This window comes from Amycolatopsis sp. NPDC104587 (assembly GCF_055583645.1).
On sequence record NZ_JBVJNO010000020.1, the window covers coordinates 1 to 53,025 of the forward strand.

Annotated in this window: 62 protein-coding genes (1 of these 62 only partly in view); 25 read left to right on the plus strand and 37 right to left on the minus strand. The window is 70.9% G+C overall.

What is annotated here, in order from left to right:
* A partial coding sequence (locus ACZ61C_RS42645; protein WP_465313663.1) for a cellulose binding domain-containing protein occupies window positions 1-1,134 on the plus strand: 1,134 nt, incomplete at its 5' end.
* 61 nt (window positions 1,135-1,195) lie between these two features.
* Here the strand turns inward: ACZ61C_RS42645 and ACZ61C_RS42650 are convergent.
* Entirely contained in the window at window positions 1,196-2,503 is a 1,308-nt protein-coding gene (locus ACZ61C_RS42650) for an aspartate aminotransferase family protein (RefSeq protein ID WP_465313664.1), read from the minus strand.
* A gap of 88 nt (window positions 2,504-2,591) precedes the next feature.
* On the opposite strand from ACZ61C_RS42650, the gene ACZ61C_RS42655 reads away from it, so the two are divergent.
* Window positions 2,592-3,509 carry a LysR family transcriptional regulator gene (locus ACZ61C_RS42655; protein ID WP_465313665.1) on the plus strand — a complete coding sequence of 306 codons (918 nt, stop codon included), beginning with the start codon at window positions 2,592-2,594 and terminating at the stop codon, window positions 3,507-3,509.
* A gap of 4 nt (window positions 3,510-3,513) precedes the next feature.
* Window positions 3,514-5,667, plus strand: coding sequence for a carbamoyltransferase HypF (hypF, locus tag ACZ61C_RS42660; protein WP_465313666.1), 2,154 nt, complete (start codon window positions 3,514-3,516; stop codon window positions 5,665-5,667).
* On the opposite strand, the gene hypB is transcribed toward hypF, so the two are convergent.
* The 16 genes from hypB to ACZ61C_RS42740 form a co-directional block, all read right to left on the minus strand.
* Window positions 5,624-6,319, minus strand: a complete 696-nt coding sequence (hypB, locus tag ACZ61C_RS42665) for a hydrogenase nickel incorporation protein HypB (RefSeq protein ID WP_465313667.1) — start codon at window positions 6,317-6,319, stop codon at window positions 5,624-5,626. The two genes, hypF and hypB, sit on opposite strands and share 44 nt — an antisense overlap.
* On the minus strand, window positions 6,312-6,647 hold the full coding sequence (locus ACZ61C_RS42670; RefSeq protein ID WP_465313668.1) for a hydrogenase maturation nickel metallochaperone HypA/HybF: 336 nt from the start codon (window positions 6,645-6,647) through the stop codon (window positions 6,312-6,314). The genes hypB and ACZ61C_RS42670 overlap by 8 nt, the downstream gene beginning before the upstream one ends.
* A complete protein-coding gene (gene hypE, locus ACZ61C_RS42675; protein WP_465313669.1) occupies window positions 6,648-7,724 on the minus strand; it encodes a hydrogenase expression/formation protein HypE in 1,077 nt (358 codons plus the stop codon).
* Window positions 7,721-8,848 (minus strand): hydrogenase formation protein HypD, encoded by a 1,128-nt coding sequence (gene hypD, locus ACZ61C_RS42680; RefSeq protein WP_465313670.1) that lies wholly within the window; start codon window positions 8,846-8,848, stop codon window positions 7,721-7,723. Before hypD ends, hypE begins: the two co-directional genes overlap by 4 nt.
* A gap of 8 nt (window positions 8,849-8,856) precedes the next feature.
* Entirely contained in the window at window positions 8,857-9,129 is a 273-nt protein-coding gene (locus tag ACZ61C_RS42685; protein ID WP_465313671.1) for a HypC/HybG/HupF family hydrogenase formation chaperone, read from the minus strand.
* 4 nt (window positions 9,130-9,133) lie between these two features.
* Window positions 9,134-9,628, minus strand: coding sequence for a hydrogenase maturation protease (locus ACZ61C_RS42690; protein WP_465313672.1), 495 nt, complete (start codon window positions 9,626-9,628; stop codon window positions 9,134-9,136).
* Window positions 9,625-10,752: a hypothetical protein gene (locus ACZ61C_RS42695; protein WP_465313673.1), complete on the minus strand. Its 1,128-nt coding sequence runs from the start codon at window positions 10,750-10,752 to the stop codon at window positions 9,625-9,627. Before ACZ61C_RS42695 ends, ACZ61C_RS42690 begins: the two co-directional genes overlap by 4 nt.
* Complete coding sequence (locus tag ACZ61C_RS42700; protein ID WP_465313674.1) at window positions 10,749-11,378, minus strand: DUF6084 family protein; 630 nt, start codon at window positions 11,376-11,378, stop codon at window positions 10,749-10,751. The genes ACZ61C_RS42695 and ACZ61C_RS42700 overlap by 4 nt, the downstream gene beginning before the upstream one ends.
* Entirely contained in the window at window positions 11,371-11,958 is a 588-nt protein-coding gene (locus tag ACZ61C_RS42705) for a DUF5947 family protein (protein ID WP_465313675.1), read from the minus strand. Before ACZ61C_RS42705 ends, ACZ61C_RS42700 begins: the two co-directional genes overlap by 8 nt.
* Window positions 11,955-12,464, minus strand: a complete 510-nt coding sequence (locus tag ACZ61C_RS42710) for a NifU family protein (RefSeq protein WP_465313676.1) — start codon at window positions 12,462-12,464, stop codon at window positions 11,955-11,957. The genes ACZ61C_RS42705 and ACZ61C_RS42710 overlap by 4 nt, the downstream gene beginning before the upstream one ends.
* Entirely contained in the window at window positions 12,461-14,233 is a 1,773-nt protein-coding gene (locus tag ACZ61C_RS42715; RefSeq protein ID WP_465313677.1) for a nickel-dependent hydrogenase large subunit, read from the minus strand. Before ACZ61C_RS42715 ends, ACZ61C_RS42710 begins: the two co-directional genes overlap by 4 nt.
* Before the next feature lie 13 nt (window positions 14,234-14,246).
* Window positions 14,247-15,302 (minus strand): NADH-quinone oxidoreductase subunit B family protein, encoded by a 1,056-nt coding sequence (locus ACZ61C_RS42720; RefSeq protein ID WP_465313678.1) that lies wholly within the window; start codon window positions 15,300-15,302, stop codon window positions 14,247-14,249.
* Window positions 15,299-15,991, minus strand: coding sequence for a D-sedoheptulose-7-phosphate isomerase (locus tag ACZ61C_RS42725; RefSeq protein WP_465313679.1), 693 nt, complete (start codon window positions 15,989-15,991; stop codon window positions 15,299-15,301). Before ACZ61C_RS42725 ends, ACZ61C_RS42720 begins: the two co-directional genes overlap by 4 nt.
* Before the next feature lie 19 nt (window positions 15,992-16,010).
* Window positions 16,011-16,247 (minus strand): HypC/HybG/HupF family hydrogenase formation chaperone, encoded by a 237-nt coding sequence (locus tag ACZ61C_RS42730; RefSeq protein ID WP_285482022.1) that lies wholly within the window; start codon window positions 16,245-16,247, stop codon window positions 16,011-16,013.
* Entirely contained in the window at window positions 16,244-16,858 is a 615-nt protein-coding gene (locus ACZ61C_RS42735; RefSeq protein ID WP_465313680.1) for a D-sedoheptulose-7-phosphate isomerase, read from the minus strand. The genes ACZ61C_RS42730 and ACZ61C_RS42735 overlap by 4 nt, the downstream gene beginning before the upstream one ends.
* Before the next feature lie 87 nt (window positions 16,859-16,945).
* A complete protein-coding gene (locus ACZ61C_RS42740) occupies window positions 16,946-17,989 on the minus strand; it encodes a tetratricopeptide repeat protein (protein WP_465313681.1) in 1,044 nt (347 codons plus the stop codon).
* A 179-nt stretch (window positions 17,990-18,168) separates the two neighbouring features.
* On the opposite strand from ACZ61C_RS42740, the gene ACZ61C_RS42745 reads away from it, so the two are divergent.
* From ACZ61C_RS42745 to ACZ61C_RS42760, 4 genes are all read left to right on the plus strand, one after another.
* On the plus strand, window positions 18,169-18,843 hold the full coding sequence (locus tag ACZ61C_RS42745; RefSeq protein WP_465313682.1) for an HNH endonuclease family protein: 675 nt from the start codon (window positions 18,169-18,171) through the stop codon (window positions 18,841-18,843).
* A gap of 10 nt (window positions 18,844-18,853) precedes the next feature.
* Window positions 18,854-19,492 carry an alpha/beta fold hydrolase gene (locus ACZ61C_RS42750; protein WP_465313683.1) on the plus strand — a complete coding sequence of 213 codons (639 nt, stop codon included), beginning with the start codon at window positions 18,854-18,856 and terminating at the stop codon, window positions 19,490-19,492.
* Between the two features lie 222 nt (window positions 19,493-19,714).
* Window positions 19,715-20,464 (plus strand): 3D domain-containing protein, encoded by a 750-nt coding sequence (locus ACZ61C_RS42755; RefSeq protein WP_465313684.1) that lies wholly within the window; start codon window positions 19,715-19,717, stop codon window positions 20,462-20,464.
* A 9-nt stretch (window positions 20,465-20,473) separates the two neighbouring features.
* Complete coding sequence (locus ACZ61C_RS42760) at window positions 20,474-21,799, plus strand: cellulose binding domain-containing protein (RefSeq protein ID WP_465313685.1); 1,326 nt, start codon at window positions 20,474-20,476, stop codon at window positions 21,797-21,799.
* A gap of 76 nt (window positions 21,800-21,875) precedes the next feature.
* Here the strand turns inward: ACZ61C_RS42760 and ACZ61C_RS42765 are convergent, their stop codons facing one another.
* Window positions 21,876-22,514: a nitroreductase family protein gene (locus tag ACZ61C_RS42765; RefSeq protein WP_465313686.1), complete on the minus strand. Its 639-nt coding sequence runs from the start codon at window positions 22,512-22,514 to the stop codon at window positions 21,876-21,878.
* 18 nt (window positions 22,515-22,532) lie between these two features.
* Window positions 22,533-23,510, minus strand: coding sequence for an aldo/keto reductase (locus tag ACZ61C_RS42770; RefSeq protein WP_465313687.1), 978 nt, complete (start codon window positions 23,508-23,510; stop codon window positions 22,533-22,535).
* A 33-nt stretch (window positions 23,511-23,543) separates the two neighbouring features.
* Here ACZ61C_RS42770 and ACZ61C_RS42775 point away from each other — a divergent pair, with 33 nt between their 5' ends.
* Window positions 23,544-24,035, plus strand: a complete 492-nt coding sequence (locus ACZ61C_RS42775; RefSeq protein ID WP_465313688.1) for a MarR family winged helix-turn-helix transcriptional regulator — start codon at window positions 23,544-23,546, stop codon at window positions 24,033-24,035.
* Here ACZ61C_RS42775 and ACZ61C_RS42780 read toward each other — a convergent pair whose 3' ends face one another.
* From ACZ61C_RS42780 to ACZ61C_RS42790, 3 genes are read right to left on the minus strand one after another with little or no spacing between them, the layout of a single operon-like run.
* Window positions 24,036-24,455 carry an ATP-binding protein gene (locus ACZ61C_RS42780; protein ID WP_465313689.1) on the minus strand — a complete coding sequence of 140 codons (420 nt, stop codon included), beginning with the start codon at window positions 24,453-24,455 and terminating at the stop codon, window positions 24,036-24,038.
* Window positions 24,456-24,514: 59 nt separating this feature from the next.
* Entirely contained in the window at window positions 24,515-25,294 is a 780-nt protein-coding gene (locus ACZ61C_RS42785; RefSeq protein ID WP_465313690.1) for a SigB/SigF/SigG family RNA polymerase sigma factor, read from the minus strand.
* Complete coding sequence (locus ACZ61C_RS42790; RefSeq protein ID WP_465313691.1) at window positions 25,291-25,707, minus strand: anti-sigma factor; 417 nt, start codon at window positions 25,705-25,707, stop codon at window positions 25,291-25,293. Before ACZ61C_RS42790 ends, ACZ61C_RS42785 begins: the two co-directional genes overlap by 4 nt.
* Window positions 25,708-25,870: 163 nt before the next feature.
* Here ACZ61C_RS42790 and ACZ61C_RS42795 point away from each other — a divergent pair, with 163 nt between their 5' ends.
* The 3 genes from ACZ61C_RS42795 (at window position 25,871) to ACZ61C_RS42805 (ending at window position 27,593) form a co-directional block, all read left to right on the plus strand.
* Entirely contained in the window at window positions 25,871-26,179 is a 309-nt protein-coding gene (locus ACZ61C_RS42795; RefSeq protein ID WP_465313692.1) for a WhiB family transcriptional regulator, read from the plus strand.
* 218 nt (window positions 26,180-26,397) lie between these two features.
* Window positions 26,398-26,745, plus strand: coding sequence for an STAS domain-containing protein (locus ACZ61C_RS42800; protein ID WP_465313693.1), 348 nt, complete (start codon window positions 26,398-26,400; stop codon window positions 26,743-26,745).
* A gap of 59 nt (window positions 26,746-26,804) precedes the next feature.
* Window positions 26,805-27,593, plus strand: coding sequence for a metal-dependent hydrolase (locus tag ACZ61C_RS42805; protein ID WP_465313817.1), 789 nt, complete (start codon window positions 26,805-26,807; stop codon window positions 27,591-27,593).
* Here the strand turns inward: ACZ61C_RS42805 and ACZ61C_RS42810 are convergent.
* Window positions 27,556-27,786, minus strand: coding sequence for a hypothetical protein (locus tag ACZ61C_RS42810; protein WP_465313694.1), 231 nt, complete (start codon window positions 27,784-27,786; stop codon window positions 27,556-27,558). The genes ACZ61C_RS42805 and ACZ61C_RS42810 overlap by 38 nt on opposite strands.
* Before the next feature lie 96 nt (window positions 27,787-27,882).
* On the opposite strand from ACZ61C_RS42810, the gene ACZ61C_RS42815 reads away from it, so the two are divergent.
* Window positions 27,883-28,440, plus strand: a complete 558-nt coding sequence (locus tag ACZ61C_RS42815; protein WP_465313695.1) for a TetR/AcrR family transcriptional regulator — start codon at window positions 27,883-27,885, stop codon at window positions 28,438-28,440.
* Here the strand turns inward: ACZ61C_RS42815 and ACZ61C_RS42820 are convergent.
* Window positions 28,409-29,608 carry an MFS transporter gene (locus tag ACZ61C_RS42820; protein WP_465313696.1) on the minus strand — a complete coding sequence of 400 codons (1,200 nt, stop codon included), beginning with the start codon at window positions 29,606-29,608 and terminating at the stop codon, window positions 28,409-28,411. The two genes, ACZ61C_RS42815 and ACZ61C_RS42820, sit on opposite strands and share 32 nt — an antisense overlap.
* A gap of 127 nt (window positions 29,609-29,735) precedes the next feature.
* Here ACZ61C_RS42820 and ACZ61C_RS42825 point away from each other — a divergent pair, with 127 nt between their 5' ends.
* Window positions 29,736-30,068 (plus strand): hypothetical protein, encoded by a 333-nt coding sequence (locus ACZ61C_RS42825; protein WP_465313697.1) that lies wholly within the window; start codon window positions 29,736-29,738, stop codon window positions 30,066-30,068.
* Window positions 30,069-30,107: 39 nt separating this feature from the next.
* On the plus strand, window positions 30,108-30,581 hold the full coding sequence (locus tag ACZ61C_RS42830) for a hypothetical protein (RefSeq protein WP_465313698.1): 474 nt from the start codon (window positions 30,108-30,110) through the stop codon (window positions 30,579-30,581).
* Here ACZ61C_RS42830 and ACZ61C_RS42835 read toward each other — a convergent pair.
* Complete coding sequence (locus tag ACZ61C_RS42835) at window positions 30,578-32,215, minus strand: ABC transporter permease (RefSeq protein WP_465313699.1); 1,638 nt, start codon at window positions 32,213-32,215, stop codon at window positions 30,578-30,580. The two genes, ACZ61C_RS42830 and ACZ61C_RS42835, sit on opposite strands and share 4 nt — an antisense overlap.
* A complete protein-coding gene (locus ACZ61C_RS42840; protein ID WP_465313700.1) occupies window positions 32,212-33,108 on the minus strand; it encodes an ABC transporter ATP-binding protein in 897 nt (298 codons plus the stop codon). The genes ACZ61C_RS42835 and ACZ61C_RS42840 overlap by 4 nt, the downstream gene beginning before the upstream one ends.
* Window positions 33,109-33,201: 93 nt before the next feature.
* Here ACZ61C_RS42840 and ACZ61C_RS42845 point away from each other — a divergent pair, with 93 nt between their 5' ends.
* The 4 genes from ACZ61C_RS42845 to ACZ61C_RS42860 all read left to right on the plus strand — a co-directional run bounded on the left by ACZ61C_RS42845 (window position 33,202) and on the right by ACZ61C_RS42860 (window position 35,868).
* The gene (locus tag ACZ61C_RS42845) at window positions 33,202-33,690 is read left to right on the plus strand and encodes a GbsR/MarR family transcriptional regulator (RefSeq protein ID WP_465313701.1); all 489 of its coding nucleotides are present in this window, start codon (window positions 33,202-33,204) and stop codon (window positions 33,688-33,690) included.
* Window positions 33,691-33,699: 9 nt separating this feature from the next.
* Entirely contained in the window at window positions 33,700-34,371 is a 672-nt protein-coding gene (locus ACZ61C_RS42850) for an SGNH/GDSL hydrolase family protein (RefSeq protein WP_465313702.1), read from the plus strand.
* Between the two features lie 415 nt (window positions 34,372-34,786).
* Window positions 34,787-35,392 carry an RNA polymerase sigma factor gene (locus ACZ61C_RS42855; RefSeq protein WP_465313703.1) on the plus strand — a complete coding sequence of 202 codons (606 nt, stop codon included), beginning with the start codon at window positions 34,787-34,789 and terminating at the stop codon, window positions 35,390-35,392.
* Entirely contained in the window at window positions 35,389-35,868 is a 480-nt protein-coding gene (locus ACZ61C_RS42860) for a carboxypeptidase regulatory-like domain-containing protein (RefSeq protein ID WP_465313704.1), read from the plus strand. Before ACZ61C_RS42855 ends, ACZ61C_RS42860 begins: the two co-directional genes overlap by 4 nt.
* On the opposite strand, the gene ACZ61C_RS42865 is transcribed toward ACZ61C_RS42860, so the two are convergent.
* Together ACZ61C_RS42865 and ACZ61C_RS42870 are read right to left on the minus strand one after the other, a co-directional pair.
* The gene (locus ACZ61C_RS42865) at window positions 35,865-36,611 is read right to left on the minus strand and encodes a polysaccharide deacetylase family protein (RefSeq protein WP_465313818.1); all 747 of its coding nucleotides are present in this window, start codon (window positions 36,609-36,611) and stop codon (window positions 35,865-35,867) included. The two genes, ACZ61C_RS42860 and ACZ61C_RS42865, sit on opposite strands and share 4 nt — an antisense overlap.
* Window positions 36,612-36,732: 121 nt before the next feature.
* Window positions 36,733-37,182 (minus strand): SRPBCC family protein, encoded by a 450-nt coding sequence (locus ACZ61C_RS42870; protein WP_465313705.1) that lies wholly within the window; start codon window positions 37,180-37,182, stop codon window positions 36,733-36,735.
* 68 nt (window positions 37,183-37,250) lie between these two features.
* Between ACZ61C_RS42870 and ACZ61C_RS42875 the strand changes: the two genes are divergently transcribed.
* Window positions 37,251-39,218 carry an FUSC family protein gene (locus ACZ61C_RS42875; RefSeq protein ID WP_465313706.1) on the plus strand — a complete coding sequence of 656 codons (1,968 nt, stop codon included), beginning with the start codon at window positions 37,251-37,253 and terminating at the stop codon, window positions 39,216-39,218.
* Window positions 39,219-39,242: 24 nt separating this feature from the next.
* Window positions 39,243-39,461: an antitoxin gene (locus tag ACZ61C_RS42880; protein ID WP_465313707.1), complete on the plus strand. Its 219-nt coding sequence runs from the start codon at window positions 39,243-39,245 to the stop codon at window positions 39,459-39,461.
* On the opposite strand, the gene ACZ61C_RS42885 is transcribed toward ACZ61C_RS42880, so the two are convergent.
* From ACZ61C_RS42885 to ACZ61C_RS42895, 3 genes are read right to left on the minus strand one after another with little or no spacing between them, the layout of a single operon-like run.
* Window positions 39,462-40,415: a prephenate dehydrogenase gene (locus ACZ61C_RS42885; protein WP_465313819.1), complete on the minus strand. Its 954-nt coding sequence runs from the start codon at window positions 40,413-40,415 to the stop codon at window positions 39,462-39,464.
* 50 nt (window positions 40,416-40,465) lie between these two features.
* Window positions 40,466-42,478: an FAD-dependent oxidoreductase gene (locus ACZ61C_RS42890; RefSeq protein ID WP_465313708.1), complete on the minus strand. Its 2,013-nt coding sequence runs from the start codon at window positions 42,476-42,478 to the stop codon at window positions 40,466-40,468.
* Entirely contained in the window at window positions 42,478-43,020 is a 543-nt protein-coding gene (locus ACZ61C_RS42895; protein ID WP_465313709.1) for a PadR family transcriptional regulator, read from the minus strand. Before ACZ61C_RS42895 ends, ACZ61C_RS42890 begins: the two co-directional genes overlap by 1 nt.
* Window positions 43,021-43,135: 115 nt before the next feature.
* Between ACZ61C_RS42895 and ACZ61C_RS42900 the strand changes: the two genes are divergently transcribed.
* The gene (locus ACZ61C_RS42900; protein ID WP_465313710.1) at window positions 43,136-44,074 is read left to right on the plus strand and encodes a patatin-like phospholipase family protein; all 939 of its coding nucleotides are present in this window, start codon (window positions 43,136-43,138) and stop codon (window positions 44,072-44,074) included.
* Here ACZ61C_RS42900 and ACZ61C_RS42905 read toward each other — a convergent pair.
* The 3 genes from ACZ61C_RS42905 to ACZ61C_RS42915 form a co-directional block, all read right to left on the minus strand.
* Window positions 44,057-44,524 carry a hypothetical protein gene (locus tag ACZ61C_RS42905; protein ID WP_465313711.1) on the minus strand — a complete coding sequence of 156 codons (468 nt, stop codon included), beginning with the start codon at window positions 44,522-44,524 and terminating at the stop codon, window positions 44,057-44,059. The genes ACZ61C_RS42900 and ACZ61C_RS42905 overlap by 18 nt on opposite strands.
* Before the next feature lie 90 nt (window positions 44,525-44,614).
* Window positions 44,615-45,457, minus strand: a complete 843-nt coding sequence (locus tag ACZ61C_RS42910) for an SAM-dependent methyltransferase (RefSeq protein WP_465313712.1) — start codon at window positions 45,455-45,457, stop codon at window positions 44,615-44,617.
* A complete protein-coding gene (locus tag ACZ61C_RS42915) occupies window positions 45,454-45,897 on the minus strand; it encodes a MarR family winged helix-turn-helix transcriptional regulator (protein ID WP_465313713.1) in 444 nt (147 codons plus the stop codon). The genes ACZ61C_RS42910 and ACZ61C_RS42915 overlap by 4 nt, the downstream gene beginning before the upstream one ends.
* A 156-nt stretch (window positions 45,898-46,053) precedes the next feature.
* On the opposite strand from ACZ61C_RS42915, the gene ACZ61C_RS42920 reads away from it, so the two are divergent.
* From ACZ61C_RS42920 to ACZ61C_RS42930, 3 genes are all read left to right on the plus strand, one after another.
* Window positions 46,054-47,016, plus strand: a complete 963-nt coding sequence (locus ACZ61C_RS42920) for an alpha/beta hydrolase (RefSeq protein ID WP_465313714.1) — start codon at window positions 46,054-46,056, stop codon at window positions 47,014-47,016.
* 146 nt (window positions 47,017-47,162) lie between these two features.
* A complete protein-coding gene (locus tag ACZ61C_RS42925) occupies window positions 47,163-48,368 on the plus strand; it encodes an alpha/beta hydrolase (protein ID WP_465313715.1) in 1,206 nt (401 codons plus the stop codon).
* 138 nt (window positions 48,369-48,506) lie between these two features.
* Window positions 48,507-49,130, plus strand: coding sequence for a DUF4383 domain-containing protein (locus ACZ61C_RS42930; protein ID WP_465313716.1), 624 nt, complete (start codon window positions 48,507-48,509; stop codon window positions 49,128-49,130).
* A 17-nt stretch (window positions 49,131-49,147) separates the two neighbouring features.
* Here the strand turns inward: ACZ61C_RS42930 and ACZ61C_RS42935 are convergent, their stop codons facing one another.
* A complete protein-coding gene (locus ACZ61C_RS42935; RefSeq protein ID WP_465313717.1) occupies window positions 49,148-50,137 on the minus strand; it encodes an SCO0930 family lipoprotein in 990 nt (329 codons plus the stop codon).
* Between the two features lie 156 nt (window positions 50,138-50,293).
* Entirely contained in the window at window positions 50,294-51,970 is a 1,677-nt protein-coding gene (locus ACZ61C_RS42940) for a lyase family protein (RefSeq protein ID WP_465313718.1), read from the minus strand.
* Window positions 51,971-52,038: 68 nt separating this feature from the next.
* Here ACZ61C_RS42940 and ACZ61C_RS42945 point away from each other — a divergent pair, with 68 nt between their 5' ends.
* On the plus strand, window positions 52,039-52,683 hold the full coding sequence (locus ACZ61C_RS42945; RefSeq protein ID WP_465313719.1) for a TMEM175 family protein: 645 nt from the start codon (window positions 52,039-52,041) through the stop codon (window positions 52,681-52,683).
* A gap of 3 nt (window positions 52,684-52,686) precedes the next feature.
* Here the strand turns inward: ACZ61C_RS42945 and ACZ61C_RS42950 are convergent, their stop codons facing one another.
* Window positions 52,687-53,025: the 3' portion of a DinB family protein gene (locus ACZ61C_RS42950; protein ID WP_465313720.1), read on the minus strand. Its footprint extends 204 nt past the window's final position; the window shows 339 of its 543 coding nt (coding positions 205-543); its start codon lies beyond the right edge, outside the window; it ends in the stop codon at window positions 52,687-52,689.

A 53,025-nucleotide genomic window follows, 5' to 3' on the forward strand; every position in this document is an offset into this window, starting at 1 on the left:
GCGAAGATCGCTTCGCTGTGGGACGGCAGCTACACCGCCGCCGGCCAGCACGTCACGGTCAAGAACACCTGGAACGGCAACGTCGGCAACGGCGGTAGCGCGAGCTTCGGCTTCAACGTGACGTACTCGGGTTCGTACGTCGCGCCGTCGAACTGCAAGCTCAACGGCGGGTCGTGTGCGGCCGGGGGGACACCTCCCACCACGACCACACCGCCGCCTACGACGACACCCCCGCCCACGACCACCCCGCCGCCGGGCACCGGCGGCAAGGGCGCGCCGTACCTGTACATGGGCTGGGGCAGCCCGCCGAACCCGCAGACGGTGATGAACGCGACCGGCGTCAAGTGGTTCACCATGGCGTTCATCAACGCCTCCGGTGGCTGCAACCCGGCGTGGGACAGCAGCCGTCCGCTTTCGGGCAGCGCGGACGCCAACGCGATCGCGCAGATCAAGGCGGCGGGCGGCCAGGTCGTCCCGTCGTTCGGCGGCTGGAGCGGCAACAAGCTCGGCCCGAACTGCTCGACGTCGGCCGCGCTGGCCGGCGCGTATCAGCAGGTGATCAACGCGTACGGGCTCAAGGCGATCGACATCGACATCGAGAACTCCGACGAGTTCGAGAACGAGGCCGTCCAGGACCGGATCCTGGGCGCGCTGAAGATCGTCAAGCAGAACAACCCGGGCGTGCAGACCATCCTGACGTTCGGCACGTCGACGACCGGCCCGAACTTCTACGGCAACCGGCTCATCGACCAGTCGAAGGCCCTCGGCGCGAACGTGGACGTGTTCACGATCATGCCGTTCGACTTCGGCGGCGGCTCGAACATGTACGCCAGCACGACGAGCGCGGCGAACGGCTTGCGGGACAAGCTGAAGTCGACGTTCGGGTGGAACGACGCCACGGCGTACAGCCACCTGGGCATCTCGGGCATGAACGGGCTGTCCGACCAGCAGGAGCTGACGGACCTGTCGACGTGGACCCAGATCACGAACTGGGCGAAGTCGAACAAGATCGGCCGCCTGGCGTTCTGGTCGGTCAACCGCGACCGCGGCTGCCCCGGCGGCGGTGTGCAGTCGGCGTGCAGCGGCATCGCGCAGAACGACTGGGACTTCACGAAGGTGACGGCGGGCTTCTGACGTCGTTGTGAATGACGGCCTCCTTGCCGGCTCCCCGGGCCGGCAAGGAGGCCTTCGTCGTTCAGAGCGCTTTGACGGCGTCCCCGATGGCGTCGTTGAGGATCGACAGCCCCAGGGAAATCTCCTCTTCGGTCGCCGTCAACGGCGGGGCGATCCGGAACACTCCGCCCATTCCCGGCAGCTGGACGATGTTCATGTGCAGGCCCAGCTCGAGGCAGCGCCGCGTGACGTGGGCGCCCAGCTCGTCCGAGCCCTGCTTGGTGTCGCGGTCCACCACCAGCTCCAGACCCGCGAGCAGGCCACGGCCGCGGATGTCGCCGACCACGTCGTGGTACTCCGCGAGCTGCTCGAGGCCCCGGCGCAGCACGCCGCCCAGCTCGAGGGCGCGCTCGTCGAGCCGGTCGCGGACCAGCACGTCGAGGACCGTGTTGCCGACCGCCGCCGGGAGCGGGTCCGCGACGTGCGTGGTGAAGAACAGGAAGCCGCGGTTGTGCGCCTCCTGCTCGATCTCCGCGCTGGTCAGCACCGCCGCCAGCGGCAGCCCGGCGCCGAGGGTCTTGGACAGCGTCAGGATGTCGGGGACCACGCCGTCACGCTCGAACGCGTACCACGTGCCGGTGCGGCAGAGCCCGGTCTGGGCCTCGTCGAGGATCAGCAGCATGCCGCGCTCGCGGCACTTCTCCTGCAACGCCGCGAAGTAGCCGGGCGGCGGCTCGATGATGCCGCCGGAGCTCAGGATCGGCTCGACCAGGCACGCGGCCAGGCTGCCGACCGACTGCGCGTCGATCAGGTCGAAGCCGAAGTCGAGCTGACGCCGCCAGTCGAGGTTGCCGTCGGCGTCGGTGAAGTCCGGGCGGTAGGAGTGGGGCGCGGGGATCGCGAAGTTGCCCGGCGCGGCGGGCCCGTACCCGCGGCGGCCGGCGCTGTAGGTGGCGCTCGCCGCGGCCTGCGTCATGCCGTGCCACGAGCGGGCGAACGAGACGATCTCGTGCTTGCCGGTGACGAGCTTGGCCAGCCGGACGGCGGCCTCGTTCGACTCGGCGCCCGTGGTCAGCAGCAGCGCCTTCTCCAGCGGGGCCGGGAGCGTGTCGGCCAGGCGCCGGGCGAGGTCGACGACCGGGCGGCTCAGCATGCCGCTGAACAGGTGGTCCAGCCGCCCGACCTGCCGCCGGACGGTCTCGACGATCTCCGGGTGCGAGTGCCCGAGGATCGCGCTCATCTGGCCGGAGGTGAAGTCGAGGATCCGGCGGCCGTCCTCGGTGAAGACGAAGCTGCCTTCGGCGTGGTCGATGATTTCGCGCGTGAAGGCGCCGCCGTAGCGCACGAGGTGCCGGTCGGCGTCGGCCCAGAACGTGGCGGTGGGGTTCATGGGCTCGACGGTAGGTCGACGCCGAGCGTCACGTCCAGCTCACGATTCCGGCTTTGGTGTTCGGTTCTGCCGTACAAGAATGAGGGTCATGCTGAACCCGTGGCGCCTGCGGCTGCTGAGCCGCCTCGACACCCTGGGCACGGTCCGCGCGGTCGCGCAGGACGCCAACCTGAGCGCGTCGAGCGTCTCCCAGCAGCTCGCGGTGCTCGAGGCGGAAACCCGCACCCAGCTGCTGGAACGCACGGGCCGCCGGGTCCGCCTGACACCGGCGGGCCTGATGCTGGCCCGGCGCGCGCGGGCGATCCTCGACCACATGGACACGGTCGAGGCGGAGCTGCGCACCCTCGGCGAGGAGCCGGTCGGCCAGGTCCGGCTGGGAGCGTTCCAGAGCGCGATCCACACGATGGCGGTCCCGGCGGTGACCCGCCTCGCGGCCGCGCACCCGCACCTGGAGGTCGAGCTGCTGGAGCTCGAGCCCCACGCGAGCATCCCGGCCCTGCGCGGCGGCGACGCGGACGTGATCCTCACGACGACCGACTTCGTCGAGCAGCCACTGGGCCCGGACCTCGACATCGTCCCGCTGGCCACGGACCCGATCGTCCTGGTGTCCTCGGGTGACGCTCCGCGAGGCCCGGCGGTGCTTTCGGCCTACGCGGACGAGCCGTGGGCGCTGGACGCACCGCAGTCGTACATGGCGAACCTGACGCTGCGCCTGTGTCGCGAGTCGGGGTTCGAGCCGAGGGTGGTGTGCCGCTTCAGCAACTACTTGATGACGTTGCAGCACGTGGAGGCCGGGTTGTCGATCGCGCTGCTGCCGGGGTTGGCGGTGGACCGCCGCTACCACGTGTCGACGCGCGAGTTGGCAACCCCGGTGACGCGGACGATCGCCGCGGTGGTGCGGCGGGGCTCCCCGACCCGCGCGGCGGTGCACGTGGTGCTGGACGCGTTGCGGCAGCGGCCGGACCTGCCGGCCCTGGCCGAATGGGCCGGCGGGGGCGCAGACTGAGCCGGTGCGGGTGGCGGTGCGGGTCGCCGGGGTGGTGCAGGGCGTGGGGTTTCGGCCTTTCGTCCATCGGCTCGCGAGGCAGCTCGGGCTCGGGGGCCTGGTCGGGAACGACGCGCGTGGGGTGTTCATCGAGGTCGAAGGCTCGCCAGCCGCGATCGCCGCGTTCGAAGAGGCGCTGAGAGAGCAGGCCCCGCCGCTCGCTGTGGTTGATCGGGTCGACGTGCGTGAGATTCCCGCGGAAGGGACAACCGGCTTCCGGATCGTCGAGAGTCCCGACGGGGGCGCCGCCGACACGCTTGTCTCCGCCGATTCCGCCACCTGCGACGACTGCCTGCGCGAGCTCCGAGACCCCGCGGACCGGCGCTACCGGTACCCCTTCGTCAACTGCACCAACTGCGGCCCGCGGTTCACGATCGTCACCGGGGTGCCCTACGACCGGCCGCTCACCACCATGGCCGGGTTTGCGCTGTGCGCCGACTGCAAGCAGGAGTACGAAGACCCCGACGACCGGCGGTTCCACGCCCAGCCCGTCTGCTGCCCGGCCTGCGGGCCCACTCTCCGGTTCGAGCCCGGCGGCGGTGAGCCGATCAGCCAAGCCGCGGCCGCGATCGACCAAGGCGCGGTCGTCGCGATCAAGGGGTTGGGTGGATATCACCTCGCCGTCGGGGCGCGGCACGAAGAAGCCGCGACGAAGCTGCGCGCGAGGAAACACCGTGAGGACAAGCCCTTCGCCGTCATGGTCGCCGACCTGACCGAGGCCCGGGAGCTGGCGGAAGTCGACAGGAACGCCGAAGAAGTGCTGGGCAGCCGAAGACGGCCCATCGTGCTGCTGCCCAAGAAAACCGGCCTCGCCGAAGCCGTCGCGCCCGGGAATCGGCGGCTCGGGCTCATGCTGCCCTACACCCCGCTGCACCACCTGCTGCTCGAACGCACCGGCCCCATCGTCCTGACCAGCGCCAACATCTCCGACGAGCCCATCGTCCACCGCGACGACGACCTCAGCCGCCTCGAACACATCGCCGACGCCTTTCTCGGCCACGACCGGCCGATCCACACCAGGACCGACGACTCCGTGGTGCGGATCGTCCGAGGGAAGCCCCAGCTCCAACGGCGGTCGCGCGGGTACGCGCCCGAGCCCGTCCGCATCGAGAAAACGACAAAGCACCTTCTCGGCTGCGGCGCCGAGCTCAAGAACACCTTCTGCCTCGCCAAAGGCCGTCACGCCTTCGTCTCGCACCACATCGGCGACCTCGAGAACTACGAGACCTACCTGGCTTTCACCGAAGGCATCACCCACCTCAAACGCCTCTTCGACATCGAGCCCACGCTCATCGCCCACGACCTCCACCCCGAGTACCTCTCCACGAAATACGCGCTGGAGCAGGAAACCGACCTCTTGGGCGTGCAGCACCACCACGCCCACATCGCGGCCTGCCTGGCCGACAACCACCACGACGGCCCGGTCCTCGGCGTCGCCTTCGACGGCACCGGTTTCGGTCCCGACGGCACCATCTGGGGCGGTGAGTTCCTCCTCGCCGACCTGACGACCTACCGGCGGCTCAGCCACCTCCGCACCGTCGCCATGCCCGGGGGCGCGCAGGCCATCCGGCAGCCGTGGCGGATGGCCGCGTCCTATGTGGACGAACTCGGGCGGCCCGCGGACGAGACCATCGTGAAGCTGAAACGCAGTGGCCTCAACTCACCCCTGACCTCCAGCGCCGGCCGGCTCTTCGACGCCGCCGCCGCGTTGCTCGGGGTCCGCGACACCGTCAACTACGAGGGCCAGGCCGCCATCGAGCTGGAGCAGCTCGCCGACCCCGCCGAGACGGCCGCCTACCCGGCGCGCGTCGACGACGTCGTCCACGGTGAGGACCTCATCGCCGCGCTCCTGGACGACACCGCCGGCCGGCCGGTCAGGGCCGCGCGGTTCCACAACGGGGTCGCCGCGGCGATCGCGGGCACCTGCGACCGGCTGCGGGAGCACAGCACCACCGTCGCGCTGTCCGGCGGTGTCTTCCAGAACGTGCTTCTGCTCGACCGGACCGTCGAAGCGCTGGAGAACACCGGCTTCACCGTCCTGACCCACCGGGACGTGCCCACGAACGACGGCGGGATCAGCTTCGGACAGGTTGCCGTAGCCAGTCGTGCCACTCGGTGAGGCCGTCGCCGCGCGTGGCGCTGATCTGCAGGACCTGTGCCGTCGGGTTCACGCGGCGGACGTCCCGCTCGAACTCCGCGACGTCGAAGTCGACGTACGGCAGCAGGTCGACCTTGTTCAGCAGCACCAGGTCCGTCGCGGCGAACATGTGCGGGTACTTCAGCGGCTTCCCGGGCCCCTCGGTCACCGACAGGATCACGACGCGCGCGGCCTCGCCGAGGTCGAACAGCGCCGGGCAGACCAGGTTGCCGACGTTCTCGATGAACAGCGTCGAGCCGGGCGCGAGCGCGAGCGAGTGCAGAGCCCGGTGCACCATCGACGCGTCCAGGTGGCAGCCGGCGCCGGTGTTGATCTGCACCACCGGCGCGCCCGTGGCCTTGATGCGCTCGGCGTCGAGCAGTGTCTCCTGGTCACCCTCGACCACCGCGCACGGAACATCGACAGCGCGGATGGTCCGCTCCAGCAGCGTCGTCTTCCCCGCGCCCGGGGAGCTCATCAGGTTCAGGGCGAAGACGTCCGACGAGCGCAGATGCGTCCGGTTGTGCGACGCGAGCTCGTCGTTCTTCGCGAGGATGTCCTGCTCCAGGACCACGGTGTGGGTGTGGTCGGTGATCCGGACGTCCGAATCGGAGCAGCCGCAGGTGTCACACATGGCTGACCTCCACCGAGGTGATGCGCAGTTCGCGCCCGGCGAGCACCGAGACGTCGGCGCTGCCGCAGGGGCACAGCAGGATGAAGTCGTCGAGCGTGAACTCGGCGCCGCAGTCGCGGCAGCGCGCCAGCCCGGACGGCTCGGCGATGTCCAGCCGGGCGCCTTCCAGAGAGGTTCCCGTGCACAGGACGTCGAAGCAGAAGCGGACGCTGTCCGGGACCACCCCGGACAGCCGCCCGATCTCCAGCCGCACGCACGACACGCGCGCGTCGCCGAGCCGGGTGACGATCGTGTCGACCACCGACTGCGTGACGGACATTTCGTGCATTCAGCAGATCCTCGGCAACGGGTCCCCGACCAGCAGGTCCACGATCCGGGTGCCGCCGAACGTCGTGTTCAGCAGCACGATCCCGGGTGGGTCGTCGGCGATCCGCCCGATCACCGCGGCGTCCGCGCCCAGCGGGTGCGCGCGCATCGCGGCCAGGGCGTCCGCGGCCTGGGCGCCGTCCACGACGACCACGATCCGGCCCTCGCACGCGACGTACAGCGGGTCGATGCCGAGCAGCTCCGACGCGCCGCGGACCTCGGTCCGGACCGGGACGGCCTTCTCGTCGACGACCACGGCGACCTCCGCCGCCTTCGCGATCTCGTTGAGGATCGTCGCGACACCGCCGCGGGTCGCGTCCCGCATCGCGCGCACGCCGGGGACCGCGGCCAGCAGCCCGGCCACCAGGTCGTGCACCGGCGCGGTGTCGGACTCGAGGTCGGCGTCGATGTCGAGCTCACCGCGGGCCAGCATGATCGTGACGCCGTGGTCACCGATCGGCCCGGAGACGAGGACGGCGTCTCCGGGCTTCACGGTGGCCACGCCGAAGCCGGTGCGGGTGAGCACCCCGACCCCGGCCGTGTTGATGTACACGCCGTCGGCCTTGCCGCGCTGGACGACCTTGGTGTCGCCCGTGACGATCTGGACGTTCGCCGATTCAGCCGCGGTCTTCATCGAGTCGACGATCTTCAGCAGGTCTTCGACGGGAAAGCCCTCTTCGAGGATGAACCCGGCGGTCAGGTACAACGGCCGCGCGCCGGACACGGCGAGGTCGTTCACCGTGCCGTTGATCGCCAGGTCGCCGATGTTCCCGCCGGGGAAGAACAGCGGCGAGACGACGTAGGAGTCCGTGGTCAGGGCCAGGCGCGCGTCCCCGATCGTCAGAGACGCCGCGTCTTCGAGCGGCTCCAGCAGGGGGTTGCGGAACGCGTCGAGGAACACCGCTTCGATCAGCGTGTGCGTCGACTTGCCGCCCGCGCCGTGCGACAGCGTGATGCGCTCTTCACGCACCTTCGCGCGCCGGCGCCGGGCGCGCTCGATGCGGTCCAGGACCTGCTGCTCGCGTTCGGTGGTCGTCATGCGCGGCTCGCCTCCCGGACGCGCTGACGGCTGAACCGGCCGAAGTTGTAGTACGCCGCGCAGGCGCCTTCGGGCGAGACCATGCACGTCCCGATCGGTGTCTCCGGGGTGCACGCGGTGCCGAACACCTTGCACTCCCACGGTTTCAGCACGCCCTTGAGCACCTCGCCGCACTGGCACGCCTTCGGGTCGGCGACGCGCAGGCCGGGGATCTCGAAGATCCGCTCGGCGTCGAACTTCGCGTACTTCGCGCGGATCGCCATCGCCGAGTGCGTGATGAACCCGAGGCCGCGCCACTCGAAGTACGGCCGCAGCTCCATGACTTCGGTGATCGCCTTCAGCGCCACCATGTTCCCGTCCCAGGGCACCACCCGGGAGTACTGGTTCTCGACCTCCGAGCGTCCCGAGGACAGCTGCAACATCAGCATGTAGATCGACTGCAGGATGTCGAGCGGCTCGAACCCGGCGACGACCACGGGCTTGCCGTAGTCGCGCGCGATGAACTCGTACGGCCGGCAGCCGATCACCGTCGAGACGTGGCCCGGGCCGATGAAGCCGTCGAGCCGCAGGTCGGGGGAGTCGAGGATGGCCTTGATCGCCGGGATGATCGTGACGTGGTTGCCGAACACCGAGAAGTTCTCGATGCCTTCGGCGGCCGCGCGCAGCAGCGTCATCGCGGTGGACGGCGTGGTCGTCTCGAAGCCGATCGCCATGAACACCACGCGCAGGTCCGGGTTCTGCCGCGCGATCTTCAGCGAGTCGAGCGGGGAGTACACCATCCGGATGTTGGTGCCCTCGGCGTTCGAGTCGAAGAAGTTCCCGCCGGACCCGGGCACGCGCATCATGTCGCCGAACGACGTCATGAGCACGCCGGGCTGCCGGGCGATGTGGATGGCGTCGTCGATGCGGCCCATCGGGATCACGCACACCGGGCAGCCCGGCCCGTGCACCAGCGTGATGCTCTCGGGCAGGTAGTCCTCGAGGCCGTGTTTGTAGATGGTGTGCGTGTGCCCGCCGCAGACCTCCATGAACTTGTAGTGCCGGCCCGGCTCGCACAGCGACGTGATCTTCGCGGACAGCGCCCGCGCCTTCTCCGCGTCGCGGAACTCGTCGACAAAACGCATGACGACTCCTAATCGATCCGGGATTCCAAGAGCGCGGCCATTTCGTCCTCGTACGCCTTGCCGATGCTTTCGAGGAACTCGAGCGCGGCCGCGGCCTCCTGCTCGTCTATTTTGGACAGTGCGAAGCCGACGTGGATGAGGATCCACTCGCCGGGCTTCGGCGGGTCGTCGTCGAGCAGGCCGATGTTGATGGTGCGCTTGACGCCGCTCACGGACACTTTCGCGAGGTCCGGGCGGTCCTCGCTGATTTCGATGATCTCGCCCGGGATGCCGAGGCACATGAGCTCAGACCTCCGTCGGCTGCAGCCGGGGGCTGGTGCCCCAGGCCAGTTCGGTGACGGCGCGCACGGCCGCCGGAACGGCTGCGGTCACCTCGGGCGACAGGCCGATCCCTTCGTCGACACAAGCCGGCTCACAGCCGACGAGCAGCACCCGCCCGGCATCCCCGCCGAGCAGCCGGAGCAGCCGGAACACCGCGTCCGGCTGCATGCCGTGCGCGTCGATCGACGACTTCGTGAGGGCGGCGGTGTCGTCGGTGTCGGCCTCGATGAGCGAGAGCGTGCCGGGCGGCCGGCCGTGCGGAGTGGCGTCGAGCAGGATCGTCGTGTCGTAACCACCCATCAGGTCGTAGGCGAGGTGCATGCCGGCGATGCCGTAGTCGGCGATCTGCACCCAGGGCGGCAGGTCGGCCCCTTCCAGCTCCTTGACGACCTCCACGCCGAAACCGTCGTCGCTCAGGAAGATGTTGCCGATGCCGGCGACCAGGACTCGTGGCCTCATTCCGCGACCTCCAGGGGTTCGATTTCGTCGGGGGAGAAGTACCGGTACCGGCCGTGGGCGTGCTGGAGGTCGGCGCCGGGGTCGTCGTCGAGGGTGACGGCGACGTGCGTGGCGCCGTCCACATCGGACAGGACGACCCGGACGGTGGCGGTCTTGCCGGTGAGGAACATGTCCTGGGCGTCGGCGCCACGCAGGTTCGGCCGCAGCCGGACCCGGGACCCCTCGGCGACGCGCACCCCGGCGACGGACACCGAAGGCGCGACCGGCCGCACGGACCGGATCGCGCCGTGCAGCCGGTCGAGCAGCTCCGGCGGCATCGTGTCGACGCGGTCGAGGATCGCCGCCGCACGCGGGTCGGTGGCCCGGGCCTCGCGCTTTTCCTCGTCGGTGAGCGTCATCGTGCGCAGGGTCAGGATCTCGTCGATCTCGGTGCCGTCGAAGAGGTCACCCGGGCTTTCCGGCGCGATCGACGGGTTGTCGTAGAGGATGATCGGCGACGCGAGCATCACCGTGCTGCGCGAGGTGTCGCCGATCAGCACCGGCCACAGCCGCTCCTGCCGGCAGGCTTCGACCGCCGGTTTCGCCCACTCCGGCGGGTCGAGCATCGACAGGAAGTGCCCGGTGTCCACGCTGAGCACGAGGTGCGCGGCCAGCAGCGAATGGCGGAGGGCGTGCTCGCGGACGCCGTCGGAATGCCACGACGTCGTGTTGTGCACCTCGACCCGCAGCCGGGTGCCGCCGAACGGCCCGTCGAGCGGGTCGACCCGGGCGGTGAGGACGCCGGACAGCTCCCGCTGGAACGGCCTTTCGACCGGCAGCTCGGACAGCGGCAGCTCGAAGTCGATCTCGTGCTCGTCGGCTTCGTCCCACGTGTCGTGCCGGGGCCGAGCTTGCAGGAACCGCAGCTTGATCCGCAGGATCGTGTGCTCGAGGGGTTCGAGAACGCATTCGACGCGGGCCGAGGCGTGCTCGCCGATCTCCGCCGACGCGTACGACGGCGGCACCAGCACACCCCACTGCCAGCGCACGCGGTTCTTCGGCGCCGACGCCCGGTACGGGTAGAGGAGATAACCCTCGTAGAGCATGGCGTCACCGACCGCGCGGGCCTGCTCGAGAACGTTCACGGCGCACCCGCCAGCAGCTGCTCGATCGCGGCTTCCCAGGTCGGGATCGCATGCCGCGCCTTGTACTTGAGCAGCGCGTCCACCGTCTCGCGCGGCAGCTTGACCCACGCGACGTTCGGGAAGTACCGCGCCATCAGCTCCTCCCAGACGCCCACCGGCATCCGGACCTCGGCCTGGGTGTGCCACGGGATCTGCTCGACCCAGAACCCCGGCCCGCCCTTGCCGAACACGGTGCCGCTGAACAGCAGCACCATCGGCACCACACCCTCGGAGAGCGCGTGGAAGTACTTGCCCGCCGCGACTTCGAGGTCGTAGGTGCACGGGACCTCGGCGTCGATTTCGGTGGCGCCGGAGAACCCGGGCACCGTCACCGAAACCGTCGTGAACTGGAACGGCTTCAGCGTCTCGCCCCACCGGGAGCGCTCGCCGAAGAGGTGGGTGAGCAGCTCGGACTCGTCGTCGGAGTAGCGGCGGCGCTGTGGCTCGATGCGGATCTGGACGCGCAGCACCATCGCGTGCACCGGCTGCCCGGACAGCTCGGTGATCCGCAGCTTGAACGCCAGCGTCGGCGAAGCCGCGTACTTCAGCGGCCGGACGTCGACGCAGTCGAAGGTCAGCTCAGCCATCGCTGCGCTCCCGTAACCGAGCGAAGAAGCCGTCGATGGCCTCGTGCGCTTCGGCGCCGCCGTCGAAGCCTCGCCAGGTCGTCCGGACGAGCCCGACCAGCTCGTAGCAGACGTCGATCGGCACCAGGAAGGCCTCGAAGCCCAGATCGAGCTGGTTCAGCAGCAGCGCTTCGACGTCGTCGGCGAGGTCGGCGAGCAGGTCGTCACCGGTGCCCAGCGGGAGCAGGGACTCGGTCGCCCCTGCCGGGCTCGGGTAGAACGCGACCACGCGGTCCTGCACGGAGTTGCGGAACAGGAACGCCGTCCGGACCGGGATCCCGGCGGACTCCCACAACGCCGGGCCCGGGCCGAAGCGAGGGAAGTGCCGGACCCGGTCCGGCACCGCCCGGTGCCGCTTCCCGCCCGCGCCGCGGTGGGTGAAGAGCAGGTAGCAGCCCCGGCAGGCGCACATGATCGTGCGGGACTCGAGGTCGATGACGTGCCCGTGCTCCGACCCGATCGGCTCCGCGCACATCTCGCACTTCTCACCCGGCGCGGCGCGCGGGGCGGGAGTGCGGAACCTGCGCAGGCCGCCGGTCACGGGACCTCCACGGGGCACAGCGGCAGCAGCGGACGCCCACCCGGACCGGCGTCTTCCACCACCCCTTCGACGACGACGTCGGAGATCTCCGGCGCCGCTTCCCTGACGACGCGTTCGATGGCGTACTTCGCGGTGACCGTCGAGGACGGGCAGCCGTCGCAGGTGCCCTGCAGCCGCAGCCGCAGGACACCGTCGTCGATCCCGACGAACTCGACGTCGCCGGCGTGTGAACCCAGGTACGGCCGGACCTTGTCGAGGGCTTCGGCGACCCGCTCGTGCGTCGACTTCGGGTGCAGGTCGTGCAGCACGAGCAGGCCGCGGACGTGGTCGTCCTCGGCGAGGCGGTCCAGCAGCGGCCGGTCGACGGCTTCGACGATCCGGGCCAGGCCAGCGCCGTAGAACTCGAGCAGCGTGTGGACGAGCTCCTCGGCGAGCTCGGCGTCCTTGCCCGAAAGCTCGCCCAGCAGCTGCTCGATGCGCTCGCCGACCCGGTCGACCTCCGTCATCCGAGCTCCCCGCCGAACGCGTGCGGGGTGTGCAGCCGCTCGACGACCTTGCCCTTGCCGGTGTACATGTGCACGCCGCAGGGCAGGCACGGGTCGAAGCTGCGGACCGCGCGCATGATGTCGATGCCCTTGAAGTTCTCCTGCGTGTTCTCCTCGAAGATCGGTGTGTTCTGCACGGCGTCCTCGTACGGCCCCGGCGTGCCGAAGCTGTCGCGGACACTGCCGTTCCACGGCGTCGGCGGGTACGGGTGGTAGTTCGCGATCTTGCCGCCCTTGATCACCATGTGGTGCGAGAGCACGCCGCGGACCGCCTCGGTGAAGCCGCAGCTCACGCCTTCGTCGGGGACCTTGAACGGCTCCCACGTCTTGGTCTTGCCCTGGCGGACCTCACCGAGGGCCTGGTCGGCGAAGTGCAGGGCCAGCGCCGCCGCGTACGCCTGGAAGTACGTCCGCGCGCGGTTGCGCTCGAGCGCGTTGCTCCACTTCGGGATCTTCCACTCGAACTCGGCTTCGGGCTTGGTCGCCGTGCGCGGCAGCGAGATCTTGACGCTGTGGCCGGTCGACTTCAGGTACGGCGTGTCGACGAGCCCGGCCAGCGCGGTGACCCAGAGGCGCGCGATCGGGCCGCCGCCGGTGTCGAGGGCGAGGTGGTCCTTGCCGTCGAACCAGCGCGGCGACATCGTCCACGAGTACTTGCCCTCGAAGTCGCGCTTCGCCGGGCGTGGGATCGTGTGCTGGTTCCACGGGTGGCGCTGGTCGACCGGGTTGCCCAGCGGGTCCTGCGTGACGAACATCGGCTGGTCGGCCCAGTCTTCGTAGAACGAGCTGCCGAGCAGGATCCGGATGCCGAGGTTGATGTCGACCAGGCTGGTCGTGACGAGCTCGCCATCGACGACCACGCCGGGCGTGACGTACATCTTCCGGCCCCAGGCCTCCATGTTCTCGTAGGTGAAGTCGCAGTACTCGGGGTTGTTCAGGCTGCCCCAGCAGCCGAGCAGGATCCGCCGCCGGCCGACCTCTTCGTAGCCGGGCAGGGCTTCGTAGAAGAAGTCGAAGAGGTCGTCGTGCATCGGCAGGCAGCGCTTCATGAACTCGACGTAACGCATGAGCCGGGTCAGGTAGTCGGTGAACAGCTGCACGGTGGCGACCGTGCCGACACCGCCGGGGTACAAAGTGGACGGATGGACGTGCCGGCCTTCCATCAGGCAGAACATCTCGCGCGTGCTGCGGGACACCTGGAGGGCTTCGCGGTAGAACTCGCCCTCCAGCGGGTTGAGCGAGCGCATGATGTCGCCGATGGTGCGGTAACCGTGGTCGCCGGCGTGCGGCGCCTCGGTGCGGTTGGCCAGCTCCAGCACTCCGGGGTTGGTCTCGGCGACCATCTTCTCGCAGTAGTCGACCCCGACGAGGTTCTCCTGGAAGATGTTGTGGTCGAACATGTATTCGGCGGCCTCGCCGAGGTTGATGATCCACTCGCCGAGGTGCGGCGGGCGCACGCCGTAGGCCATGTTCTGGGCGTACACCGAGCACGTCGCGTGGTTGTCGCCGCAGATCCCGCAGATCCGGCTGGTGATGAAGTGCGCGTCGCGCGGGTCCTTGCCCTTCATGAAGATGCTGTAGCCGCGGAAGACCGACGACGTGCTGTGGCACTCGACGACGCGTTTGGCCGCCCAGTCGATCTTCGTGTAGATCCCGAGGCTGCCGACGATCCGGGTGATCGGGTCCCACGCCATCTCGACGAGGTCGGTCCTGTCCTTCATTTCGGTCATGACCAAACCCCTTTCAGCGCCACGTGGACTGGTAGCCGGTGTGGAGCTTCTTGCCCGTGTGCCGCCACTTCGGCTCCTTGTCGAGCTTGCGTTCGGTGATCTTCCGCAGGCGCCGGATCACCGACCCGTACGCGCCGCTGGCCAGCGACGACACGTTCGCGCCCGGCGGCTCGTCCATGAACGGCATGAACTTGTCCGGGAAGCCCGGCATGGTGCAGCCGATGCAGATCCCGCCGACGTTGGGGCAGCCGCCGACGCCGTTGATCCAGCCGCGCTTGGGCACGTTGCACTTCACGACCGGGCCCCAGCAGCCCAGCTTCACCAGGCACTTCGGCGAGCCGTACTCGGTGGCGAACTCACCCTGCTCGTAGTAGCCGCCGCGGTCGCAGCCTTCGTGCACGGTCGCGCCGAAGAGCCACTGCGGCCGCAGGTGGTCGTCGAGCGGGATCATCGGCGCCTGGCCGGCGGCCTGGTAGAGCAGGTAGGTGATGGTCTCGGACAGGTTGTCCGGGTGGGTCGGGCAGCCGGGCACGCAGACGATCGGGATGCCGGCCCCGGACTTCCAGTCCCAGCCCAGGTAGTCGGGCACGCCCATGGCGCCGGTCGGGTTGCCCTCCATCGCGTGGATGCCGCCGTAGGTGGCGCAGGTGCCGACGGCCATCACGGCCAAGGCCTTGGGCGCCAGGCGGTCGAGCCACTCGCTCGTCGTCATCGGCTGGCCGGTCTCGGGGTTGTTCCCGAACCCGCACCAGTAGCCCTCCTCCTTGATCGCCTCGTTCGGGATCGAGCCCTCGACGACCAGGACGAACGGCTCCAGCTCACCGCGGTCGGCTTTGTAGAACCACTCGATGAACGTGTCGGCCCCCTTGTCGGGGCCGCATTCGAAGTCGATCAGCGGCCAGTGGACCGCGATCTTGGGCAGGCCGGGCAGGACACCGAGGACGATCTCCTCGATGCTCGGCTGGGTGGCGGCGGTCAGCGCGACGGAGTCGCCGTCGCACGAGAGGCCGGCGTTGATCCAGAGGACGTGGATGGGCTGCTCTTCGGTCTGTTCTGCGGCATGCGTCACGGCTGATCACCCTTGGCGAGGTCGTCGAGCGCGCCGAGGGTCAGCTCCCACAGCGCGTGGTAGAGGGTCGTCTGGGCTTCCTGGATGCGGTGCACGGAAGGGGACGGGACGACGAAGAGGTGGTCGATGCTGTCGAGCTCGGCCATCTTCCCGCCGTCGTACCCGGCGACACCGACCGTCACCAGGCCGCGCCGGGCGGCTTCGTCGAAGGCGCGCACCAGGTTCGCGGAGTTCCCGCTGGTGGACAGGCCCACCGCGATGTCGCCGGGCCGCCCGAACGCGCCGATCTGGCGGGCGAACACGACGTCGAACCCGATGTCGTTGGACAGGGCGGTCACCACCGCGATGTCGTTCGTCAACCCGAAGGCGGGCAACGGCTTCGCGTCGCCCGCCGGGCTGAGGAACAGGCTCGCGAGGTCCTGGGCGTCGGTCGAGCTCCCGCCGTTGCCGAAGGCGAGCAGGCGCCCGCCGCCGGCGAACGCGCGTGCGAGGTCCTGCGCGCACGCGAACAGGCGGTCGCGGTCGGCCGTGAGCACCTGGGCCCGCAGCGCGACGATCTCCCGCACCTTGTCCACAGTGGACTGTTCAACCTGGCGGAGGACGGCGTCGAGGTCGCTGGAACCCGCGTAGAGGAACGGGTACAGCGCTTCGAGACCGTCCGCGCCCACGGGGGTGTGCTCCCGTGTCATGGCGCGTCAACTCCCTGGGTTAGGGATTCTCCAGACGAGCGATGGCTTCTCCGGCGTGCACCAGGATTCGGTCGCCGACACCGGCCGAAACCAGCGCCACGCTCACCTCTTCCCGGCCCGACCCGGTGTCCACGACGGCGAACCCGAGGTCCAGGAGTTCGACTACGGTCACTTCGACCGCGGTGTCGGAGCAGGTGATGCACACCCCGTCGTGGCAGACGGGGCCGACGTCTCTGTCGGCGTCACGGGCGCTCACGACGCCACCTCCAGCAGGCCGGGTTGCTCCAGGAAGACGTGCACCAGCTCCCACAGCACGTGGTAGGTGGTCACGTGGACCTCCTTGACCACGCGCGGGTCGTCGGAGCGGGCGGTGAAGACGTGGTCCAGCCCAGTAGTCGTGGCCATGGCGCCGCCGTTGCGACCGGTCAGCGCAACAGTGAACATCCCCAGGTCGCGGGCCGTCTCGAGGGCGCGGCGGACGTTGGCGCACTCGCCGTCGGTGGAGATGCCCAGCGCGATGTCGGCGGGTTCGCCGATGATCCGCAGCTGGTGGGCGAAGACGTCTTCGAGGCCGACGCGGTTGGCGATCCCGGTGACCGTCGCGACGTCGGCCGTCAGCGACAACGCCGGGAGCGCGCGCTTGCCGACGATCACCGGGTGGACGAACTCGACCGCCACGTGCTGGGCGTCGGTGCTCGGGCCGCCGTTGCCGAACACCACGAGCTTGCCGCCGCGGTGGAAGCGGCGGGCCATGCCGTGGCACGCCTCGGCGACCGCGCGGGCGTCGCCGGCCAGGGCGAGCACCGGCGCCTCGCGGCGCGCGAAGAGGGCGTCTACGGAGTCCGGGTGATTCGGTGACCACGACATCGCGGCACTTCCTCGGGGCAGCTGCTCGGTGGTGGGAGCGCACCCCAGGTTAGAGCTGTGAGTTGGATCACACAATAGATCGAACGGTCAGAAATGGTGCGCTCGGTCCTCCTGGACGTGCTCCGCACGGGCGAGCCACTGTTCGGCCTCCTGGGCGGCACCCCGCGACCGCAGCATCCGGGCCAGGCTGAGCATGCCCTGGACGTCGCCGGTTTCGGCGGCCCGGCGGAACCACTGCTCGGCCCCGGCGAGGTCCTCGCGGTGCTCGGCGAGGTGCCCGAGGTTGGTCAGCGCGGGGACGCTGCCGTGCTCGGCGGCCTTGCGGTACCAGGCGGCGGCCTCCCCCTCGTCGCCCCGGTTGCGGGCGAGCACGCCGAGGTTCGTCATGGCCGCGGGGTCGCCGCGCTCGGCGGCGTCGAGGTACCAGCTCTCGGCTTCTTCGAGGTCGCCGCGGCGGTGCAGCAGCAGCCCGAGCCGCACGACCGCCTCGACGTGCCCGCCGCCCGCGCCCTGGCGGTACCAGGACTCGGCGTCCGCCGGCCGGCCGAGCCGCTCGGCCTGCCGGCCCAGCTGGCAGGTGGCCGCGAGGTCGCCGGCCAGCACGGCCGACCGCCACCACCGGGCCGCCTCCGCGGCCTGGCCGCGGTCACGCAGCACCACGCCGAGGTCGATCATCGCGGCGGTGATCCCGGCGTCGGCGGCCTGCCGCAGCCACGACTCGGCCTCCTCGACCTTCCCCTGCTCACGCAGCATGTGCCCGAGCGAGGCGATCGACGGCAGGTCGCCGGTGCGGGCGGCCTCGGCGTACCAGTGCTGGGCGTCCTCGCGCTTCCCGCGCCGCTCGTACGACCGGGCCAGGTTCAGCATCCCGTGCGGGTCGCCGGCCAGCGCCGCCTCGTGGTACCAGCGCTCGGCCTCGTCCCGCTCGCCGCGCTCGGCGAGCAGGTGGGCCAGCGCCGTCATCGAGACGCGGTCACCGCCCATGGCGGCCTTGCGGAACCACGTCTCGGCCTCGGTGAGCTGCCCGCTTTCGCGCAGGGCCGAGCCCATCCTGGCCATGGCAACGACATTGCCGCCCTCGGCGGCCTTGCGCTGGAAAAACTCGTCGAACTTCTTGAGCCGGCCGGGCATCGGCTGCTCCCTCCGGATGGGTCCTGCTCCGGTAGTCGCAGTTGATCGGCTCGGTGTGACAGCTCATGCCTTGGGTGGGCGAGGTCACATTCGCGCCAGGTCGTCGTGTCGACGCGGTTGTCCCGGGCCGGCAGAGGCGACACTACGCCGCGCGCACCCGCAGGTGAGAGGAGAAATTCGTGGCCGCACGCGCCTTTCGGCTCAGCGTGACGCATCGGATCCTGCTGGTAGTCGCGATCCTCGCGGTCGCGCTCTTCGGGTACTGGGTGACGAGCCGCGGAGCCGGCGCGACCCCGTCGTCGTCCTCGGCACCGGTTCCGGTCTCCGCCGCCGACGCGGAGAAGCAGCTCGGCGAGCTGACCATCGCCGCGCGGACGTCCATGGACGGGTATTCGCGTGAGAAGTTCCCGCACTGGGCCAGTCAGGGGTCAGGCTGTGACACGCGTGAAGTCGTGCTCAAGCGCGCCGGCGCGGACGTCAAGACCGACAAGGACTGCAAGGCGACGTCCGGGACGTGGAAGAGCGTCTACGACGACGAGACCTGGACCAAGGCGACCGACCTCGACATCGACCACATGGTCCCGCTCGGGCAGGCGTGGGCGAGCGGCGCGAAGACGTGGACGACCGAGAAGCGCGAGCAGTTCGCGAACGACCTGACGCGGCCGCAGCTGTTCGCCGTCACCGACAACCTCAACCAGCAGAAGAGCGACAAGGCGCCGGACCAGTGGAAACCGCCGCTCGTGGCGTTCTGGTGCGCCTACGCGACCGACTGGATCGTGGTGAAGCACTACTACGGCCTGACCGTCACCCAAGGCGAGAAGACCGCCTTGACGGACATGCTCCGCCGCTGCTGAGCTGGCCGGCATGACGACCTTCGTGCTGGTCCACGGTGGCGGCGGCAGCGGCTGGGACTTCCACCTGCTCGGCCCGGAGCTGGTCGCCCGCGGTCACGGCTTCGTCGCGCCGGACCTGCCGATCACCGACCCGTCGGCCGGGCTCGCCGACTTCACCGACGCGGTGCTGGCGGCGGTGGACGACACCTCGGACGTCGCCGTGGTCGGGCATTCGTACGGCGGGTTCACCGCACCGCTGGTGGCTTCGAAGGTGCGCGCGCGGCTGCTCGTCTACCTGGCCGGGATGATCCCGGCGCCGGGGGAGCCGCCGGGCCAGTGGTGGGGCAACACCGGCTTCCAGGCGCCGAAGGGTCTTACCGAGGAGGAGACGTACTTCAACGGCGTCTCGGAGACGCTCGCTTCGGAGTGTCAGGCGCACGGGCGTGACCAGGTGAGCAAGGAGTGGGACGAGCCGTGGCCCCTGGCGGCCCACCCGGACGTCCCGACCCGGGTCGTGCTGTGCCGTGACGACCGGTTCTTCACCCCGGACTTCCAGCGCCGGATCGCCCGGGAGCGGCTGGGCATCGAGCCCGACGAGGTCGACGGCCCGCACTGCGCGCCGCTGAGCCATCCCGCGCAGATCGCCGAACTGCTGGTGAGCTTCCGGTAGGCCCAAAGCACCCCAATGTGGCCTTCGGTGCGTTGGACGCACCCAAGGCGGCCTTCGGTGCGCCCAACGCAACCAAGGCCGCCTTGGGGCGCTCGGGAAACTTAAAGGTCTAGACCTATTGACTGTGTGGTCCAGGCCACTTAACGTCAGGTGCGCGGCGAACCCGCACCTCCCCACCTGCGTCACCTCCACCCCGGTCCCCACCACGGAGGTCTCTCCGTCATGCGCTTCGCCAGGGTCCTCGGGCTGGCGGCCCTCACCGCCGGCAGCCTCCTCGTCGCCCCCGCCGCGCCCGCGTCGGCGGCCGCTTTGCCCGCCTGCCAGCACTTCTACCAAGGCACCATCCCGGACCGCCCGGTCACCGGCGGCCACGGACCCGGCACGCTCGTCGGCGCCGCGAACGTGAGCAACCGCCTGCCCGCGCCCGGTTCGGTCGCCGGCGGGCTGGGCGCCGACGGCAAGGTCACCTTCACCTTCGCGCGCGTCTCCGGCGCGAAGGCCTACCGCGCGTTCCGCAACGGCCAGGCCCTGCAGTGGATCAGCGACTGGGGCCAGCCGACGCTCACCGTCACCGACGCGAGCCCGTGCCAGAACGCGAACTACCAGCTCTACGCGATGACGGCGGAGGACAACTCGCCCGGCTCGCTCGGCCAGATCTCCACCGCCTACCGCCTCGACAGCGGCAACCACCTCGCCGCCTACCGGATCCCGGCCGGCACCACGCTGAACTACCGCGTCACGTCCTACAACGACGTCGCGCAGACCGCGCTGGGGTACAGCGCCGGGCCGGGGTTCTGCGCGGTCGACGCGCGGATCATCCCGTGGGGCACCAGGTTCTCGGTGCCGGGCTACGGCGAGTGCTACGCGGCGGACATCGGCAGTTGGATCAAGGACGACATCGTCGACGTTTGGCTGCCCGGCTCGCAAGCCGACGCCTGGGGCATCCAGCGGCTCACCCTGACCGTGCGCTGAGGAGGCGCTGTGAAAGCCAAGCTCGCACTCGCCGCGACGATGCTCGCGGTGGCGACGGTCCTCGTCGTTTCCCCGGCGACGGCCGCCACCGCGCCGTCGGCGGCGTTCACCAAGGACTCCGACTGGGGCTCCGGCTACCAGGCGAAGTACACGATCAGCGCGGGCACGTCCGCGCTGACGAGCTGGAAGCTGGAGTTCGACCTGCCGTCGGGCTCGACGCTCGGGTCCTACTGGGACGCGCTCGACACCCCGGCCGGCTCGCACCACTCGTTCGCCAACCGCGAGTACAACGGCTCGGTCGCCGCGGGCGCGTCGACGAGCTTCGGGTTCCTGGTCAGCGGCGGCGGCCTGCCCGCGAACTGCAAGCTGAACGGCCAGCCGTGCGCCGGGACGTCCGTGCCGACCACCACCCCGACCACGCTCACCACGCCACCCACGACCACCACCACGCCGCCGCCGACCGGGGGCAGCGCGCGGGTTTCGCCGTACATCGACATCACGATGGCGACCCCGTCGCTGGTCTCGGTGGCGAACGCGACCGGCCAGAAGAACTTCACACTCGCCTTCGCGCTCGGCAGCAGCCTCGGCTGCGACCCGCAGTGGGGCGGCACGGTTCCGTTGCTGGACTCGCGGATCATCAACGACGTCAACGCATTGCGCGGCCTGGGCGGCGGCGTCACGGTGGCTTCGGGCGGCGCTTTGGGGCCGTACCTGGAGAACGTCTGCGGCTCGGTGGACGCGCTGTACAACGCGTACGTGAAGACGCTGGACGCGGTCGGCAGCAACAGCCTGGACGTCGACGTGGAGGCGTCGATCCCGACGGCCATGGTGAACCAGGCGTTGCTGCGGCTGCAGCAGCAACGCGGGACGCACATCAGCTACACGATGCGGATCCAGGGCCAGGACTACGGAATGGACCCGTTCTCGGTGTCGATCCTGCAGGACGCGGCGTCACGCGGGCTGACCGTGGTCGTCAACCCGATGCTGATGGACTTCGGCTACAGCGGCTCGTGGGGCGACGCGCTGGTGTCCGCGGCGAACGCGACTTTGGGGCAGATGAAGACGATCTGGCCGTCGAAGTCCGACTCGCAGATCAAGGCGTCGCTCGGCCTGACCCCGATGATCGGCCGCAACGACACGGGTTCGGTGACGGACCAGGCGGCGGCGCGTCAGCTGCTGTCGTTCGCCCAGGCCAACCACGTGGCCAGCATCGGCTTCTGGTCGGCGGGCCGCGACAACGGCGGCTGCCCGGGCGGCGGCGCGGTGGCGACGTGCTCGGGGATTTCCCAGTCGCTGTACGAGTTCACGAACATCTTCAAGGCGTACACGGGCTGAGCCACCGGACGGCCGACGGGCCGTGATCGCCTCCTTGCCGACGTCCCCAAGCCCCGGCAAGGAGGCTTTCACGCGTTCACCAGCGGTCGAGGTGCAACACATCCTCGAGCGGCTGCCGCGCCGCGGGTTTGAACGTGTCGCCCGTGTAGAACGCCGTCGGGATCAGTGCTGCCTGGTGGACGTTCTTCGGCAGGCCCAGCACCTCGGCCGCCTCCTGCTCGTACTTCAGGTGCAGCGTTGTCCACGCCGTGCCCAGCGTCACCGACCTCGCCGCCAGCATGAAGCTCCACACCGCCGGCAGCAGCGAAGCCCACAGGCCCGCCTGGTTGCCCGCCGGCAGCTCGGCCGACGGCGTTTCGAGGCACGGCACCACCAGCACCGGGACGTCACCCATCCGGTCGGCCAGGTACGCGACGCTGTCGCCGACCCGCTGCTGCACCGGCGCGCGTGTCGGGTCGTCCGCGAACTGCTTGCCGGCCGCGCTCGGCGACTCCAGGTACTCGTGGCACGCCCGGCTGTAGATCCGGCCGAGCGCCGCTCGCCGGCCAGGGTCGGTGACGACCAGCCACTGCCACCGCTGGGTGTTGGAGCCGCTCGGCGCCTGCAGCGCGACCTGGACGCAGTGTTTGACCAGGTCGAGCGGCACGGGCCGGTCGAAGTCGAGCCGTTTGCGCACGGTCCTGGTGGTCGTCAGGAGCTCTTCGGGCGTCATCATCGGCCCATCATGCCGGGCCTACCAGCGATCGTGCACCAGCGGCCGGACCAGCTCGTCGTAAGTCTCCCGGACACCCGCCAGCGCCTCGGCCGGCAACGGCGGCAGCGCGGCCGCCGCGGTGTTCGCCGACGCCTGTGCCGCGTTGCGCGCGCCCGGGATCACCGTGCTCACGCCCGGCTGGTCGATGATCCAGCGCAGCGCGAACTGCGCGAGCGTCTGGTCCGCCGGCACCAGCCCGCGCAGCCGCTCGACGGCCGCCAGCCCGACGTCGAACGGCACGCCCGCGAACGTCTCGCCGACGTCGAACGCCTCGCCGTGGCGGTTGAAGTTCCGGTGGTCGTTCTCGGCGAACGTCGTCGACGCCGTGTAGCGCCCGGACAGCAGGCCCGAGGCCAGCGGCACTCGCGCGATGATCCCGGCGCCCGCCTCCGCGGCCGCGGGCAGCACCCGCTCGAGGGGCTTGAGCCGCAGGCAGTTGAGGATGATCTGGACGGAAGCGACGTGCGGCCGCGCCAACGCCGTCAGCGCCTCGTCACAAGTCTCGACACTCACGCCGTACGCCTTGATCCGGCCCTCGGCCACCATCTCGTCCAGGGCGTCGTACACCGCGTCGGAGGAGTACACCGGCGTCGGCGGGCAGTGCAGCTGGACGAGGTCGAGCGTGTCCACCCCGAGGTTGCGGCGCGACCGGTCGTTCCACTCGCGGAAGTTCGCCCGGACGTAGTTCTCCGGCACCTGGTCGACGCGCCGGCCCATCTTCGTCGCCACGAAGACGTCGCCGCGCTCGGCGAGGAACCGGCCGACCAGCCGCTCGCTGCGGCCGTCGCCGTAGACGTCCGCGGTGTCGAAGAAGGTGACGCCGGCGTCGGCCGCCGCGTGCAGCACCGCCAGCGCGTCGCTCTCGTCGACCTCGCCCCAGTCCGCGCCGAGCTGCCAGCAGCCGAGCCCGACGACGGACACTTCGCGGCCCAGCCGGGTGATCTTCCGGTTCTCCATGCCGCGATCCAAGCACACCTATGATCGGCGGTCATGGCGATGACATCGGGTCCGGACGGGCTCGGGACCCGGATGCGGCACGTCCTCGAGATCCTCGAGGGCGACGTCGCGAAGTTCCTCGCCGACATCGGCCTCGACGACTACCGCCCGCGGTACTCGGGGGTGGTGCGGGCGCTGCTCGCGCGCGGTCCGCTGGCCATCCGCGACCTCGCCGCGGAGATGGGCGTGACGCACTCGGCGGCCAGCCAGACCGTCGCGCAGATGAACCGCGCCGGGCTCGTCGGGCTCGAACCGGGCGCGGACGCCCGGCAGCGGATCGTGTCGCTCACCGCGAAGACGCGCGAGCTGCTCCCGCTGATCGAAGCCGAGTGGACGGCGACCACCCAGGCGTCGGAAGCCCTCGAAGCCGAGCTGCCGTACCCGCTGCGCGGGGTGCTGGAAGCGATCGTCGACGCGCTCGAGCGGAAGCCGTTCCGGCAGCGGATCGGGGAGACCGAGGCGGCGCGGGAGCTCCTGGACGGCTGATCAGGCGGCTGGGATGCGGAAGACCGCCCAGACGAACTTGCCGCCGGAGCAGCGTGCGAAGCCCCAGTCCTCCGACAGTGCCTGGACGAGCACCAGGCCGCGGCTGCGCGCTTCGGCCGGCGACGGCGCCCGCAGCTCGGGAAGCATCCGGCCGGTGTCGTAGACCCGCAGCGTGAAGTGCTCACCGGTGTAGGCCAGCTCCATCCGCTCCGGCTTCTCGCCGTGCTCGAAAGCGTTGGTGACCAGCTCCGACGTCGCCAGCAGGACGTCCGCGAGCTGCCGCTCGGTCAGGCCGAAGCCGAGCAGCGCCCGGCGGACTTCGCAGCGCGCCAGCGCCGGGGCCGTCACGTCGGCCGGGAGGACCACCGTCAGCGGCGCGGCCGGCTCGGCCGTGCGCTGCGGCGTCTTCGACATCGTCATGGTCCCCCTCCCGTGGGTTCGGTACCGTCCGCGAAGTACCCAAGCGTCCCAGCGGCTAATCAGGTGCCGTCGGCGAGCTCGGATTCGTCCAGGCCCGAACGCAGCTTCTTCAGGGTCGCAGCCAGCAACCGCGACACCTGCATCTGGGAGACCCCGACGCGGCGCGCGATGTCCGACTGGCTCATCCCGGAGCCGAAGCGCAGCGCGACGATCTTGCGCTCCCGGTCCGGCAGGCTGTCCAGCATCGGCCGCAGCGCCTCGCGCAGCTCCGCCTGGCCCAGCTCGGCGTCCGGCGCCCCGAACCGCGTGTGCGCGGCGTTCTCCAGCAGGTGGTCGAGCGACGCGCCGTAGCGGCCCTGACCAGCGCGAAGACCCTCGTAGACGTCCTCGATCGGCACCCCGAGGCGCGAGGCGATCTCGCTCGGCTTCGGCGCACGCGACAGCTGCACCGTCAGCTCCTCACGCGCGGCGGAGATGTTCGCGTTCAGCTCCTTGAGCCGTCGCGGCACCCGCACCGACCAGCTGTTGTCCCGGAAGTGGTGGCGCAGCTCGCCGGAGATGGTCGGCACGGCGAACGCCAGGAAGTCGGTGCCCTGCTCCGGGTCGAACCGGTCGACGGCGTGGATCAGCCCGACCGTGGCGATCTGGACCAGGTCCTCCATCGCCTCGTCCCGGTTGCGGAACTTCCGCGCCAGGTTGCGCGCCAGCTCCAGGTGCGTGCGCACGAGCGTGTCACGGATGCGTTCGCGCTCCGGGGCGTCCGCGGGCAGCTCGGCGAGGCGAGCGAACAGCGCGCCGACGTCGGAGTCGTCCCCGCTGCGCCCGGCGGGATCGCTCACGAGTCCGCCGCCTGGCTCTCCCGGACGAGGTCGACCCGGGACAGGAAACGGCCGTCCTCGGGGGTCACGATGCGCTCGGCCGACGTCGCGAGCGCGGTGAGCAGCTGCCACGAGAGGCCGGAGTCGTCCTCGTGGTCCGGAGTGTCGGAAAGCACTGAGACGGAGACCTCGATCCGCGGCCCGTTCCAGGAGAAGACACAGGTGAGCTTGCCGTCCGAGCTGGCGGGCAGCAGCAGCGAGCAGGCTTCGTCCACCGCCATCCGGAGGTCTTCGACGGCGTCCAGGTCGAAGTCCTGGCGCATCGCGATGTCGGCCACGATGGTCCGCAGGGTCGGCACGACGTGCGGGATCGCGGCCGTCCGCACCTCGATGACCTGCGCGCCTTCCGGCACGAGCGGGGCGTTTTCCTCCACGTTTGTTCCTTTCTCCGCACTCGCGCTGGGGGAAGAGGTGGTGTCCTCCGACGCCCGGTCAGCGAGATGCCCGTGGGGTGAGCAAACCAAACCCGCGTTTGATCCGCTCCACCGGCGGGCATGTAGCGATCGACATGCTGATCCTGGGAAGGGCGGGGACGACATGGCTGACGTGAGCCGGCTGCCGAACGTGGTTGCCGAAGAGTGGGAATGGCAGCTGAACGGTTCGTGCCGGGGCGCGGACAGCAGCTTGTTCTTCCACACCGACAACGAGCGGGGCTCGGCGCGTGAGCGGCGCGAAACCCGGGCGAAGGCCATCTGCCAGGCCTGCCCGGTGCTGGCCCAGTGCCGCCAGCACGCGATGACCGTGCAGGAGCCGTACGGCATCTGGGGCGGCCTCGGCGAGATCGAGCGGCGGCAGCTGTTCCTGCGCCAGCGCAGGGCGGCCCGGAAGGCGATGAGTGCGCACTGAACATCGCCGTGACCAGGCAGGATCAGATCACAAGTGAAGAGTCAGGACCAAAGGGCGGCGGCCGTGGCGGGCCCGGCCGCATCCTGGGCTAGGGTTGGCCCCGGAGTTGCCTTGACCGTGCCCCGGAGCGAGCTCGGGAAGGCACGGTGACACGGATGCCGCTTGACACACCAGGCGCGTACCCGGCGCAGGAGCAGCGCCTGACGAGGAGAAACTGCATGCCCGCAGCCGACCAGAACGCCACCCCGCCCGGGTTCGGCATCACGCTGGACACCGACGCGACCCGGGTGGTGGTCACCGGCGAGCTCGACCTGCTCACCAGTCCGCAGCTGCAGGAGGCCCTGGCGGGGCTGATCGCGGACAAGCGTTCGCAGCGGGTCGTGGCCGATCTGACCGGGGTGACCTTCTTCGATTCCTCCGCGCTGAACGTGGTGCTCCGCGCACAACGCCAGGCCGGCGAGCAGGAAGTCGAGCTCGAGGTCGTCCCGAGCCCCGCGGTGAGCCGAGTGATCGAGCTCACCGGCGTGGCCGAACACCTGAGCGTGTCGGAGGACCCCCAAGCCTGACCGCCCGCTACGGTTCCGCGGACTGATTTCGGTGCGTGGACCTTGGGGGCGGCACGATGATGGGGCGGACGCATGCCCTGACCGGCTGGTGCGCGGGCTTGGCCCTGGCGCCCGCGGCCGGGGCCGGTTCGGTGCACCAGGCGGTGGTCTTCGCGGCCACGACGGCCGGGTTCGCCCTGCTGCCCGACCTGGACCACCCCGGCGCGAGCGCGTCACGCCTCCTCGGCTGGCTGACGGGCGCGTTGTCGTGGCTGCTGCGCCGCGTCTCGGCGGCATTCTACGCGCTGACCAAGGGCCCGCGCGACGAGAAGGTGACGGGCCAGCACCGCCACCTCTCGCACACGGTGTTGTTCGCCGCGGGCCTGGGCCTGCTGACGTCGTGGGGCACCACGGCCGGCGGCCCGTGGGCGGTCGTCGGCGTGGTGATCTTCGGCTTGATGCTGGCGGAAGGCGCCCTGGGCGACTGGCTCCTCCCGGTGAGCGGCGCGGCGGTGGCGTGGTGGTTCTTCACGTCCCCACCGGACCGCACGGGCGAGCTGGCGTCGATCACGGGCTGGCTCGGCATCGCGGTGGCGGCGGGCTGCCTGACCCACTGCCTGGGTGACGCACTGACCGAGTCCGGCTGCCCGTTCCTCTTCCCCATCCCGATCGCGGGCGAGACCTGGTACGAGCTGGGACCCCCGAAGGCCCTGCGGTTCAAGACGGGCAAGAAGGTCGAGAAGCGGCTGATCTTCCCGGTGTTCGTGGTGCTCGGCGTGCTGCTGGTCCCGGGCGTGTGGGACTGGACGACAGCGACGTTCGAGCGGCTGTTCATTCCCCCGACGAGCCAGCAGGCGACCACACCTTGAGCCGCTCGGCCACCGCGGCGGTGTCGGTGTAGTCGCGGGTGTGCGTGATGAACCCGTCCTCCACCGTCAGCACCATCACGTGATCCGGCGGGTCGCGCCCGCGCGATGAAAACGGGCGCGCATCGCCTCGCGGCCCTTCGTCACGCGAGGCACCCCAGACAGCGTGAATGGTGCGGGCCGGGGACACGGGCATCGGAATTCTCCTGGGAAGCTGGGCGTTGAATCGGAACGGTGCACCCGCTTTCGACGATACGGAGCCTGCGTTCCGGTTGTCAACGAGGAGACGAACATGGAGAAGATGCGCGCGGACGCGCGGCGCAACCGGGCGAAGGTCCTGGCTGCCGCCGAAGAGGCGTTCGCCGCCGACGGGCTGGCCGTGCCCCTCGACGACATCGCGCGCCTGGCCGGGGTGGGCGCCGGGACCGTCTACCGGCACTTTCCCAGCAAGGAAGCGCTCTTCCAGGCCGTCGTCCTCGAACGCATCGAGCAGTTCGCCGACGAAGCGCGCAAGCTCGCCACGGCCGAGAACCCCGGCGAGGCGTTCTTCGGCTACTTCGTCCGCGTGATCAAGCAGGCGTCGCTCAACCGCGCCATCTGCGACGCCCTCGCGGAGTCGGGCGGGCACGCGTTCAAGGCCGGCGCGGGGGACGACTTCCGCGCCGCGTACGGCGAGCTGCTCGCGCGCGCCCAGGCCGCGGGGGCCGTCCGCCGGGACATCGACGCCGACGACCTGCGGGCCCTGATCGTCGGCTGCCTGGCCGTCGAGCGGTACGCGCCCGGCAGTGCGCACCTGGTCCGGGTGGTCGTCGACGGCCTCAAAGCCGAAGCTTCCGCACCCGCGCCATGACCACCGCCGAGGCTAGGACGCCGGCCGCCGCGAGCTGCAACGTCGTCCGCGTGCCGAGCGCGGCGGCCAGCGCGCCGCCGAGGAGGCTGCCGAGCGGGACGACGCCGAGGATCACCGTGTGCGTGATCGACGTGACCCGGCCCAGCAGCCCCGGGGGTGTGACGGTCTGCCGGAAGCTCGCGCTGAAGACGTTCAGCACGATCACGGCGAAGCTGGCGAAGAACCCGGCGACGACGTAACAGGCGAGCGCCCAGCCGGGCCGCGTCAGCGGGTAGAGCTGGTAGGCCAGGCCGAACAGCACCGCCGCGCCCCACAGCGCCCGCGCCCCGCCGAAACGCGCGCCGATCCGGCGTGCGGTGAGCCCGCCGACGAGTGCGCCGGTCAGCGTCGAGGTGCTGAGCAGGCCGATCGCCCACGGCGAAAGCCCGATGTCCCTGGCCAGGAACACGATCACGATCGCCAGGTGGGCGGACTGGAAGAAGCTCGACAACGCGCCGTGCGAGCTGATCGCCAGCAGCACGGGGTTGCCGCGGACGACCCGCAGCCCTTCGCCGATCTCCCGCAGCAGCCGCCGGTCCCGAGGTTCGGGACGCACGTCCGGTGTCCTGATCCGCCGCAGCCACAGCGCCGACCACAGGTAGCTGACGGCGTCGACCGCCAGCGCCACGGTCGTGCCGAGCGCCGAGATGATCAGCCCGGCCAGGCCCGGGCCGGCGACCGCCGCCATCGAGAGGTTCGTGTGCAGCCGGGCGTTGGCGTCCGGCAGGTCCTCGGGCGCGACGAGCCGCGGCAGGTAGGTCTGGTGGGCGATGTCGAAGAACACCGCCAGCACGCCGACGCCGAGCACCACGCCCAGCAGCTGGGGGAGGCCGAGCACGCCGAACAGCGCCGCCACCGGGATCGACGCGATCAGCGCGGCGCGCCCGAGGTCGGCGGCGATCAGCACCGGGCGGTGCCGCACCCGGTCGCACCACACGCCGACCTGCAGGCCGAGCACCAGGTACGGCAGGGTTTCCGCGGTCCGCAGCAGCGAGACCTCGAAGACCGACGCGCCGAGCGCCGTGGTCGCCAGCAGGGGCACGGCGAGCACGTCGATGCGGGTGCCGAGCTGGCTGGCGAGGTCGGCGAGCCACAGCCGCCGGAAGTCGCGGTTCCCCAGTGCCCCCATGGCTTCAACGTCGCACACTCAACAAACTTGAGTCAAGCAGACTCAATGTGCACCGTGTGTAACAGGAGCTAAGATCAACGCGAGTTAGTCCTCGAACCTGCGCTACGCGTGGCGAGGGGGTGCCCGGATGAGTGGCCGACCTACTTGGGGCTCCGCCGCGGTCACCGGGCTGGCGGGTTTCGCCAGTGGGCTGCTGGTGGCCGCGTTGCTCGTCGCCGGCCGGCCGACCCCGCGCCCCGCCGAAGTCACCACCCCGCCGACGACCAGCGCCACGCCGGTCGTGCCGATCACCGTGACCGCGCCGGGGCCGCCGGCGGCGACCGTCACCACGGTCGAGACGGCACCACCGTCCACCACCACGAGCCTCGTCGAGGTGACGGTCGAACCGGCCACCTCGACGAGCGTCACCCCGACCTCGACGTCACCCGTGCTGCCGCTCACCAGCGGCTGGCGGGACTGACGGTGCAACCGCCAAGCCGTTGAGGCCCGTCTGTCCGGTATGCGCTGTGTTCCGTGGGTCGCGGTGGTCCTCGCCCTCACCGCCGGCTGTGGCCAGGCCGGCTCGGAGGTCGCCTGCCCGGCGATCGGCACCCGGATCGGCATCGGGTTGACGATCCGCGAGCCGGCCGGTGTCACCCGCGCGACGCTCGACGCGTGCTGGGGCGACCAGTGCGTCACGCGCCCGGTCGACCTGATGCCCGAGACCACCGCCGGGGCGACGACCTGCGGCGGCACCGGGCCGGACAGCGCCTGCGGGGCCTCGGCCGTCCAAACCGGTGGGCTGCAAGGGTTCGCCGACATCCCGGGGCTGCCGGCCGAGCCGGTCCGGGTCACTGTCCGGTTCGACGACGGCGTGCCGCACACGGCGGTCGTGACGCCGGCCTTTTCCGAACCGGGCGGCCCCGCCTGTGGGAAGGCGGGGCCGCAGGCCCAGCTCGTGGCCGGGGCCGACCGGCAGCTGAAGCCGCGCTAGCCGACGTCGCGGCGGCGCCAGCCGACCAGCCCGGCGACCAGCGCGACGATCGCGACCGCCAGCAGCCAGACCAGCGGTGTCGCGACGAACTCCTGGCCGGGGATCTTCGGCGGGTGCTGGAACGGCGAGACGTCCAGCACCGCCTGCGGCAGGTTGACGACCGGGCCGAACAGGCTCAGCAGCAACGCCAGCGCGCCGACGCCCCAGGCCGCGGCCGAAAAGCCCGGCAGCAGCCCGAAGATCGTCACCGCGAGGGCGATGACCACCCAGGCCGCGGGCAGCTGGACGAGCATCCCGGCGAGCGAGTCGCCGACCGAGCCGCCGACGTCGCCGGCGCGCAACCCGTTGGCCAGCCCCATGAACAGGCCGCCGGCCAGCAGCAGCACCGCCGTGCCGAAGAAGGCGAACACCAGGTGGCCCGCGGCCCAGCGCAGCCTGCCGACGCTGGTCGCCAGCACCGGCTCGAGCCGGATCGCCGTCTCCTCGGCGCGCATGCGCAGCACCGCCTGGATCCCGTACAGCGACGCGACCATCGCGAACAGGCCGGCCATGACGGCGAGGAACGCCTGCGTGAGCGCTTCGCTGCCGCCGAGGCGCGCCATGATCTCCTGCGCCTGCGGGCTGGAGCCGACCAAACCGCCGATGCCACTGGCGATCGAACCGAACACCGCGCCGACCACGGCCATCCCGATCGTCCAGCCGATCAGCGGACCGCGGTGCAGCCGCCAGGCCAGCGCGAACGGCGTGCGCAGGCTCGGCGCCGCCGTCGCGGGACCCGGCCGCGGCGGCAGGATGCCGACCCCGACGTCGCGGCGGGGCAGCAGCCAGTACGCGACCGCGCCGACCACGAGCGTCAGCGCCACCGGCAGCAGGAGCACCCACCAGCGTTCGGCGGCGAACGGGCGGCTCTGCTGCACCCAGCCGATCGGCGACAGCCACGACAGCCAGCGGGCGTCCACAGTGGAGTCACCGGCGCCGCGCAGCAGGAACGCGGCGCCGACCACGGCGGTGCCGATCCCGTTGGCCGTGCGGGAGTACTCGGCGAGCTGGACGGCGACCGCCGCGACGGCCGTGAACACCAAGCCCGCCAGCGCTTCCGACGCGCCGAAGGCGAGCGAGCCGGCCGCGGGCAGCCCGGCGCCGACCATGCTGCCGTACTGGATCAGGCCGATCAGCACACTCGCCCCGCCGGCCACCAGCACGGCGGACGTCAGCGCCGCGTACCGGCCGACCACCGCGGACGCGAGCAGCTCCGCGCGGCCGGTGTCCTCCTCGGCGCGGGTGTGCCGGGTGACCGTGAAGACGACCATCAGGCCGGTCAGCAGCGCGAGGAACCCGCACATGCGCCAGGAGATGAAGCCGCCGGCGGTGGTCAGGTCGAACGGCGGCCCGTAGAGCAGCGCGTACGACGGGTTGGTGTTCGCGCCGGCCTGCAGCGCCAGCCGGTCCGCTTCGGTCGGGTAGAACTGCGCGAACGTCTTGACGGTGCTGGCCGGGATGATGCTCAGCAGCACGATCCAGATCGGCAGGACCACGCGGTCGCGGCGCAGCGCGAGCCGGGTGAGGTGCCAGGTGCCGGCCAGTTCGTGCGCCGGCGCCACCTCGGCTTCGGCGCGGGAGAGGGTCGCGGTCATTTTGCGCTCGCCTCGGTCGTGTAGTGGCGCAGGAACAGCTCTTCCAGCGTCGGCGGCTGGCTGACCAGGCTGCGCACGCCGACCTGGGTCAGCTGCCGCAGGGCCTCGTCGAGCGAGCGCGTCTCGACGTCGAACCGGACGCGGTTGCCTTCGACCTTGAGGTCGTGGATGTTCTCCAGCTTCGTCAGCCCGTTGGGCGGCCCGGCGAGCTCGGCGGTGATCGACGTCCGCGTGAGGTGACGCAGCTCGGCCAGCGTGCCGGACTCGACGGTCCGGCCGTTCCGGATGATGCTGACCTTGTCGCAGAGCGCCTCGACCTCGGCGAGGATGTGGCTGGAGAGCAGCACGGTCCGGCCCTGCTCGCGCTCCTCCTGGATGGCGTACTGGAACGTCGCCTCCATCAGCGGGTCGAGCCCGGACGTCGGCTCGTCGAGGATCAGCAGGTCGACCCGCGACGCGAGCGCGGCGACGATGGCGACCTTCTGCCGGTTGCCCTTCGAGTACGTCCGCCCCTTCTTCTTCGGGTCGAGGTCGAACCGCTCGACGAGCTCGGCGCGGCGCTTCTGGTCGAGCCCGCCGCGCAGCCGGCCGAGCAGGTCGATCACCTCGCCGCCGGAGAGGTTGGGCCAGAGGTTGACGTCGCCGGGCACGTAGGCGAGGCGGCGGTGCAGGCTCGCGGCGTCCTGCCAGGGGTCGCCGCCGAGCAGCCGGACGTCTCCCGAATCTGCGTGCAGCAGCCCGAGCAGGACCCGGACGGTGGTCGACTTCCCGGCGCCGTTCGGGCCCAGGAAGCCGTGTACTTCCCCAGTAGGTACCTGCAGATCGAGGCCGTCGAGGGCCTTCGTCCGGCCGAACGACTTGTGGAGGCCGGAGATCGCGATGGCGTTTTCCATGCTTCGGAAGCTACACTGGTTTCACAAACTTGTGAAGTTAAGAAAATGTCTAGATGGAGTGATCTTGCTGGGGTGGTACGAGAGGATGGCCCGATGACGACGCCTGACACCAAGAGAGACGAAGACGCCGTCCGCCGGTACGTGGAGAGCCTCGCGCTCGTGCTCTCGCAGATCGGGATGCAGCGCATGTCCGCGCGGGTGTTCGCCGCGCTGATGACCACCGACGAGGGCCGCCTGACCGCGGCCGACCTGGCCTCGCAGCTGTCGGTCAGCCCGGCGGCGATCTCCGGCGCGGTGCGCTTCCTGGAGCAGATCGGCCTGGTCGCCAAGGAGCGCGAGCCCGGCGAACGCCGTGACCACTACCGCCTCTTCGACGACCTCTGGTACGCCACGTTCCTCAAGCGCGACCGCATGATCATCATGTGGCGCGACGCGGCCGAGAACGGCATCGAGGCGTTGGGCGAGGACTCGCCGTCGGGCAAGCGGCTCGCCGAGATGCGCGACTTCCTGTCGTTCATGCTGGAGGAGCTCAACGGCATGTACGAGCGCTGGCACAAGATGCGCGAGGAGAAGAACGCCTAACGTCGAGGCATGGTGATCCTCGCGCAAGCCCTGTACGTCAAGCGGACGACCCCGCGGCTCCCCGGCGCGTCCGGTCCGACCGGAGGGCTCGTCCCGGGGCACGGCGAGCCGTTCCGGCTGGCCGTGCTCGGTGAGTCCACAGTGGACGGCGTCGGCGCGAAGGACCACGAGGAAGCGCTCACCGGCTGCCTGGCCCGCGAGCTCGCCCGAGACGGCCGGGCCGTGCGCTGGCAGGCGGTCGGCCGCACCGGCGCGAACGCCCGGGTCGTCCGCGCCGAGCTGGTCCCGCTCGTGCGCCCGGCCGACCTGGTCGTGATCGCCCTCGGCGTCAACGACACCCTCGAGCTGCGTTCAGCCCCCGCTTACCGTCGTGACCTGCTGAAACTGGTGATCGAGCTGAGGCGGCGGCTCGGCCCGGCCGCCGTCCTCCTCGCCGGTGTGCCGCCGATGTCCCGGTTCCCGGCGCTGCCACGGCCCCTGCGTGACGTCCTTTCCGCGCGTTCGACCGCCCTCGACGCGGCCGCCGCGGCCCTCGCGCGCGTCCCCGGCGTCACGCACCTGCCGATGGATCCCGGCCTGCTCGACCCGGCGGCCTTCGGGGCCGACCGCTTCCACCCCGGCCCGGCCGGCTACGCCCGCTGGGCGCAAACGCTTGCCGACGCACACCCAGTGATCGCTTAGCGGCACAGCGTCGATCTTCGGAAAAAGTTTGCGGCTCGTGTATCTGGCCGTCCCCCCACTGCGTCCTGTGGAGCAGCCAAGCACGGAGAGGGAACGCGGCAGGGGGTGCCGAGTTCGGAAATGCGCGGTGGCCGGGAGCCGAGGGGGCTCCCGGACACCGTCGGCCGGGTGCCTTTCGGGGGAGGGGTCATCCGGCGGGAACCCGTTGGGGAGCGGGTTCCGTGAGGGAGGGGAGTATCGGCCGGCGCGGGTCCACCCGCTCGCGTCGGCCGGTACCTCCCGTCAGTGACCGGTAGCGACCGACGAAGTAAGTGACTTGATGCATCCGAGATCCACCTGCACGCTCCTTCCCCCCGAAGGACCCGCGATACTGCCGAAGCCGACTCGAAGACGTTTCCGAAGAGGGGCAGATACGGTGACCGACGTGCAAACCACAGAGGTAGACCCGCCTTGGGAGGGCTTGTCCGGCGCCGAGCTGCACGCCGCGTGCATGCAGGCCGCCCGTGACGGTGACCGCCGGGCCATGGACCGCCTCGTCGCCGAGCTGACGCCGCTCGTGTGGCACGTCGCCCGGGCCAACGGCCTCGACCGCGCCGTCGCCGAAGACGTCGTCCAGACCGTGTGGCTGGCGCTGTTCAGCCAGCTCGGCAAGCTCCGCGACCCCAAAGCCCTCGCCGCCTGGCTGATCACCACCACCCGGCGCGAGGCCACCCACCCCTTCGGCCGCCGCATGCAGGCCGTGCCGCTGAGCGACGAAGTCGCCGAAGCCATGCCGAGCACCCAACCGGCACCCGAAGACGAAGCCGTCCGCGCCGACCGCGACCGCCGGGTCTGGCGCGCCTTCGTCCGGCTGCCCGACCGCTGTCAGGAGCTGCTCCGGCTGACCGTCCTCGCGGGCCGCGCGGAGTACCAGCTCGTCGCCGAGGCGCTGCGCATGCCGCGCGGCAGCGTCGGGCCGACCAGGGGGCGCTGCCTCGACCAGATGCGAGATCTCCTCGCCAGCGAAGGGGGAAGCCGATGAACGACGTCGGGGCGCCGGAAGGCCAAGCCTTCCGAGACGACGAGATCCTGCTGGCCGACATCGGCCGCCTGCTCGACGAGCTCGATCCCCCGCCGGACGACCTGGTGCAGCGGGTCCAGTTCGCGCTCGCCCTCGAAGACCTCGACGTCGAGGTCGCCCGCTGGGAGCGGCTGGACAACCTCGCCGGCGTGCGCGGCGGCGGCACCGGGACGATCACCTTCACCGTCAGCGACCTGACCGTGATGATCAACCTGACGAAGAACGGCAAGCTGCACCGCATCGACGGCTGGCTGGTGCCGGCCGGGCAGTTCGGCGTCGAGGTGCGCGTGGCCGAGCACGGCACGTCGTCCACGACCGCCGACGAAGGCGGCCGGTTCGTGCTGGACAACGTGCCGCGCGGGACGACGCAGATCCTCGTGCACCTCGGCGACGTGACGTGCCGGCGGACCGTCGTGACCCCGACGGTGGTGCTTTAACCCAGGAAGTCGGCCAGGGGGACGGGGATGAGCCCGTCCTTCTTCGCCTGCTCGACGAACGCCGTGTAGTCCTCTTTGAACGTCTTCCGGAAGTGCATCAGCACGACGTCGCCGGGCTTGAGCTTGTCGCCGGCCTGGAACTGGACGTGCCCGTCGTTGACCGCGGCCGTCCACAGCACCGCTGCGCGCATCCCGCACGCCGCCGCCGCGCGCAGCGTGTTCTGGTCGTAGTTGCCGAAGGGCGGCCGGAACAGCGACGGCCGGACACCGAGCGACGCCTGGAAGTCGTCCGCGTCCTCGCAGATCTCCTTGCGCTGGAACTCGTACGGCTTGCCCTTGAGGTTCGGGTGGTCGACCGTGTGGTCGCCGAGCGTCGCGCCGGTGGCGTCGAGGATCTGCTTGAAGTAGGCCTCGTGGCCCTTCACGTACTTCTGGTTCAGGAACAGCACCGGGTGGGTCCCGTTCTGCTGCATCAGCTTCAGCGCGTCCGGGTCCTTCACCGCGCCGTCGTCCATGGTCAGGAACACGTACGGCTTGTCGGTGGGGATCCGCTTGACCACCGGGACCTGGCCGTTCGTGATCGCCGGAGCCTGCTGCTGGACCGTGCCGAACGGGTACGGCCCGGACGTCTTGACGCCGGGTCCGGCCCCGGGCGCCGGGTTCGGCTGGCTGGCGCCGAACTCCCGGTGGTCCGGTTCGGCCGCCGAACAGGCCGTCAGTGCCAGTGCTGCCGCCACTACCACCGCTGCCACGCGCTTCATCCCACATCCCCCTTTCGTGTAGTGCAGGACTACACGATCGGGTGACGTTGCAGAGGGGGGCGAAGTTGCGTCCGGTGATCTTGTGTGGCCGGAGCCACCCAGGTCAGCGCCCGGTTTCGGCCGCCTTGACCAGCTTGGCCGAGAACAGGCGGATCGTGGCGCGCAGGCCGGCGGCCAGCACCGGGCCGCTGCCGCGGACCGGCTCGGTGAACGACCCGGTCCAGCGCAGGTGCGTGCCGCCGTCGGCGGTCGGGGTGAAGAGCACCTCGGCGCGGTAGTCCTTGATCGGGTTGGCCCCGAAGAACGTGTAGACGTGCTTGCGGCCGGGCTCGTACTCGAGCGTCTCCTCGCGGATCAGCACCGGCCAGAGGCCGACCTCACGAACGGCGCCGACGCCGCTGGGGTCGTCGGCGCCCGGGCGCTTCCAGCGGGCCTGCACGATGAGTGGTTTTCCCCACTCCGCCCAGCGCGGGCCGTCGGTCTCCCGCTCGAACAGCGCCTCCGGCGGCGCGCTGCTCGTGCGGTTGACCTCGAAGGAGAACTTGCGGCCCACCGGAACCTCCCGCGTTGTTGACAGACTGATAATTAAGCGTTCCCGGCAGCGTAGGTCAAGATGGGGGCGTGAGCACGCCGCGCCCCGACCTCGCCGCGCCCCACTGGCTGGTCCAGCTCCTGCGCAGCAAGCCCGTCCCGGTGCCGTGGAACATGGTCGCCCGGGCGGTCATCGCGCTGGCCGTCCCGCTCGCGGTCGCGTACGCGGCCGGCGACATCGCCGTCGGCGCGCTCATCTCGACCGGCGCGTTGCCGGCCGTGCTGTCGGAGTCGGCCGGGCCCTACCGCTACCGCGCCCGGCGGCTCGGCGGCGCGACGCTGGCGGCGACCGCCGGCTACCTCGTCGGGCTGCTCACCGGCGGCACACCCGCGTTGTCGGTGCCCGCGGTGATCGTGGTCGCCGGAGTGTCCGCGCTGATCAGCGCCGGTGGCAGCAACGCCTCCGTCGCCGGCCTGCAGATGTTCGTGTTCTGCGTGCTCGGCACCGGCCAGCACGCGACCGGGGTCCGCGTCGAGGTCCTGCTCGGCTTCTTCTGCCTGGGCGCCGCGTGGAGCTTCGTGGTCGCGCTCGCCAGCTGGACGTTCCGGGCGACCAGCCCCGAGCGGACCGCCGTCGCGCACGTCTACGTCGAGCTGGCCGCGATGCTCTCGGCGACCGACGAAGCCGTCTCGCGGGTGGCCCGCCACCGGCTGACCACGGCGATGAACACCGCCTACGACCAGCTGCTCACCGCGCGCTCCTGGCTGTCCGGCCGTGATGCCGCCTACCGGCAGCTGCTCAACCTGCTCTCCGCGACCACCCCCGCGGTCGAGGCGTCGGTGGCGATGGTCAACGCCGGCCGCCGCACGACGCCGGCGGTCATCGACCACTTCGTCGCGCTGTCGGCCGCGGTCCTGGCCAGCCAGCCGCTGCCCGAACCCCCGCCCGAGCCCGGCGACGACGCCGACCCGCTGCGCGCGGCGCTGCACGCGGGCCTGGTCCGGATCGGCAAGGGGGACGACCGCAAGCGCCGCGAGCCGACCCCCTGGTACCGGCGCCTGCGCGAGTGGGCGGGCTCGCTGGCGTCCGGCCCGCTGACCTGGATCGCGGCGCTGCGGCTGACGCTGTGCGTCGCGATCGCCGAGGTGGTCGGCCTGCTCGTGCCGCTGGAGCGGTCGTACTGGATCACGCTGACCGTCGGCATCGTGCTCAAGCCCGACTTCGGCTCGGTGTTCGGCCGGGCGGTGCTGCGCGGGATCGGCACGGTGGTCGGCGTCGGGGTCGGCGCCGTGGTGCTCGGCGTCGGCGGGCACGGCTGGGTGCTGGTCGCGCTGATCGCGATCTTCGCCGGCGGTGTCGCGGTCGGGAAGGTGCGCAACTACGGCATCCTCAGCGCGTTCGTGACGCCGTTGATCATCCTGCAGATGGACCTGGCCAACACCGGGAGCTGGAACGTCGTGGTGGCGCGGCTGCTCGACACCGTGCTGGGCTGCGTGATCGTGCTCGTCTTCGGCTACCTGCTGTGGCCGGGCAGCCGGCGTCCCCAGGTCGGCGGGCGGCTCGCCGACGGGCTGGACGCGGTCGCGAAGTACGTCTCGTGCGCGTTGGTCGAAGCCTCCTCGGGAGACGCGCGGCTCGCGCGGTCGCGGGCCCGCCGCGGCGCCTACCGCGCACTGGCCGACCTGCGGACGGCGTTCCAGCAGGTGGTCGTCGAGCCGTCCGCGAACGGCCGCCAGGCGGTCGCGTGGTGGCCGGTGATCGCCGCGCAGGAACGCGTCGCGGACGCCGTCACCGAGGTCGGCGTGACGATCGGGCGTGGGGTGCGGCCGCCGGAGCCCGGCGACGTCGAGCTGCTCACCGCGGCGGTCGACGAGCTGGCCGCGTCGATCCGCGAGCAGCGGGAGCCGCGGTCGATGCCGCTGCCGGACGCGCCGCAGCTGGCCGGGGTGGTCGACCAGCTGGAGTCGGCGTTCGACGCCGTCCGCGGTCCCGACCTGGTGGAACGCACTCCGCTGCGGCTCGTGCGGCGGTTCCTGCCTTACCACAGGCGCACGTGAGGCGAGTGCTGTTCAATTGGGGGCATGGGAATCGACTTCGACGCGTTGAAGGGCAAGGCCGAAGAGGCCCTGCGTGAGCACAACGACAAGATCGAGCAGGGGCTCGACAAGGCCGCGGACTTCGCGAAGTCGAAGTTCTCCGGCCACGACTCGCAGATCGACGGCGGTGTCGAGAAGGCGAAGGACTTCCTCAACAAGTTCGACAGCAAGCCGGACGAGCCGACCCCGCCGCCCGCCCAGTAGCTACTGCACCTCGCCGGTCGCGATCCCGTCCGCGAGGCCGGTGACCCGGCCGCCGCGTTCGCCGAGCGCGATCAGGCCGTCGCGCGCGTCGGGGGCCGCCAGGCTGATCCGGACCCCGGCGCGCTCGACGTCTAGGCTGGCCACGAGTGCTTGCGCGCCTTCGTGTCCGGCGTTGATCGTGGCCGCCAGGCCGCCGGTCGACGCCAGTGAGCCGCGCGCCGCGCCGAGCCGGCCGAGCGCCTCGTCGACGATCGGCAGCAGCGCGTCCCGGTTGCCTTCGGTCATCGCGCGGACGAGCTGCGGGCTCGACCCCGCGACGCGCGTGCCGTCGCGGTAGGACCCGGCGGCCAGCGACATCGCGAGCGGGCCGCCTTCGGCGCCGATCGTGGCGAGGATCGCCGCGAACAGGTGCGGCAGGTGGGAGATCCGGGCGACGGCTTCGTCGTGCGACTCCGCGGGCAGCGGGACGACGTGCGCCCCGACGTCCAGCACGAACCGCGCGACCTCGGCCCAGGCGTCGAGGTCGGTGTCCTCCTCGACCCCGACCACCCACGCCGCGCCCTGGAACAGCCCGGCGTCCCCGGCGAGCCAGCCGGAGTTCGACGTCCCGGCCATCGGGTGCCCGCCGACGTAGCGCGTGTACGGCACCCGGCGGCGGACGGCGTCGAGCACCGGCGCTTTCACGCTGGTCACGTCGGTGAGCAGGCAGTGCGACGCGTGCTGGCCGACCAGCCGCAGCAGGTCCTCGACGGCCGGGAGCGGCACGGCCAGCACGACCATGGCGTCCTCGGCCGCGGCCCGGTGCAGGGCCGCTTCGACGTCGGTCGTGACGTCGAAACCCGCTCTGCTCGCCGCGTCGGCGTCCACTTCGGAAACCGCGGCGCCCCACGCCGTGCGGCCGCTCGCGGCGGCCGCGCGCAGCAGCGAACCGCCGATCAGCCCGAGCCCGATCACGCATACGTCTCGCACGGGGCCCATCCTGCCAGTGCCGGGCCGCTTCCGGGCTATAGCGCCGCCGCGAGCCGCGTCCCCTGGTCGATGGCGCGTTTTGCGTCCAGTTCGGCCGCGACGTCGGCGCCGCCGATCAGGTGTGCGGCGAGCCCGGCGGCGCGCAGCTCGCCGTCGAGGTCCCGCACGGGTTCCTGACCGGCGCAGACGACCACCGTGTCGACTTCGAGCAGCCGCGGCCGGCCGTCGACGGTGATGTGCAGGCCCGCGTCGTCGATGCGGTCGTAGGTGACCCCGGGAATGCGTTCGACGCCCTTCGCCTTGAGCGCGGCGCGGTGCACCCAGCCGGAGGTCTTGCCGAGCCCGGCGCCGATCCCGGACTTCTTGCGCTGCAGCAGGTAGACCTGCCGCGGGGACGGCTCGGGCTTCGGCTCGGTGAGCCCGCCCGCCGCCTGTTCCGGGTCGGTGACACCCCATTCGGCCATCCACGCGTCCCGGTCGAGCGCGGGGGAGTCCGCGTGGGTCAGGAACTCGGAGACGTCGACGCCGATGCCGCCGGCGCCGATCACGGCGACCCGCTCGCCGACCGGCTTCCCGTGCCGGACGGCGTCGACGTAGGACAGCACCTTCGGGTGGTCGATGCCGGGCAGCGACGGCACCCGCGGCGCGACACCGGTGGCCAGCACGACCTCGTCGAAGCCGGTCAGGTCCTTCGCCGTGACGCGCGTCCCGAGGTGCAGCTTCACCCCGGTCACCTCGAGCCGCCGCTGGTAGTAGCGGATCGTCTCGGCGAACTCCTCCTTGCCGGGGATCCGCCGCGCGATCCCGAACTGGCCGCCGATCTCGTCGTCGGCCTCGAAGAGCTCGACGCGGTGGCCGCGTTCGGCGAGCGCGGTCGCGGCCGACAGCCCGGCGGGCCCGGCGCCGACCACGGCGACGTGCTTCGAGCGCCGGGTCGGCGTGAGCGTCAGCGTGGTCTCGTGGCCGGCGCGCGGGTTGACCATGCAGGACACGAGCTTGCGCTTGAACGCGTGGTCGAGGCAGGCCTGGTTGCAGGCGATGCAGGTGTTGATCTCGTCCTCGCGGCCGGTCTCGGCCTTGCGGATCCACTCGGGATCGGCGAGGAACGGCCGCGCCATGGACACAAGGTCGGCGTCGCCGCCCGCCAAGGCCTCCTCGGCGACCTGCGGCATGTTGATCCGGTTCGAGGTGACGACCGGGATGCCCACGTGCGGCTTGAGCTTCCCGGTCACCCAGGTGAACGCGGCGCGCGGCACCGACGTGACGATCGTCGGCACGCGGGCCTCGTGCCAGCCGATGCCGGTGTTGATGATCGTCGCCCCGGCGGCTTCGACGTCCTTCGCGAGCGCGACGACGTCTTCCCAGCGCTGGCCGCCTGCCACCAGGTCGAGCATGGAAAGCCGGTAGATGATGACGAAGTCGTCGCCGACCTTTTCCCGGGTGCGCTTGACGATTTCGACGGCGAACCGGCGGCGTTTCTCCGGTGTGCCGCCCCAGGCGTCGGTGCGTTTGTTGGTGCGCTCGGCCAGGAACTGGTTGATCAGGTACCCCTCGGAGCCCATGATCTCGACGCCGTCGTAGCCCGCTTCGCGCGCGAGAGCCGCGCAGTCGGCGAAGGCGTTGATCTGCTTGCGGACGCCGTGGCCGGTCAGCGCGCGCGGCCGGAACGGGTTGATCGGCGCCTTGATGCTCGACGCGGACACGCTCAGCGGGTGGTAGGCGTACCGCCCGGCGTGCAGGACCTGCAGCGCGATCTTGCCGCCGGCCTCGTGCACCGGCGCAGTCAGCTGCCGGTGCTGCCGGGCCTCGGCGGACGTCGTCAGCTTCGAGGCGAGCGGCAGCAGCCAGCCGGTCTTGTTCGGCGCGAACCCGCCGGTGACGATCAGCCCGACGCCACCGCGGGCGCGCTCGGCGTAGTACTCGGCCAGCTCGGGGAAGTGCGCGGCCTTGTCCTCCAGGCCGGTGTGCATCGACCCCATGAGCACGCGGTTGCGCAGTGTCGTGAAGCCGAGGTCCAGCGGCGACAGCAGGTTCGGGTACTGGCTCATCAGGCGTCCTTGGTGTGGTGGAGGGCGGCGAGCACTTCGTCGAACCACTCGACCTGGCCCTCTTCGACGCGGATGCCGCCGCGCAGGACCAGGTACTGGTGGAGGTGCCGGCCGATGAGACCCGCGGGCGCGGGGAAGTCGCGCTTCTCGATCTGGCGGTAGACGTCGAGGCGTCCGGCGTGGCTCGCACGGTGCCGCCGGATCTCTTCGGCGACTTTCGCGGTGTCGCCGAAGGACGCGCCGCGGATCTTCACGGCGAGTTCCACCGGACCCGCGTCGGGGTCCGGCTCGGCCAGCCAGCGGACCAGCTCGGCGCGTCCGGCGTCGCCGACCGTGTAGACCTTCTTGTCCGGCCGCCCCGACTGCGCGACGACGTCGACGGCGACCCAGCCGGCCTCTTCCATCCGCTTCAGCACGCGGTAGATCTGCTGGTGGGTGGCGCTCCAGAACAGCCCGATCGACTTCTCGAACCGGCGCGTCAGCTCGTAGCCCGAGCCGGCGCGCTCGGACAGCGAGACGAGGATCGCGTGCTCCAGAGCCATGCACCCAGTTTCATATGCACCAAGTTGCACCGCAATGAGAGACGCCGCACTTTCACGTGAAAGTGCCCACCTGGGGGCGGCACTTTCACGTGAAAGTGCGGCCTGGGGGAGCAGGATGGGAGGAGTGCACCCGGTACTCGAACTGATCTCCGAACGGATGGCGACGGGCAGCGTCCCGGGCGAACGCACCGACGGCCGTCGTCTCGCGCTGGCCATCGAAGGCGGCAGCAGCCGCGGCACGTACTCGAGCGGCATGGTCCTGGCGTTGGACGAGCTCGGCGTCACCCCCGCGTTCGACGCCGTCTACGGCTCCTCGGCCGGCGCGCTGAACGGCGCCTGGCTGCTCTGCGGCCGGTCGTCCACCGGCGTGCGGACCTGGTGGAACCCGGTCGTCATGCGCCGGATCATCAACCCGCTGCACACCCTGCGCGGCCGCGCGGTGATCGACCTCGAATACCTCGTCCACCAGGTCTATTCGGTGCTGGAGCCGATGGACTTCCCGGCGATCCTGGCCAACCCGGTCACCTTCCACCCGCTGGCCACCGACGCCGACACGGGGGAGTCGACCGACCTGCACCCCTTTCTCGACGACGTCGACGCGATCAAGGTCGCGCTCGCGGCGTCGTCCTGCATGCCGGTGCTGGCCGGCCCGCCGATCCCGATGGCCGGCCGCCGGTTCGTCGACGCCGGTGTCGCCGAACCCATCCCGTACCGCACGGCGCTGGCCCAGGACGCGACCGACGTCCTCGTCCTGCGCACCCGCCGAGCCGACGAGCTGCCGGTCCCGCCACCCAGGGCGTACGACGTCGTGGTCCCGCGGTTCCTGCGCCGCCAGGCCCCCGGCGCGATCCCCGCGTGGCGCGACACCCACCGGCGTGACGTCGAGGACGAAGACGTGCTGGCCACCGATCCCCGCATCCTCAGCATCCGCCCACCCGCCGGGTCACCCGACGTCGTCGTGCTGGAACGGGATCCCGCCGTGCTGCACCGGGCCGTCGACCTCGGCAAGGCGGCCGTCCTCGACCTCCTGGAAGGCCTACGCGAAGCTTCCTAGCCGGGTGGCGCGCGACTGCACGACCAGCCGCTGCACCCCGAGGGAAACCGCCAGGTAGAGCAGGATCGACGCGCCGGACAGGCCCTTGGCGCTGCTGTCGAAGAGCACGTCCAGTCCGATGTGGACACCGATCGCGACCACCCACAGCACGATCGTGAGCCAGGTGCCCTGGCGCCACAGCTGCCCGTCCTCCCGCCAGAGCTTGACGCTGTGCGCGCGGACGACGCCGAAGCCCGCCGCGAGCACCAAGCTGGCCACGAGCAGCACGATCACGAGGGCCGAGACCGAGGCGGACTTGAGGTAGTTGCTCAGCTGGATGATTCCGAGCACCACCAGCACCAGCAGCACGGTGGGCTTGCGGTCCTCGCGCACCAGGCGCTTCTGCGTCTGGCGCCACAGCAGCCAGGCCAGCACCACGAGTCCGATGAGGATGTTGACCGAGCTGTTCACGAGCGTTCCCTTTCCGTGTCGATCTCTCGATCACCACGGTGCCCGCGTGCCGGCGTGAAGACGTCAACCCGGGGGTTGAAGCCAGGTGGATCAGGGCTTGCGCGCGATGCCGCCGATGACCCGCGACTCGGACGGCGAAGCGGCGAAGACGGTGTGCTCGTCCGGGTGCCACGCGGGCGCGTAGACCAGCCCCGGCTCGAGCATCGGCCAACCGCCGAAGAAGCGTTCGAACTCGGCCATCGGGCGCAGGAACCCGGGGTTCGTCGTGGTCTCGTAGTACTCGAGCAGGTCGATCAGCGCCTGCCGCTCGTCGTCGTTGACCGGGTTCTCGTTGGTCATCTGCGACAGCACCAGCAGCGAGCCGGGCGCCAGCCGGTCGCGGTAGAACTCCAGCAGCTCGTCCGGGTTCGCGTCGTCCTTGATGAAGTGCATGACGGCGTTGATCACCAGGGCGACCGGCTCTCCGGCGTTGATGATGTCCGAGGTCGCGACGCGGTCCCAGAGGTCTTCCGGCTGCAGGAAGTCCGCGGCGATCGCGTGGTGGCGCTCCGGGTCGGCGGTGTCGGCGAGCAGCAGCGTCGAGTGCGCGAGGGCGATGGGCTCGTTGTCGATGTAGAGCACCCGCGTGTCGAGCTCTTCGCGCTGTTCGTCGGCGACCTCGTGGACGTTGCCCGCGGTCGGCAGGCCGGAGCCGATGTCGACGAACTGCCGGATGCCGGCGCGCACGCACTCGCGGACCGCGCGGCCGAGGAACTGGCGGCTGGTCAGGCAGTACTCGCCCATCAGCGGCAGCCGCGCGCGGACCTTCTCGGCGAAGTCGCGGTCGATCGCGTAGTGCGTGTTCCCGCCGATGAAGTAGTCGTAGATCCGCGCGGCCGACGGGCGGTCGAGACTGCTTTCGACCGCCTTGAGCGCGTCGTCGTGGTTGATCATGACCGGGCCTCCCGATAGGCGTTCACCGACTCTGTCAGCCGGTCGAGCTCGGCGCGCATCCGGGCCACGCCGGCGTCGTCGAGGCCCATCGCCGTGCCGATCACGCCGGGGATGCCTTCGGCCTTCTCGTGCAGCGCCTTGCCGGTTTCGCTGAGGCTGACCCGGACCGCGCGCTCGTCGTCGGCCTGGCGGTTGCGCTCGACCAGACCGGCGGCGTGCAGGCGCTTGAGCAGCGGCGACAGCGTGCCCGAGTCGAGGTTCAGCTCCGCGCCGAGCTCCTTCACGAGCCGGTGGTCCCGCTCCCAGAGCGCCAGCATCACGAGGTACTGGGGGTAGGTCAGGTCGAGGTCCTCCAGGACGACCCGGTACAGCGCCGTCACCGCGCGCGACGCCGAGTACAGCCCGAAGCAGAGCTGGTCGTCCAGCCGCAGTGACGCCATGGCGTCCTCCTCTCTCGTAACTCTCCATGATCCCGGCCGCGGACCGGCGCGGCAACCTAAGTGCCCTTAATCTCATTGGACGTCATTTGGTTGTGCACAACTCAGTTGGGAGCTACCTTCATGGCATCAGCTCGTACCGCCCCCAAGGAGGACGTCATGACCGCCAACCCGCAGAACCTCGCCCTCGAACCGGCCGCGCAGGCGTTCGCCGAGGCCACCGACCAGCCGCCGTACCTGTTCCAGCTGCCGCCGGAGGAAGGGCGCAAGGCCGTCGACGGCGTCCAGGACGGCGAGGTCGCCATGGCCCCCGCTTCGATCGAGGTCCTGACGGTGCCCGGGGGCCCGACCGGCGAGGTCGAGACCCGCATCGTCCGCCCCGAGGGCGTCGAGGGCCCGCTGCCGGTGATCCTCTACGTCCACGGCGCCGGCTGGGTGTTCGGCGACTTCCACACCCACCAGCGCCTGGTGCGCGAGCTCGCCGCCGGCGTCGGCGCGGCCGTCGTGTTCCCCGAGTACGACCGCTCGCCGGAGGCGCGCTACCCGGTCGCCATCGAGCAGAGCTACGCGGTCGCGAAGTGGGTTGCTTCGCACGGCGCGTCGCAGGGTCTGGACACCTCGCGCATCGCGATCGCCGGCGACTCCGTCGGCGGCAACATGACCGCGGCGCTGACCCTGCTGGCCAAGCAGCGCGGCGACGTCACCTTCCGGCAGCAGGTGCTCTTCTACCCGGTCACCGACGCGAACTTCGACACCGAGTCGTACACGAAGTTCGCCGAGGGGTACTTCCTCGGGCGTGAAGGCATGAAGTGGTTCTGGGACCAGTACACGACGGACCCCGCCCAGCGCGCCGAGATCACGGCGTCCCCGCTGCGCGCGTCCCTCGAGGAGCTGGCCGGGTTGCCCCCGGCGCTGGTGATCACCGGCGAGGCCGACGTCCTGCGCGACGAAGGCGAGGCGTACGCCGCGAAGCTGCGTCAGGCCGGAGTGCCCGTCACCGCCGTCCGGTACCAGGGGATCATCCACGACTTCGTGATGGTGAACGCCCTGCGTGAGACCCACGCCGCGGAGGCCGCGATCACCCAGGCGATCACCGTGTTGTCCCGCGCTTTGGCCCGATAACTGAGAAATCGCTGAGTCCGCACGGCGTTGCGGCCCTATGGCGCAAGTCACAGGGCCGCAACGTGCATGCCCGCTCAAACGTGATATATACGCGACTCCCGATCGACCCGGGCGCGCATTCTTGCCCGCCCGGAAGGACCGAACCCATGCACCTGAGCAGCATCCGGCTCGACTCGCCGGTCACCATGATCGTGGTGCTCGTGCTGACGCTGCTCGCGATCATCGCCGTCCCGTGGTTCTGGGACCGGTGGAAGCGCAAGCGGCTGTGGCGCAGCGCCACGATCCTGCTCGGCGTGGTGCTCGTCGTGCTCAGCACCGGGCTGGCCGGCAACATGATCGGCGGCTTCTTCCCGACGGTCGGCTCGCTGATCGGCACCGGCGTCTACGCCGGCCAGGGCACCGACGCGGAGGCGGCGCAGAACGGCGAGGACCTCGAGAAGCTGCGCGACACCGGGGTGGCGCACGCCCGCGAGGGCAAGGGCACGGTCGTCCACATGAAGGTGACCGGCCGGCGCACCAAGCTCACCCGCGACGTCACGGTCTACCTGCCGCCCCAGTACTTCGACGCGGCGTACAAGGAGCTGCGCTTCCCGGCGGTCGAGTGGATCCCGAACTACCCGTCCGGGCCCGAGGTCTTCGCCGTCTACGGCATGCCGCAGCAGCTCGACACGGCGATCGCGAAGAAAGCGCTCCCGCCGACGGTGGTGATCGTCCCCGACCCGACGGGCGTCCCGAAGGTCGGCCACGACACGGAGTGCGTCGACGAGGTCAACGGCACGGCGAACGACACGTACCTGACGGCCGACCTGCGCGACTGGGCCCTGCAGAAGCTCGGCGTCTCCCCGAACCGCCGGGCGTGGACGATCGCGGGCTGGTCGTCCGGCGGCTACTGCGCGATGAACCTGGTGACCCGCCACCCGCAGTGGTACGGCCAGGCGGTCAGCGTCAGCGGCTACGACAAGGCCCAGATCGACGCCGAGACCGAGGACCTGTTCAAGGGCCGCCAGGACATCAACGACGCCAACAACGTCCGCGTGAACGTCCGCCTGCACCCGTCCCCGGTCGAGATCCTGGCGGTTTCGGGCGACAAGGAGAGCTACGAGAGCTTCGCGATCGACCAGATCCGCGCCGCGGCGCGCCCGCCGCTGCAGTTTTCGTCGTGGCGGGTGCACGACGCGGGGCACAACATGAACACCTTCAAGTCCCAGATCCCGGACATCCTGACGTGGATCGGCGCCCACACGATCGCGCCGGCGCCGTCCGGCCGGCAGGTCGAGACCGCGGGTGGGGTGCAGCCGTGGCCGCTGCCCCGCTCGGGAGCCCACGGGTCGCTGGCGGACACGGACCAGTAGCGCGGTTGCTCGGTCGCCTGCGGGCTGCCCGACATCGTTGTCAGCGGAGCCGGTGAGGGCCGTCGTTTCGCTGCCCGTGTTCGCGGGGTACCTGTGTGCGGTGACGGTCGTCACCACATGCTGGGAAGGACTGGAGTCATGACTCACGCGAATGGCGCACGCATCCGGGTTCGCGGCCTGCAGCCGGCGCAGGTGCTGGCCGGACTGGCCGGGATCGCGTTCCTCGTCGTCGGCATCATCGGGTTCACCAGGACCGGGGTCGGCAACTTCGCCGGCCACCACGACGCCGGGATCTGGCGGTTCTCCGGTAACCCACTCATGAGCCTGGTCCGCGTCGTGACCGGCGTCGTCGGCCTGCTGCTGGCGTTCGGCTCCGGCCGCGCCCGCACGTTCGGCTGGCTGCTCTTCATCGGCTACGGCGCCCTGTTCGTGTGGGGCCTGATGATCGACGGCCTCATCTCGAACAACCCGCTCGCCACCGCCGGCAACCCGATGGACATGGGCCCCGCCGACACCTGGCTGCACCTCGGCGTCGCCGCGCTCGGCCTGCTGATCGCCGTCCTCCCGGCCCGCCGCACGATCCTCGTCCCCGAAGACGAGACGGTCGACGAGCCCACGGTCGTCGAGCAGCGCACCGACCGCGTCTCCGACGGTGTCACTGAAACCGAAGCGCCGCGCCGCCGCTCGTTCCTGCGTCGCAACCACAACGAGCGAGGCCCGGAAGCCGCTCGTGAAGAGCGTCCGCCGGGCCTCGCGCACTAGAGGAAGTTCCGGGTGGCTCAGTAGGTGGTGCCACCCGAGCCGGAGTTGCTGCTGCTCCCAGCGCCACTGTCAGCCGGAGCCTGGTTGGCGGTGGAGCTGGGGGTGGTGCCGACCTTGCACCCGTTGGGCTCGATGACGAACCAGGTGCCGTTGACGCCCATGCCGTTCGCGTCGCCCGGCTTCAGGTCCTTCGCGAAGGTGTAGACGGGCCAGCCGCCGATGGTGACCTGCTCGGTGCCGTCCGCGCGCTTGATGCTGCCGAGCAGCTTCGAGTCGATGCCCTGCAGCTCGACCTTGCCGTTGGAGAGCACGGCGGGCCAGGTCTTGGCGCAGTCACCGTTGCAGGCGGAGGTCTTGGCCTTCTTGGTGTCCTTGGTGAACAGGTAGAGCGTCATCCCGTTCTGGTCGACGATCGCGTCGCCGAGACCGTCGATCTTGCTGGCGCTCAGCTTGACGACACCGGCTTCGGCAGCGGCCTGCCCGGCCTTCCCGCCCTTGGCGTTCGCGGCGTACCAGGCGCCACCGACACCCTGGCCGGTCGCCTCGCCGGCCTTGGTGTCCTTGGCGTAGCGGTAGAGCGCCCACCCGCCGACGGTGATCTGCTCGGTGCCGTCGGCCCGCGTCACCTTCCCGACGAGGCTCTTGTCGACCCCCTGCACCTGAACGTCCCCGGTGGCCAGCATCGGCGGCCAGGCCTTGGCGCAGTCACCGTCGCAGTTGGACTTCGGCGGCTTGGCGGTGTCCTTGTCGAAGCGGTAAAGGGTCATGCCGTTCTGGTCGGTGAGCACCTGCCCGACGTCCGCGACATCCGCGACGACGAGTTTGCTTTCGTTCGACGCCGGAGCGGCGTTGCCGACCTGCCCGTTGGCGATCTGGCCGCCGCCGGTGCCACCCGCCGCCGCAGGGGCGATGACCGGCTGAGCAGTTTCGGCACCCGAGCAAGCGGTGAGCACTGCCAGCCCGGCTGCCGCAGCGGCGACGGAGACGGCGATGCGCGTGCGAAGCATGGAAGTTCTCCTTGTGTCCGTTGGGGTTTCCCGCCGCTCGGTGCGGCTGCCTGATACCCACTACACGGACCCCCGCCAGAGGCGGTTCAAAGAAAATTTCCCGCGGTTCCCGGCGGTGCCGGTCCGGGCCGCTGAGCTGCGACGTCCCTGCCGGCCCTACGTCGAAGCGCCGCCCGGCCCGCGGTCATCACGGAGGGCACGGTCGACCAGCGCGCCCGCCGCACCGGTGTAACCGGACGGGTCGAGCAGCCCGTCCAGCGCGGCGGGCGTGAGGACCTCCGTGATGGCGGGCAGCTCGTCGAGCACGTCCCGCAGCGGCCGCTCCTCCCGCACTGCCCGTTTGGACGCCTCACCCAGCAGCTCCTTGGCCTCCGCCTTCCCCAGCAGCGGGGTGAGCACGGCGGAAAGCCGCTCGGAGAGGATCAGCCCGTGCGTAGACGCGAGGTTCGCCCGCATCCGCCCAGGCTCGACGCCGAGCCCGCGCGCCAGCTCGGCAGCGGTGTGCGCGGCACCCCCGGCCAGCCGGAGACACTCACGGATGAGCTGCCACTCGGCATGCCAGACCCCGGCCGACCGCTCGTCCTCGGTCAGCATCGACTGCGTGACCCCGGCCGCCAGCACCGGCACCTGCAGCGCGGCCGACCGGATCAGCGTCGCGAGCACGGGGTTCCGCTTGTGCGGCATCGCCGACGAGCCACCCCGCCCATCCGCGGCAGGTTCGGTCACCTCACCCAGCTCGGTCCGCGTGAGCGTCTCGACATCGACGGCCAGCTTCCCCAGCGCCCCGGCCGTGAAGGCGAGCGCGTTCGCGAGGTCGACGACCGGAGTCCGCAGCGAGTGCCACGGCAGCACAGGAGCGGCCAGCCCGGTCTCCTCGGCGAACGCGGCGGTCAGCCGTTCCGCATAGCCGCGGTCACCGGTGCCGGTTCCACGATCGTCGCCGTCGCCGTCGCCGTCGCCGTCGCCGTCGCCGTCGCCGTCGCCGTCGCCGTCGCCGTCGGTGCCAGTGCCAGTACTGCGATCATCGCCGCCGTCGTTGTGGCGGCCGGTGCCGCGATCGCCGTCGCCGCGGCTGCCGGTGCCGGTGCCGGTGCCGGTGCGGCGATCATCGCCCCCGCCCCCGCCCCCGCCCCCGCCCCCGCCCCCGCCCCCGCCCCCGCCCCCGGCGCTGGTCTGGCCGGCCTGCGCGTCGTCGGCCAGGCGCGCGTACTCGACGTACGCCGCCAGCGTCCCGGCCGCACCGCCCAGGGAGACCGGTAGCCCGCCGTCGAGCACGCGCCGGATCCGGACGGCCGCGTCCAGCACCAGCTGCCGCCAGCCCGCCGCCTTGAGCCCGAACGTCGTCGGCACCGCGTGCGCCGTCAGCGTCCGGCCGGCCATCGTCGTGTCCCGGTGCGCGCGCGCCAGCCCGGCCAGGGCCTCGGCGGCGGCGTCGAGGTCCGCCACCAGCGGCCGCAGCGTCCGGTCGGCGACCAGCATCATCGCCGTGTCGAAGATGTCCTGGCTGGTCGAGCCCCGGTGCACGTACTCCGCAGCATCGGGCGCGATGTCCCCGACGGCCGCCATCAGCGCCTTGACCAGCCCGACGACCGGGTTCGCAGTCGCCCGCGACCCGCGTGCCAGCTCGACGACGTCGATCCGCGCGCTGCCCGCCGCCTCGGTGATCGCGGCCGCGGCCCCGGACGGCACCGTGCCGAGCCGAGCCTGCGCTCTGGCCAGCGCGGCTTCGGCGTCGAGCATGGCGCGCAGCCAGGCCTGGTCACCGGTCGCCGCTTCGGCCGGCGTACCGGCCCGCACCGGGGACAGGAGTCCGCAATCGGGGTCGACGCTCATGGCGCCAGCATCGCACGCACCCACCTCGGCGACCGCCCACGCAACCGCGTCTGGCACGCTCCCCGGCCATGAGCAGCGTCACGTCCGACAAAGACACCGTCGACTCCGAAAGCCGGGGGATCGCCGCAGAGCGGCTCACCTTCTTTTCGGACGCCGTCGTGGCCATCGCGATCACCCTGCTCGCGCTCGAGCTGCCGCTGCCGGAGGGCGCCACCAGCGCCGAGCTGCTGCGGTCACTCGGGGATCATCGGTCCGAATACATCTCCTTCCTGATCAGTTTCGCCGTGATCGGCGGCCATTGGCGCGCGCACCACCGCCTGTTCCACTACGTCACCACGCTGGGCGGCGGGCTGGTGCACCTCAGCTTCGGCTGGCTGCTGATGCAGGTGCTCATGCCCTTCGCCACGAAGGTGATCGCCGAAGACGGCGCGTTCGAGTTCCGTTTCGTCTTCTACGCACTCGTGCAGGTCGTCGCGCTGACGCTGTTCCTCGTGATGGCCCGGCAGATCCAGCGGCACCACCTCTACCGCGCGGACACCCCGCCGAACCGCTTCGGCGAGATCTACCGCGGGGTCGGCACGATGGCCGCCGCCTTCATCGTCTCGATCCCGGTCGCCTTCTTCACGCGCTGGGCGTACGCCTGCTGGATCGTCGTTCCCCTCCTGGGCAGCCTCCTCTTCCGGCTCCGTCGTCGCCGCGCGACAGCAGCCTGAGTCCTATTCGCCGGTGGCGCCGTCGATCCGTTCCCGGACCAGGTCGGCTTGGCCGATGTGCCGCGCGTACTCGCCGATCATGCGCAGCATCAGCCAGCGCAGGGTGAACGGTTCGCCGGTGCTGATGCGCGTGCCGGTCTGGTCGAGCTCGCTCGCCGCGATGATCTCCCGGGACCGCTCACATTCGCTGTGCCACAAGGAAAAGGCCTCGCCGACGTCGCCGTCCAGCGCCGTGAAGTCCTGCTCCGGGTCGTCGTCGGAGTAGTAGAGGTTCGGGAGGTCCTCACCGGCGAACTGGATGCGGAACCACCAGCGTTCGACACCGGTGAGGTGCCGCAGCAG

What these genes read in the sequence shown, in the direction of transcription:
- ACZ61C_RS42650 (WP_465313664.1), bottom strand. Translation starts at nt 2,503, where the DNA reads ATGAACCCCACCGCCACGTTCTGGGCCGACGCCGACCGGCACCTCGTG.
- ACZ61C_RS42655 (WP_465313665.1), top strand. Translation starts at nt 2,592, where the DNA reads ATGCTGAACCCGTGGCGCCTGCGGCTGCTGAGCCGCCTCGACACCCTG.
- hypB (WP_465313667.1), bottom strand. Translation starts at nt 6,319, where the DNA reads ATGTGTGACACCTGCGGCTGCTCCGATTCGGACGTCCGGATCACCGAC.
- ACZ61C_RS42670 (WP_465313668.1), bottom strand. Translation starts at nt 6,647, where the DNA reads ATGCACGAAATGTCCGTCACGCAGTCGGTGGTCGACACGATCGTCACC.
- hypE (WP_465313669.1), bottom strand. Translation starts at nt 7,724, where the DNA reads ATGACGACCACCGAACGCGAGCAGCAGGTCCTGGACCGCATCGAGCGC.
- hypD (WP_465313670.1), bottom strand. Translation starts at nt 8,848, where the DNA reads ATGCGTTTTGTCGACGAGTTCCGCGACGCGGAGAAGGCGCGGGCGCTG.
- ACZ61C_RS42685 (WP_465313671.1), bottom strand. Translation starts at nt 9,129, where the DNA reads ATGTGCCTCGGCATCCCGGGCGAGATCATCGAAATCAGCGAGGACCGC.
- ACZ61C_RS42690 (WP_465313672.1), bottom strand. Translation starts at nt 9,628, where the DNA reads ATGAGGCCACGAGTCCTGGTCGCCGGCATCGGCAACATCTTCCTGAGC.
- ACZ61C_RS42700 (WP_465313674.1), bottom strand. Translation starts at nt 11,378, where the DNA reads ATGGCTGAGCTGACCTTCGACTGCGTCGACGTCCGGCCGCTGAAGTAC.
- ACZ61C_RS42710 (WP_465313676.1), bottom strand. Translation starts at nt 12,464, where the DNA reads ATGACGGAGGTCGACCGGGTCGGCGAGCGCATCGAGCAGCTGCTGGGC.
- ACZ61C_RS42715 (WP_465313677.1), bottom strand. Translation starts at nt 14,233, where the DNA reads ATGACCGAAATGAAGGACAGGACCGACCTCGTCGAGATGGCGTGGGAC.
- ACZ61C_RS42725 (WP_465313679.1), bottom strand. Translation starts at nt 15,991, where the DNA reads ATGACACGGGAGCACACCCCCGTGGGCGCGGACGGTCTCGAAGCGCTG.
- ACZ61C_RS42735 (WP_465313680.1), bottom strand. Translation starts at nt 16,858, where the DNA reads ATGTCGTGGTCACCGAATCACCCGGACTCCGTAGACGCCCTCTTCGCG.
- ACZ61C_RS42740 (WP_465313681.1), bottom strand. Translation starts at nt 17,989, where the DNA reads ATGCCCGGCCGGCTCAAGAAGTTCGACGAGTTTTTCCAGCGCAAGGCC.
- ACZ61C_RS42750 (WP_465313683.1), top strand. Translation starts at nt 18,854, where the DNA reads ATGACGACCTTCGTGCTGGTCCACGGTGGCGGCGGCAGCGGCTGGGAC.
- ACZ61C_RS42755 (WP_465313684.1), top strand. Translation starts at nt 19,715, where the DNA reads ATGCGCTTCGCCAGGGTCCTCGGGCTGGCGGCCCTCACCGCCGGCAGC.
- ACZ61C_RS42765 (WP_465313686.1), bottom strand. Translation starts at nt 22,514, where the DNA reads ATGATGACGCCCGAAGAGCTCCTGACGACCACCAGGACCGTGCGCAAA.
- ACZ61C_RS42770 (WP_465313687.1), bottom strand. Translation starts at nt 23,510, where the DNA reads ATGGAGAACCGGAAGATCACCCGGCTGGGCCGCGAAGTGTCCGTCGTC.
- ACZ61C_RS42775 (WP_465313688.1), top strand. Translation starts at nt 23,544, where the DNA reads ATGGCGATGACATCGGGTCCGGACGGGCTCGGGACCCGGATGCGGCAC.
- ACZ61C_RS42780 (WP_465313689.1), bottom strand. Translation starts at nt 24,455, where the DNA reads ATGACGATGTCGAAGACGCCGCAGCGCACGGCCGAGCCGGCCGCGCCG.
- ACZ61C_RS42795 (WP_465313692.1), top strand. Translation starts at nt 25,871, where the DNA reads ATGGCTGACGTGAGCCGGCTGCCGAACGTGGTTGCCGAAGAGTGGGAA.
- ACZ61C_RS42800 (WP_465313693.1), top strand. Translation starts at nt 26,398, where the DNA reads ATGCCCGCAGCCGACCAGAACGCCACCCCGCCCGGGTTCGGCATCACG.
- ACZ61C_RS42805 (WP_465313817.1), top strand. Translation starts at nt 26,805, where the DNA reads ATGGGGCGGACGCATGCCCTGACCGGCTGGTGCGCGGGCTTGGCCCTG.
- ACZ61C_RS42810 (WP_465313694.1), bottom strand. Translation starts at nt 27,786, where the DNA reads ATGCCCGTGTCCCCGGCCCGCACCATTCACGCTGTCTGGGGTGCCTCG.
- ACZ61C_RS42815 (WP_465313695.1), top strand. Translation starts at nt 27,883, where the DNA reads ATGGAGAAGATGCGCGCGGACGCGCGGCGCAACCGGGCGAAGGTCCTG.
- ACZ61C_RS42820 (WP_465313696.1), bottom strand. Translation starts at nt 29,608, where the DNA reads ATGGGGGCACTGGGGAACCGCGACTTCCGGCGGCTGTGGCTCGCCGAC.
- ACZ61C_RS42825 (WP_465313697.1), top strand. Translation starts at nt 29,736, where the DNA reads ATGAGTGGCCGACCTACTTGGGGCTCCGCCGCGGTCACCGGGCTGGCG.
- ACZ61C_RS42830 (WP_465313698.1), top strand. Translation starts at nt 30,108, where the DNA reads ATGCGCTGTGTTCCGTGGGTCGCGGTGGTCCTCGCCCTCACCGCCGGC.
- ACZ61C_RS42835 (WP_465313699.1), bottom strand. Translation starts at nt 32,215, where the DNA reads ATGACCGCGACCCTCTCCCGCGCCGAAGCCGAGGTGGCGCCGGCGCAC.
- ACZ61C_RS42840 (WP_465313700.1), bottom strand. Translation starts at nt 33,108, where the DNA reads ATGGAAAACGCCATCGCGATCTCCGGCCTCCACAAGTCGTTCGGCCGG.
- ACZ61C_RS42845 (WP_465313701.1), top strand. Translation starts at nt 33,202, where the DNA reads ATGACGACGCCTGACACCAAGAGAGACGAAGACGCCGTCCGCCGGTAC.
- ACZ61C_RS42850 (WP_465313702.1), top strand. Translation starts at nt 33,700, where the DNA reads ATGGTGATCCTCGCGCAAGCCCTGTACGTCAAGCGGACGACCCCGCGG.
- ACZ61C_RS42860 (WP_465313704.1), top strand. Translation starts at nt 35,389, where the DNA reads ATGAACGACGTCGGGGCGCCGGAAGGCCAAGCCTTCCGAGACGACGAG.
- ACZ61C_RS42880 (WP_465313707.1), top strand. Translation starts at nt 39,243, where the DNA reads ATGGGAATCGACTTCGACGCGTTGAAGGGCAAGGCCGAAGAGGCCCTG.
- ACZ61C_RS42890 (WP_465313708.1), bottom strand. Translation starts at nt 42,478, where the DNA reads ATGAGCCAGTACCCGAACCTGCTGTCGCCGCTGGACCTCGGCTTCACG.
- ACZ61C_RS42895 (WP_465313709.1), bottom strand. Translation starts at nt 43,020, where the DNA reads ATGGCTCTGGAGCACGCGATCCTCGTCTCGCTGTCCGAGCGCGCCGGC.
- ACZ61C_RS42900 (WP_465313710.1), top strand. Translation starts at nt 43,136, where the DNA reads ATGGGAGGAGTGCACCCGGTACTCGAACTGATCTCCGAACGGATGGCG.
- ACZ61C_RS42910 (WP_465313712.1), bottom strand. Translation starts at nt 45,457, where the DNA reads ATGATCAACCACGACGACGCGCTCAAGGCGGTCGAAAGCAGTCTCGAC.
- ACZ61C_RS42915 (WP_465313713.1), bottom strand. Translation starts at nt 45,897, where the DNA reads ATGGCGTCACTGCGGCTGGACGACCAGCTCTGCTTCGGGCTGTACTCG.
- ACZ61C_RS42920 (WP_465313714.1), top strand. Translation starts at nt 46,054, where the DNA reads ATGACCGCCAACCCGCAGAACCTCGCCCTCGAACCGGCCGCGCAGGCG.
- ACZ61C_RS42925 (WP_465313715.1), top strand. Translation starts at nt 47,163, where the DNA reads ATGCACCTGAGCAGCATCCGGCTCGACTCGCCGGTCACCATGATCGTG.
- ACZ61C_RS42930 (WP_465313716.1), top strand. Translation starts at nt 48,507, where the DNA reads ATGACTCACGCGAATGGCGCACGCATCCGGGTTCGCGGCCTGCAGCCG.
- ACZ61C_RS42935 (WP_465313717.1), bottom strand. Translation starts at nt 50,137, where the DNA reads ATGCTTCGCACGCGCATCGCCGTCTCCGTCGCCGCTGCGGCAGCCGGG.
- ACZ61C_RS42940 (WP_465313718.1), bottom strand. Translation starts at nt 51,970, where the DNA reads ATGAGCGTCGACCCCGATTGCGGACTCCTGTCCCCGGTGCGGGCCGGT.
- ACZ61C_RS42945 (WP_465313719.1), top strand. Translation starts at nt 52,039, where the DNA reads ATGAGCAGCGTCACGTCCGACAAAGACACCGTCGACTCCGAAAGCCGG.